Raw genomic sequence first — 55,168 nt, forward strand, 5'->3', positions numbered from 1 at the left:
TCCTGGTACGCGTCGATGGTGCGGATGTCACCGCAGCACACCTCCATCGACGATTCGTCGGAGAGCGGCCACTCCAGTTTCCGGCCGTCCGTGTGCTGCCACTGCGACTGCGAGGCGGCGCTCCCGTCGAAGAGGGCGACGGGCGCACCGTGTCTGCGGACGGTGATCAGGTCGAGGTTCACATTCCCGGTGTCGCCGGTGTCGAAGCGATAGGAGAGGGTGTTCTTCCCCGCACGCAGCGCCACCTGTTCGGTCTGCGTGGTCCAGGTGTCCCAGTCGCCCGTGGAGGCCAGCTTCACCTGCCGCAGTTTCTTCCCGTTGGCGTACAGGGAGAGGGACTTGGTGCCCTGGAACGGGTTCGGGCCGTTGGAGTACCGCAGGTTGACGTCGTACGTACCGGCCTTGCCGACCTTCACGTCGAAGGTGGTGCCCGCCTTGCCCTCGGTGCTGTACCGGTCGACGAAACCGCTGCCGGAGTGCCCGGCATGGTCGGTGTTGACCCCGGCCGTGCCCGTGAGACGTGCCTCCTCGGCCTCGTACTGGACGGCGGGCGGCGGCTGCTTGCCGGGCAGGGCGTTGAGCGTGTACCAGGCCTCGGTGCTCCACAGCGACTCGCCGGACTCCGAGGTGAAGGGGCGCGGGGACCTGAGGTGGACGACGCGTCCTTCCTTGAGGCCGTCCAGCCGCAGCTTCACGGTGCGCCCGTCCTTCGACAGCTCGGCGGAGCTGACGGGCAGCGTCTCTTCGCCGATCTTCGGGCCGCCGTAGTCGGCGGTCGGCGTGTATGTCCACTGCTCGGCCTGGTAGCGCTCGGCCAGTTCCTCGGCCGTCTTCTCGGACACCGGCTGGGTGTACGTCAGGTCGAAGCCGCCCGGTACGGCACGCATCGTCTTGATGTCGAAGGTGTTGCCGCCGCTGGGCGTGAGCTTCTGCAGGCCGAACTTGAGCTTGCCCTCCTGGCCCCAGTTGCCGTCGGCGCCCAGTCCGCCGGTGTAGAACGAGCCGTCGGGACCGATGGTGAGGCGGTTGACCCCGGCCTCAAGGCCCTGTGTGTAGCGGAAGACGGCGCCCTGGTACTCGCCCTTCACCTTCTCCAGGTACGCGCGCTGCAGGCCGCCGTAGGTCACGTCGCCGATCAGCATCTGCCCCGCGAACTGGCCCTTCTTCAGATACAGGGGAGTGGAGGGCGAGTTGGCGATCTCGTTCTGGGGCAGCCACAGCACCGGGTCGGTCGGCACGGCGGCGTCGAAGGCGCCGGACGGCTCGGTGTAGTGGTTGAAGAACCGGCCCTGCTTGACGTGGACGAGCTTCGACGAGGGAAGCCACCCGCCCTGGTTGTCCGTGGCGAACAATTCGCCGTCCGGGCCCCAGCCGATCCCGTTCGGCGTGCGGAGCCCGCCCGCGACCGGGCTGATCTTGCCGGTCTTCTTGCTGACCTTGTACGTGGTGCCGCGGCCCGGCGCCGGCTGCGGCACCGTGGTCGCGCCGCCGAGGTTGATGGAGACGGACAGGTTCACGTAGAAGTAGCCGTCGCGGTACAGGAGTCCGAAGGCGAACTCGTGGAAGTTCTTGCCGTACGGCCAGGTCGCGACGGTGCGGTACTCGTCGGCCACGTCGTCGTGGTCCCGGTCGACGAGCCGGGTCAGCTCGTGCTTCTGGGAGACGTACAGCGAACCGTCGACGTACTTGATGCCCATGGGCTCGCGCAGCCCGCTCGCCACCTTCTTGACGGTGACCTTGTCCTTGCTGGTCTCACCCGTGACGTGATCCAGCAGATACACCTCTCCGGAGAGGTTGTCGGTGCCACCCCAGGTGCTGATCGCCAGCCGCCCGTCGGGCAGCCAGTCCATTCCGCTGACCTGCGGTTCGAAGCCGTCGGGCCGCAGGTCGGTGAGGGTCAGGTCGGGTCGCACGTCCGTGAGCGGGAGGCCGTCGCCCGGGGTGTCGCCACCCGCCTCGCACTCCTTGCGTCCGGGCGCCGTCACACGGACGACACCGGCGTCCGTGCTCAGCGCCTCACGGGGCACGACGGTGAAGTCGTCCGCGCCCGGCGGCTTCCAGGCCAGTTGGAGCTGCTGGCCGCCGTCCCGTTCGAAGTAGTCGATGCGCAGCGGGTGCGATCCCGCGGTGAGCGCGACGGCACCGTCCTTCGGCTCCGCGCCGTGGAGCCCGTCGTGGTCGACGACCGTCTCGCCGTCGATGGCGAGACGGGAGCCGTCGTCGCTGACGAGCCGCAACCCGTACGTGCCGTCGCTCGGCACGACCAGATAGCCGGTCACCTCGGAGACGAAGCGGTCGGAGAACCCGCCGAAGTCGTCCGTCGTGGACCAGTCCACCGTCGATTTCAGCGCGTCGTGGTTGGGGGTCTGTCCGGGCTTGAGGGTGCACAGCTTGCTCAGCGGCGTCTGCACGTCGAACACGCGCAGCGTGACTCCGGGTTCCTGGGGCGGGATGTCCGCGGCGCGGCCCGCGGCGTCCGGGGCGGCTGAGGAAGCGGGGGCGGCCAGCAGGCCACCGGCCAGGACGGCTCCGGTCAGTAGGGAGGTGAGGAGTCTTCGGGCACGCAGGAACTGATGCTGGGACAACGGTCCTCCATGAAGCGGGACCGGACCGTGCCGGATTGCGTTCCGGTCTGCAGTGATGTGGCTGCGGTGCGCCGCCAACCTAAGGGACTTTCGCTTGGCATGTCCATACTTTGTCATGCCAGTGTTCAAAGTCCGTCGGGGGACCGACGGAGGTTTCGATCCCCCGACGCCGGAACCACTCAGGCGCTGAAGCCTCCGTCGACCGGCAGCACGACCCCGCTGAGGTGGCTCGCCCCGTCGCCCAGCAGGAACGCCACGGTCGTGCCGACCTCAGGACCCGTCCCCACCTTGCGCAACGGCGTGGCGGCGATCCGTGCCTCCACGCCGCCGGGGATCGCGCGGCGCAACTGGTCGAGCATCGGCGACTCGACCGGACCGGGAGCCAGCGCGTTCACCCTGATGCCGAGCGGTCCGAAGTCGTGGGCGGCGGTGCGGGTCAGACCGATGACCGCGTGCTTGGTGGCCTGGTAGGCGCCCATGCCGGAGCTGCCGCGGAGTCCACCGATACTGCTCACGTTGACGATCGAGCCGTGTCCCTGCTGCTCCATGACGCGTACCTCCTCACGGAGGCACAGCCAGGTGCCCTTCACGTTCACCGTCATGATCCGGTCGAAGTCCTCCTCCGGGACCGTGTCGAGGCGCCCGCCCTGGCCCATCGCGGCGTTGTTGAACGCCCCGTCGAGGCGGCCGAAGCGCGCGACGGTGGCGTCGACGAAGCCCGCGACGCTCGCCGCGTCCGCGACGTCCCCGATCGTGTGAGCCACGTCGTGTCCCGCCGCCACGAGTTCCTCGGAGAGCGCGGCGAGCGGTTCCTCGGTCCGCGCGACCAGCATGAGGGTGGCGCCGTCCGCGGCGAGCACGCGCGCCGTGGCGGCTCCGATCCCCGCGCTCGCTCCGACGACGAGGATGACCTTGCCGGCGAGCGGAGGTCGAGGACTGGGTGTCTGAGGCATGGTCATGTGCGCCCTTCTCTGATGTCGTCCGACGACCGTGTGCTCATGAGGCCTTGGTCCTGTCGGTGTTGTCGTTCCGGCTGTCCGGGCTGTCCGGGCTGTCCGGGCCGTCCCTGGTGTCCGGGGTGTTCTCGGCTTCCCGGAACGCCGTGACCAGCCCGCGCGCGGCCTCCGCCAGCATCGAGGTGTCGTTGCTGAGCACCACGAAGTCGCATCCTTCGCGCACCGCCCGCGCGGCCCGCTCGGGCACACCGCCGAAGGCGAGCCCGCAGCTCTTGCCCTGGGCGTGCGCGGCGTCGATCGCCGAGGCGACCAGTTCGAGGACCTGGGGCGAGGTCGGCGTGGACCCCATCGACATCGACAGGTCGGCGGCGCCGACGAACACGGCGTCGACGGAGTCGAGCGCGAGCATCTCCGGCGCGGCCTCGATCGCGTCGACACTCTCCAGCTGCGGGATGCACAGGACGTCGTCGTTGCCGGTGGCCAGGTACTCGGCGGTCGGGCGCAGTCCCCACGCGCCCGCCCGGCTGGTGCCGCCGGCACCGCGGGTGCCGTGGGGCGGGAACCGGCACGCCCACCCGACGGCGGCCGCCTGTTCGACGGTGTCGACATGCGGTACGAGGATGCCCATGGCGCCCGCGTCGAGGATCTTCTGGATCGTGGACGGCGTCTTGTCCGGTACGCGCACCAGGGGCACCATGCCCAGCCCAGCGGCCGAGTTGATCAGCCGGTAGGCGGTCTGCAGGTCGAGCGGCGCGTGCTCCATGTCGATCACGACGAAGTCGAACCCGGCGTACGCCATGATCTCGACCGGCTCACCCGCCGTGATCTTCAGCCAGGTGCCGAGCGGGGTGCTCTCGCGGTCCGGCGCGAACAGACCGGCGCCGGTGCGGCGTGGCGCGTTCACGGCATCGGGTAGTGGTCGGCGTTCAGTACCCATCCGGGTTTCCCGGAGAAGTCGGCGCGCGGCGGACTGAAGATGTCGATCAGCTGGTTCGCACCGGGATCGTCGGCCGCGGAGGTGTGCACGGTGGGCGGCGGGATGATCGCCAGGGACGGACTGCCCAGCCGTACGTGCTCGTCGTCGCGCCACGCGGTGCTGTCGGGCAGCCAGGGGGTGCGGATGTGGTGCACGTAGTGGCCCCGCACCGCCAGTGAGAGCTGTTCGAAGTCGTCGTGCGTGTGTGGTGAGAGCTTGCGCGGGTCACGCGGACCGCTGGTCTCCGGGAGGAAATTGACCATGAACGAGCGGGTGCGGAAGATACGGCCGAACCGGTCCGGGTCGGCGGGCACCTCGGAGAGCGGGTAGAACCGCACGGCCGGCTTCCCGACGGGCTCCGGCCAGCGGCGCAGCGGCGCGACGCGCGGGTGGGCCCGCGCGTACGCGGCCGCGTTGGCGGCCCGGTCCCGCCACGCGGCCTCGCCGGTCTCGACCAGGCGGAAGAGCGGGCCGTCGCCGTGCACGTCGATCCGTGAGGCACCGGGCGGGACCACGACGAGTCCGGGTGCGTCGATCACGGTGGCGCCGTCGTCGGTGCGGACCGTGAAGGCGGGGGAGTCGGCGGTGACCACCACGGCGAGCTCACCGTCGAGTGTCCCGTTGTCGAGCTCGTCGCCGGAGCGGGCGTCGGTGTGCACGAGCACCACGTTCTGGGCGCGGACGACCGCGGTGCGTCCGTCCGGCGTCGTGGCGCCGTCGGGCGGCGTGGCGCCCGGGGACACCTCGTCCCGGGCGGCGGGGTCCGGGGCCGCGAGGCGGTGGAGGTCGAAGTACTGCGCGGCCGCGATCGCGTCTCCGGTGTCCGGCCGCGGCGCGGTCGCCGTCGCGAGCGACGAGCGGGGGTCGTCCTTTTCATACACGATGAATGGTGTCCCTTCTTCCGAGCGTCTTTCCCGAGCGTGTGTCCCAGCCGTTCGCCTCAGGCGTCGAGGCCGAGCAGGCGGCCCGGGTTGTCGCGGACCATGCGTCGCAGGTCGGTCTCCGGGAGGCCGAGGTCGAGCAGCGCCTCGCCCACCCGCATCCAGGCGTCCACCGGTTTCGGGTTGGCCGCCTGCCCGAAGTCCGAGGCCAGCACGGTGTGCTCGGGGCCGAGCGTCTCGATCCAGGTCATGAGCTGCTTGGGGTCCCACTTCTGCAGCCCCTCCGGGTCGTACATGCCGACCTCGTGCTCGACGAACGCGCCGAGGCCGATGAGCTCGCGGCAGAGGGCCGGATCGGCTCCGACCACGAAGTCGGGGTGGCTGACGACCATCCGTGTGATGCCGCGCTCCCTCGCCGCCTCGAACAGCGTGCGGATGTACGCGGGATACATGTGGCCTCCGTTGACGACGGCCTCCTGCGCCTTGATCTCGTCGAGGATCTCCAGGGCCTCGGGCTTCAGCGCGCCGCTCTCGTCGACGATGTCGATGCGGTCCAGGGTCAGCGGCACGGTGGTCGTCGGGAACGCCCCGTCCTCGGGGTGGCAGTCGATGTGCCGGCCCGAGGAGATGGTGGGGAACCAGACGACCTTGCCGCCCATGCGCAGGCACATGCGCACGGCGTGCGCGTTGAGCCCGCCGACGGTGCTGTTGAGCGCGATGCCGCCGTAGGCGGTGGCGGCGACCTCGGCGAGGCGTCCCCTCATCGCCAGGATGTCCATCTGGGTGTTGTGGTGGTGGGACTTCGCGACCATCGCGCGCATGTTGATCCGGGCACCGTCGCGCGCGGCCTCGACGTGGTCGAAGCGGCGGGGGAACGGGCTGGGGCCGGAGTGCACGTGCATGTCGACCAGGCCGTCCAGGACGGAGGCGATGGCGGGACGTCGGCTCATGGGATCGCCCTTCGTTCGTATGGTGAAGGTAATGTTCACCATAGGACCCATGTCAACCCTGTCGAAACTCTTGTGCGCCATGGGGCGGGTAATTACGCTGACAGGCGTTCGCTTTGTGAACATGCAGTTCGGAATGCATTGGGTGTGGGCGACTCGCGAGCCGCCGACAGCCAGGAGCCGGTCTTGGAGGACGACGATGTCCGCACCGCCCCCCGCCGCAGAGCCACAGTCGGCGGCCCCGAACGACGCTCGCCCCGGCGGCTCGCGCGGTCCTGGCTCGCACGGTCCCGACATGACCAAGGTGCGCGCCGCGGTGCGCGGCGGGACCTTCGCCTATTTCGTGGACCAGTTCGACATCTACCTGCCGATCGTGGTGCTGGCGCCCGCGGCGGTGTACTTCCAGTCGGCGTCGCTGAGCGCGAGCACGACGGCCCTGCTGGCCTCACTGGTCTTCGCGTCGACACTCGTCGGCCGCCCGCTCGGTGCCATGATCTTCGGCCACTTCGCCGACACGGTCGGCCGCAAGCGCACCACGCTGGTCGCGGTCGGCGGCTTCGGCGTCATCACCCTGCTCACCGCCTGCCTGCCGGGCTACGAGACGATCGGCATGTGGTCGGTCGGCCTGCTCATCGCGCTGCGGTTCGTCGACGGCATCTTCCTCGGCGGCGAGTACACGACCGCGGTGCCCTTGGCGATGGAGTGGAGCCCGAAGGAGAAGCGCGGCCTCTACGCCTCGATCATCACCTCGACCTCACCCCTCGCGTACGCCGCGATCGCCGCGATCACGTTGCTGCTGCTGGAGGTGCTGCCGTCCGCCGGACTGCACAGCGCGTACGTGCAGTGGGGCTGGCGGATTCCCTTCCTGGTCGGCGCCCTGCTGTCGGCCCTGCTGTTCCGCTACTACCTCAAGCACGTCCACGAGCCGCCGGCGGCGGAGGCGGCCGGCGAGCGGCACCGACTGCCGTTGGTGCGGCTGGTGGTGCGCTACCCGAAGGCGCTGGCGCAGGTGTTCGTGCTGATGACCGGGACCTGGCTCGCGACCAACATGGAGGCCGCCGTGACGCCGGTGCAGCTCAAGGAGCACCTGCTGCTGTCGAGCAAACAGGTCACGCTGACCATGCTCGTGATCAACGTGGCCGCCGCGGTGTCCTTCCCCGTCTTCGGAGTGCTGTCCCAGCGCATCGGGCGACGGCGGTTCTACATCGGCTACGGCCTGGCGGTCATGGTGCTCGGCGCCGGGTCGTACGCGCTGCTGATAACCTCGAACGGCGGCCTGGGCGCGGCGCTCGGCTGGGGCGCCCTGATCGGTGTCTTCACCGTCGGCACGTTCGGCCCGATCGCCGCCTACCTGACCGAGCGGTTCCCGGCGAACATCCGGTCCACCGGCTACGGCGTCGGCTACAGCCTCGCGCTCATCGCGCCGGCCTTCTACCAGTTCTATCTGCGGCAGTTCGAGGGCGTCATGTCGGCGCATCTCGCACCGGCCGTCCTGATCGCGCTCGCCGGTGTGTTGATCAGCGTCGGAGGCTTCCTCGGCCCGGAGACGAAGGACGTCGACATGGCCGACGACAGCACGATCCCGGCACTGTCCTGAGCGGCCAGGAAGGCAGGTCGTCGAGACGCTCCCCGCGGCGTCCCCAGGTTGTTCCTCGGGGCGTCCGCGAGGTGCTTCCCAGGAAGGACGGCACGGTCCATTCGGGTAGCCTGGCAGGCGTGTTGAGCAGGTGAACACGCCCGAGCAGACTCCCTATCCTCGTCCGACGGAGGCACCCGTGGCCAGATCGACGCGGTCGGCGGACGCCGCTCGCGCGGACCGTGGCGACCAGGCGGACATCCAGGCGGTGAGCCGGGTCAGCCAGATCCTGTCGCTGTTCGAACCGGCCACCCCCGAAGTGACCGCCGGCCAGGTCGCGGAGCGCCTCGGCCTCAACCGCACCACCGCGTACCGCTACTGCACCTCGCTCGTCGCGGCCGGTCTGCTGGAGCGCAGCGCCGAAGGCGGCTACATACCCGGGGGACTGCTGCTGCAGCTCGGTGCCTTCGCCGTCAGCCACCGCCGTGTCGTGAACCTCGCCCCACGCCATATGCGGACGCTCTCCCGCGCCACACAGACCAGCGTGGTGCTCAGCCTCTGGGGCCTCACCGGGCCGGTGGTCTCCCGCGTCGAGGAGAACGTCTCCGCCGTCGTCGTCGTGTCCGTGCGCGTCGGCAGTCACCTGCCGCTGGACGCGGCGCAGAGCAAGGTCTTCCTCGCCTACCACGCCGACCAGCTGTCCATGGAACGGCTGACGGCGACGCTGGCCGGCCCGGCCAGGGACGAGCTGCGCGCCGAGGTCGAACGCGTGCGCACCGTCGGGCACTGCTCCGCGATGAGCACGCCCGGCGTCGTCGCGGTGGCGGCGCCCGTCTTCGACGAGTACGGCATCTGCGCCACTCTCGCCGTCATCGGCCCGGACAACACCTTGTCGATGTCCGACGACGCCCCCGAACTGCGCGTCATCGTCGACACCGCACGCGAGCTCACCCGCGAACTGGGCGGCCACTACCGGCCCGACGACCTGGGGCAGCGGGCGGTGTAGGGCGCGGCGCGGGCCGCCGGCGGCACACACCGGCCGCGGCGCGGTGCCGGCCACGAGCAGCGCGATCACGCGGTTCGGGCCGTGGGGGCCGGAGGAGTCCGAGAAGCCCCGGAACCGGCTTCGTCGACCCTCCGGGTGACGGCGGTGACGATGAGGTCGAGCGCGTACTCGAACTCCTCGTCGTGGCTGAACCTGGCCAGGTGCGGCGCCACTTCGACCAGGACGGGCAGTCCTGACGCCTGGAGGTCGCGCTGTCGCTTCGCTGTCGCTTCGGGGCCCACCAGTCCGAAGGTGGGACCCGCGGAGACCTCGCGCAGCAGGGTGCCGACGACCGAGGCCAGCATCGTCCTCAGCAGGTGCACCGCCTCGGCGGGCTCGCAGCCGGCGGCGCGCAGCACCGTCAGCAGCGTGGCGACGGGCCGCAGACCGGCCGTGGACGAGACCTGCCGGGTGAGTACGAGGGCACCGGCGCGCGGATGTGCGAGGGCGGCGGCCCGGAACGTTCTCCCGATGGCCCGCAGGTCCGCGTCGAGCGATCCCGTCGGCTGGGGGAGCGCCGCTCCGACGAGGATGTGCTCGGCGACGGCGTCGAGGAGGTTGTCCTTGCCGTCGACGTAGTTGTAGAGGCTCTTCGCGTCGACTCCCAGGAGCCGGGCCACGGAGCGCATGCTGAGGCCCTCCACGCCCTCGTCGTCGATGACGGAGATCGCGGCCTCGACGACGACATCCCTGGTCAGCGTGGAGGAGCCCTTGCGGGGGCGGCCGCGCCGGGGCGGCGTCGCGGACCGGTCGCCGGCGGGAGTCGTACGAGTCGTCACCGCTCCATCATGCCCCATCCTTGCGGAAACCCACGGCGTGGACTATAAACGTGTTGCGCAATACCCACGACGTGGATTTAAGCAGTGGAGACCGGCATGCAGCCCTTCCCGTGGAACACGACGAACGTGGTCGACCTGCCAGGTGCGGGCACCCCGGTCGACACACTCACCGACCCGAGCCGCCTGCCCGGAGGCCCGGGAGCGCGCCTGGCCGCGGTCCGCGTCGAGGGGGCCGACTTCAAGCGGGAGTTCGCGACGACGGGCACGCCCGACAGCGTCACGACCTGTGATCTGGTCACGCTGCCCTACCCGACGCGGTTCGGCCTCTTCCGGGCCTCCCGTGCCATCGCGCCGTTCCTGTCGATCACCAACCGCATGCTCGTCATCCGATGGCACGAGACCGACGGCCGGGCCAGGGTGCTGCTGTTCGAGCCCAGCGACGTCGAACTGGGCCAGTACACCCCGTACTTCGACAGGCTCGCCCAGCGCACCCCGGCCGCGGTCGCCCGTCTGATGCTGACCCGGCACGCCACGGTCCCGGAGCACCTCGCCGCGCTGGGCATCGCGCCGGAGGACGTCGACTACCTGCTCTTCGACCACCTGCACACCCAGGACCTCCGGCGCTGGGTGGGGACGACCGCGCACCAGGAGGACCTCGGCAACCGGCCCGAGGCGGCCTTCCCGAACGCCAAGGTCATCGTGCAGCGCGACGAACTCGCCGGCATGGCCGAACTGCACCCGCTGCAGAAGCCCTGGTACCAGCCCGCCTCCTACCGGGACGTGCCGCCCGAGGCGTTCCTCCCGATCGAGGGCTCGGTGGTCCTCGGCCCCGGTGTCGCCGTGGTGAAGACCCCCGGGCACGTGTTCGGCAACCAGAGCCTGGTCGTCAACACCTCGACCGGTATCTGGGTCAGCAGCGAGAACGTCATCGCGGCCGAGTGCCTGACACCGGAACACTCGAAGCTGCCGGGCCTGGCGAGGTGGAGCCGTGAGTGGGGACACGAGGCGGTCCTCAACGCCAACACCATCGAGACCACGGCCGACCAGTACAACTCGGTCGTCCTGGAGAAGACGCTCGCCGACCCGAGCCGGAGAGACCCGCGCTTCCTGCAGTTCTTCCCGTCCAGCGAACTGACGGCCGCCTGGACGAACCCGGGCACGAAGCCGACGTTCAGCCACCGTGCCCTCACCCACACCCGTTAGCGAGCCCCCACCATGAACCGCTTCGTGCTGCCCGACGAGTCCGTGCTCCGCGCCCGGGAGAAGCTCGTCCTCGACCACTTCCAGGACGAGGTGGCCCAGGACTGGGACGCCACTCTGTCCACCTTCCCGCACCCGCACTACGAACTCATCGCCATGATGAAGGTGCACGACGGCGACTCGGACGTGCGCGCGTACTACGACGACACACGCGTCGCCTTCCCCGACCAGAACCACGAGATCATCGCCCTGCGCCACAGCGTCGACGCCGTCGTCGTCGAGTTCTGGCTGCTGGGCACACACCTCGGCCCCCTCGGGAAGATCCCGCCGACGGGCGCCAGGCACCGCACGCGGATGAACGCGTACTTCGTCTTCGACGAGAACGAGAACCTCGTCACCGAGCGGGTCTACTTCGACCAGCTCACCATCCTCAAGCAACTGGTCGCAGGCGTCGACAAGCGCAAGCCGAGCGGTCTGCTCAAGCTCGTCCGCATCGTCAAGGGAGTCCTGTCCATGGCGGGCGGCGAGCCCGATCCGCGCCTCCTGGACACCGAGCCGCCGCACTTCGTCGAGGTCCGGACATGAAGGTCCACCACCTCAACTGCGGGACGATGCGGCTTCCGGGCGCACCGCTCGTCTGTCACGTCCTGGCGGTCGAGACCGGCAACGGGCTGGTACTCGTCGACTCCGGCTTCGGTACGCGGGACATCGCCGAACCGGCCCGCCGCCTCGGCGGCGTGCGCCACCTCAACCGCCCGGCCCTCGACCTCCGGGAGACCGCGCTGCACCAGATCCGGCAGCTCGGTTTCCAGGCGGAGGACGTCACGCACATCGTGGCCACCCACTTCGACCTGGACCACATCGGGGGCCTCGCGGACTTCCCGGACGCGCAGGTCCACGTCACCGCCGCGGAGGCACACGGGGCGCTGTCACCGGCCACGCGACTGGAGAAGAGCCGGTATCGGCGCGTACAACTGTCACATCACCCGAAGCTGATCCGTCACGAGCCGGCCGGAGAGCGGTGGCGCGGGTTCGCCGCCGCAGAGCAGCTCACCGGGATCGACGACGGCATCGTGCTGGTGCCGATGCCCGGTCACACCAGAGGCCACACCGCCGTCGCGGTCGACGCCGGTGACTACTGGGTCCTGCACTGCGGAGACGCGTTCTTCCACCCCGGCACACTCGACGGCACGACCCGCGTCCCGGCCTCGCTGAGGATCCAGGAGCGCCTCGTGGCCCACGACATCAAGGCGGTGAGAGCCAACCAGGCCCGCCTCGCCGAGCTCCGCGACAGCGGCCAGGAGGACCTGATGACGGTGTGCGCCCACGATCCCGCACAGTTCGAGGCCGCCCGCGTACGGAGTAAGTCGTCCCGCTGACAGTGGCGATGACTGTCCCGCGGTGCGCCGCAGCGGTGCGGAACCGGCCGCGACATGGCGCCCCGGTACGCCGGTTCAGGCCGGCTTCGGAGAGACTGGGCGCATGACCACACCGCGCGACCTGTTGATCAGCACCATGGACGTCGAGCCCGGTCGTCCCGTCGAGCAGGGCGACCTGTCGCTGGCCCTCGCGGGAGCCGAGCTGATCGACCTCCGTGCCGCCCAGGCCCTCGCCCTGGACGGCGACCGCATCGTCCCCGGCGCCCAGCAGGCCCTGGGAGACCGCCTGTTGGACGAGGCCGCGTCGGCACTCACCCGCGAGAAGCCGTACGAGTCCGTGGAGGACTGGCTGTGGCGCAGGGGCCGTGGCCTGTCCTCGGCCTACCTCGCCGCCCTGGACGTGGAAGGGGACCTCACCCGGCCCCGCCACCAGTGGATCCCGTTCCGGAACGGCGCGGCGGCACTGACCGACTCGCCGGCCCGTCGCCGCGCGGCCGACCGCCGGTCGTCGGACGAGCCCGTCCTCGCCTTCCTCGCGGCCGCCGTGGGCCTCCACGACGAACCGGCCGAGGACGTCGCGGACCACGTCGACGACGCGGTCGTGACCGTACTGGCCGCGGTCAACGACGCGGTGCGGGAGCTGGAGGCCGTACGGCAGCGCCGGAGCATCGAGGACGCGGCCTTCAACAACATCTGGCGCGGCCAGTAGGCGACGATCGTCAACTCCGGTCAGGGCCCGGTCAGATAGCGGCTCAGCATGGTCACGAGTTCGTCCTCGAGCCGTCGGGCCTCGACCTGTTGGGGATCCGCCATCAGTTTGTGCGTGACGAGTTCGACGGTGGACACGATCAGCACCGCGGCCATGGCGACATCGTTCACGTCGACCTCCGGATGCCCCTCCAGAAGGTGGCGGAACTGAGCCACCCGCTCCTTCTCGTGCCCTGCCACCTTCGCCAGGAGCCCGGGGGAGCGGGGCCCCTCCTCGATCATGATGCGCAGGAGGTGCGGGTCGTCCAGGTGGTTGTCGATGCTGGTCCGGACGAGGGAGCGCAGGGCGTCCGGCAGGCTCATCGTGAGCAGGTCCCGGCCGTCGGCGTCCGTGCCGGTGCCGAGGGAGGCGCGTCCGATGTGCTGGATCAGCAGCTCCGACAGGATCGCGTCCTTGTTGGGGAAGTACTGGTAGAGCGAGCCGATGGAGACACGGGCCTCCTCGGCGATGCGGTTGGTCGTACCGGCGGCGTATCCGTACTCCGCGAAAACGTGAGCAGCCGCCTCGAGGATGCGTCCACGAGTGAGTTCGGCACGCACCTGACGGGGCCTGCGACGTGGGTCGATGTGCCGGTTGTCCGGAGGCACGACGGGACTCCTTCAGGGTGCGGAAAGCGAGTAGCCAAGAACGTGAGCTTCAACTCACAATAGTGCCATGAGCTGCACCTTTCTTCCTCCGTGCGTACTGTCCGCACCGTGCGCGGGGCTGCGGGACACTCCTGTCGGGAGCCCGACGTGAGCCCTCGGACCAAGCGTCCGCGGTCGCGGACGATGATCACTCTGACGGTGCGCGCCCGCACCCGGCTCACTCCGCATTTCGCCCGGGTGACCCTCGGCGGCCCGCAGTTGCGCGACCTCGCCCTGACCGGTGGCGACCAGGCGGTCCGCCTGCTCTTCCCCCGCGAGGGGCAGGACCGCCTGCGGATGCCCACCCGGACCGGCGAGGCGTCGTGGATGGCCGAACTGCTGCTGATGCCCAAGTCGGAGCGCCCCTGGGTCCGTAACCTCACCATCCGCGGGGCCCGCCCCGCCGATGAGGAGATCGACATCGAGTTCGCCCTGCACGAGGGCTCCCCGATGACCTCCTGGGTGAACCGCGTCCGGCCGGGAGACCTCGCGGGCGTCTACGACCTCGGCATGGGCTACCTGCCGTCCGCAGACGCGCGGTGGCACCTGCTGGTGGGCGACGAGAGCGCCGTCCCCGCCGTCATGTCGATCCTCGACGGCGCACCACCGGACCTGACCGCCCGGGTCTTCCTGGAAGTTCCCACCGCCGACGACATCCGCGCGTCCGAACTCCCCGTGCCGGACGGCGTGCACGTCCACTGGGTCAGCCGGGACGATCCGCGTGCCCGCCCCGGAGTGCAGCTCCTCGACACCGTTCGCCGGGCCCAACTGCCACCGGGGCCCTTCTACACCTGGGCCGCGGGGGAGTCCCGCCTGCCGACCTCGCTGCGCCGGCACCTCGTGGCCGAACGCGGCGCCGTGAAGGCGGACATCTCCTTCGCGGGCTACTGGCGCCACGGCTGGTCCAGCCCCGGCTGACACCGCCGGGAGCCGACTTCCGACGGAACCCGTCCTCGTAAGGCTCGGTCACCGTGAGCCGCGACAAGGAGCCCCCATGCCCTCGACACACCCACCGGACCGCGATCCCGCCGCTGTCCTGTCCCCACCGGAGCCCTCACCGCGGTCCTCGCCCGGGTCGCTCTCCCGGATGACGACGGCCGAGCAGGTCGCGGCGACCCTGGGACGACCGGCCCCCATCGTGATGATGAAGCAGATCGACCGGCTCGACGACGGCTGTACGGCGGTGATCGAGCGCGCCCCTGTCGCGGGCTTCGGTTATCGGGGCGCCGACGGCGAGCGCGGAGCGACCTTCGTGGGCGGCGCCCCCGGCTTCGTACGCGTCGACTCCGCGACCCGTATCTCCGTCCCCTTCCCGGCCGACGAGCATCCGGGGCGGCCGGTCGTGGGCAGCGGCGTCTCCTTCGTGTTCCTGCTGCCGGGTGTCGGCGAGACGCTGCGGCTCAACGGCAGCCTGGCCGCACACGACGCGGGCGTCCTGGCCGTCGACGTCCAGGAGGCGTACGTGCACTGCGCGCGGGCCCTCCTGCGCTCCCGGCTGTGGCAGCGGCGGCCGGCCGTCACGACACCACCGGTGGCCGCGGCGGCGGACCCGATCCCGGCACCGCCGGACACGGATGTGGCCCCACTGCACCGGCCGGACGTCGCCCGGTTCCTGCAGAGCGCGCCGTTCCTGGTCCTGTCCACCGGTGACGCCTCCGGAGCGGGCGACATCAGCCCTCGTGGCGACCGGCCCGGCTTCGCCCGTGCCCTGGACGGACACACCCTCGTCATCCCGGACCGCAAGGGCAACCAACGCGCCGACAGCTTCTACAACGTGGTGCAGGACGGACGCGTGGCACTGGCCGCCCTGGTGCCGGGCCGTACGGAGGTGCTGCACCTGCACGGCACCGCCCACATCACGGATGACGCCGCACTCCTTGAGACCATGTCGCTGCGCGGTACGCCGCCGCAGGCAGCGCTGGTCGTCGAGGTGCGCGGAGCGGCACTGAGCACGGGCGCGGCCGTGGAGCGTGCCCGGTTGTGGGACCCGACCGCCCACCTGGGCCGCGGTGCCGTACCGGACCTGATCGTTCTCGCCTCCCGACATGCCGCCGCCAATCCGACGAAGGTGGCGGGCGGTCCGCCGGCGTTCCTGACGAAGCCGCTCGCCGCCTTCCCGCGCTTCACGCGATGGCTCATCGACCTGGGGTACCGCAAGGTGATCGAGGCGGAGGGCTTCGGCGAGGCACCGGTGCGTCCCGGACGTTTCCACCTCCTGCCGCATCGGTGGCGGCCCGGCAGGGCGACGGACGCCGCCGCACCTGGCACGGGTCCGGGCGGAGGGGCGCGGCGGATGCGGGTCACGGCGGTACGCCGGGAGACCCCGGACGCCCTCACGATCACGATGGAGGACGCGGCCGGGCCCGCCCGCCCGGTGCATTTCCGGCCAGGACAGTTCTTCACCCTCGTCGTCGAGGTCGGGGGCGACACCGGGGCCGCAGGCACCGCCGGACTCGGCAGGCGTACGGTCCGGCGCGCCTACTCGGCCTCGTCGGTGCCCGGCTCGTCCCGGCTGGAGGTGACCGTCAAGCGGGTCGCGGACGGCGTGCTCTCGAACCACGTCCATGAGCACCTGAAGGCGGGGGACTCCTTGGAGATCCGCGGACCGTCGGGAACCTTCTGTGTCGATCACCGGCGGCCGGCCGACGAGGAGCAGCTGGTGATGATCGCCGCAGGCAGTGGTGTCACCCCGGTGATGAGCATCATCCGGACCGTCCTGGCCGGCCGGACGAGCACTCGGCTGGCCCTGCTGTACGGCAACCGCACGGAGGAAGGGACCATCTTCGCGGGGGAGTTGGACCGGCTGCGGCGGCAACACGCCGACCGCCTGACGGTCACCCACCGCCTCACCCGGCCGTCGCCGGAGTGGACCGGCGCCCGTGGCCGCCTCGACGCCGCCGCGATCCGGCACTGGCTCGACGAACTGGCACCCTCCTCGCGCGCTCGGTACTTCGTGTGCGGCCCCGACGCCGTCGCGGACACCGCCCGCGGGGTCCTGGCCGACCTCGGGATCCCCGAGAGCCGGATCCATGCCGAGAGCTACACCAGCGCCCACATCGACGGCGCCCCGGCGACAGGCCCTCATCACCTGTCCGTCGAGGACAACGGGCGTCCGATCGGCACCGCGGTCGTCGAACCGGGGGAGACCTTGCTGAGCGCCGGTCTGGCCGCGGGACTGCCGATGCCGTACTCCTGCACCGTCGGCAACTGCGGCGAGTGCCTGGTCGCACTCCGCGGGGGACGGGTGGAGGTGAGCCGGCCCAACTGCCTCACCCCGCAGCAGCAGGCCGAGGGCTACACGCTCACCTGTGTAGGCCGCACGGCCTCCGCCGTCACGATCGACATCGCCGAGGAGTAGCGCCTACTCCGCGGGTGCTACGGGTGCTACGGGTGCTACGGGCCGTGCGGAGGGCCCGGGGCGGGTGCGCCCCTCCGTGACCCTGAGCGGGCCATGCCCGGCGGCGCAGGTGACCACCGTGTGGAGGGGCTCGCCGCAGTCCGCGTGGAAGACGTCGAGCGGTGGCCCCTGCGGGTCGGCGGTGTACCGGTCCCCCCAGTCCTTGAGGGCGATCATCACGGGCCACAGGTCCCAGCCCTTGCCCGTGAGCCGGTACTCGTAGCGGGTGCGCCGGCCGGACTCCTGATAGGGGACCGTGCTGAGGATCCCCGCTCCGACCAGCTTGCGCAGTCGGTCCGAAAGCACCGCGTCCGAGAGTCCGATGTGGCGCCGGAAGTCGTCGAAGCGCCGGACTCCGTTCATGGCGTCCCGGAGCACCAGCAGGGACCACTTCTCCCCGACCAGGTCCAGTGTCCGCTGGACGGTGCAGTTCTCGGTGCTGACCTCAACCCACTCCATGCGACGACCCTAGGACAGTCGCACCATTGACAGCCAGAACCGGGACTGACTAACTTCGGAAAACATAGTCAGCCGGTCGAGGAGAAGCCATGGACAGGTCGCGGACGTTCACCTGGGAGGACCCGGCCGTGTCGGCGGGCGCCGTGGGAAAGGGCACCGGCCTGGACTTCCTGCGTGACATCGTGGCCGGACGGCTCCCTGGCCCGCCCATCGCGGCCACCCTGGGCTTCGCCCTGGAGGAGGTCGAGCACGGCCGGGCGGTCTTCGCCCTGGCGCCGGGCGAGGAGCACTACAACCCGATCGGCAGCGTCCACGGCGGTGTCTACGCCACGCTGCTCGACTCGGCCGCGGGCTGCGCCGTCCAGTCGGTGCTGCCCCAGGGCATGGCCTACACCTCGCTCGACCTCACCCTGAAGTTCCTGCGCCCGATCACGGTGGACACGGGCAAGGTCCGCGCCGTCGGCACCGTCCTGAGCAGCGGTCGCCGCACCGCGCTCGCACAGGCCGAACTCCTCGACTCCACGGACCGGTTGCTCGCCCACGCCACCAGCAGCTGCCTGCTCTTCCCCCTGCCGAAGGCGGACTGAGCCAGAGGCGAGCGGAGCCAAACTCCTTGCCGGTGCCTCGGCCTTCTGCCGGTGCCCCGGCCTTTCACCGGTGCGCCGGCTCCCTACCGGTGCCCGGCGCCGTCGCGTGCCGCCTTGAGGTTGGCCTTCTTCACCTTGTTTCCGCAGGTCGCCATGGAGCACCACCGTCGTCGTCCGCCGCGGCTGGTGTCCACGAAGAGCCCTCCGCACGTGCGCTGCTCGCATCGCTTGACCGCGCCGTCGCGGTGGCCGCCGAGGGTCGCGACGGCGTCGAGGCCGACGACGGCGAGCGCCGCCCGCGCCGGGTCGGTGGCCGGGAGATGCCACCGCGCCTGCCCGCCGGCCAGTACGAGCCGCGCCCGGTGACGTGCGGTCCAGCGGTTGAGCAGTTCCTCGTCCGCCGGATCCGGCACACCGCCGGAGGCGACGGCGGTGCCGGCCCGGTGGATCGCCTCGCGCAGCTCTCGGGCGTCCCGCAGGAGCGCGTCGGAGACCGGCATGTCCGTCCCGCCGAGTTCGTTGGCCGTGAACCAGGCCCGTAGCTGGTCCGGGGTGGCGATCCGCTCCACCGGTTCGGCACGCCGCTCCCCGAGCGTGGCGACGAACCGGAACGCCAGGATCTCGTTGCCGAGCCGAAAACCCTCCGGGTTGCGCCGCGTGGAGCTCGCGGAAGGTGTGTTCCGGGCGGTGGACGAAGCCGTGGGTGAAGCAGTGGATGAACCGGTCATAGTGGTTCATGGTAGACGCTCGGCCGCCGCGTGGCCACTGTTTGACATCTGCAGAGTGAACCGCTTTAAGTGGTTCACATGTGGTCGGGTGGGAGCGGGAGCCGCCGGTAGGGCGCCGCCGCGACAGGCCACCCCGATCCCCGGGTACGAACGTGAGGAGCCAGGCACATGACCGCGACGACCATCCAGCCGCTCACCGGTTTCGGCACCGTGAGCGGAGTCCCGTGGCTGCCCGACGGCTTCACGGACGTCTTCGAGAGCACCCTCGTCCGGGTCGGCGAGGTGGGGCTGCACACGGTCCAGGGCGGGGCCGGGCGGCCGCTCCTCCTCGTCGGAGGCTGGCCGCAGAACTGGTACGTGTGGCGCTTCGTCATGCCGCGCCTCGCGGAACACTTCCGGGTCGTGGCGGTCGACCCGCGCGGTGTCGGACGGTCCGACAAACCCCACGGGGGCTACGACACCGGCACCGTGGCGGCCGAACTCGTCGCGCTCATGCGGACGTTCGGACACGAGCGCTTCGCCGTGGCAGGACACGACGTCGGCATGTGGATCGGCTACGCCCTCGCCGCGGACCACGGCGACACGGTCGAACGCCTCGCTCTGCTCGACGCCACCATTCCCGGACTCGCGCCCGACGTCCCGGTCTTCGGGCCCGAGGCACAGAACGACATGCTGTGGCACTTCGCCTTCAACCGCAAACGGTCGGTCAACGAACAACTCGTGCGCGGCCGCGAACACATCTACTACGGCGACCAGTTCCGTCACAAGGCCGTGCGGCCGCTGCCGGACTCCGCGATCGACTTCTACGTGGAGACCATCGCCCGGGACCCCGAGGCACTGCGCGCCAGCTTCGACTACTACCGCGCGACCGACGAGAACATCGCCCAGAACAACCGGCGCAAGCGCCGTCCCCTCGCCATGCCGGTCCTCGGCGTCGCCGGCTCCCGCGGACAGGGCGAACGTCTCGGCGCGCTCCTGGCCCCCGTGACCGAGCGGCTCGACAGCGTCGTACTGCCCGACACCGGGCACTACGTCCCCGAGGAATGCCCCGAGGCCCTGCTGGAGCACCTGGTCCCGTTCCTCCGGCGATGACCGGTGCGGGCCGGCCCCGGGAGGGGCCGGCCGGTGCGGCTCAGATGTCCGCCAGTTCTCCGAGCAGCTTCCAGGTGCGTCGCCGGTCCTCCTCGCTGCCCAGGTCCGTCGCCGTGAACACCACCTCGGTCGCCCCGGCCTCGCGATAGCGGCGCACCTCCGCGGCGACGGTCTCCTCGTCGCCGATGACCGCCAGATCGACGGCTCGGGTGCCGCCGGAGAGCCCGATGACGCGCTGGTAGGACGGGAACCGGTCGTAGAACGCGAGCGCCTCGGCCGCGCTCTCCCGCACCGCCTCCGCGTCGGCGGTGACCACGCCGGGCACGAAGGCCACGATCCGTGGCGACGGCCGTCCCGCGGCCTCGGCCGCCGCGGTGACGGCCGGCACGATGTGCTCGGCGAGAGCTCGCGGACCGGCCAGCAACGGCAGGATGCCGTCCGCGAGTTCGCCCGAGACCCGCAGCGCCTGGGGGCCCATGGCGGCCACCAGCAGCGGCACCGGCGGCTCGGCTCCCGGCACCCGCGCCGGCATGGGGGTGGTGGCGGTCAGTAGCTCGCCGTGGAAGTCGGCGCTGCCCGTCTCCACCAGCTGACGCAGGACGGTGAGGAATTCGCGGAGCCTGCCGACAGGACGCTCGTAGGGGATGCCGAAGCCCGTTTCGGTGAAGTGCTTCGTGCCGAGTGCCAGGCCCAGGTGGTAACGGCCACCGGTCGCGGCCTGGGCCGTCTGGGCCTGGCTGGAGACGAGCAGGGGGTGCCGGCCGAAGACGGGGATCGCGGCGGTGCCGACCTGCAGTCCCGGCACCTCGCGGCCGACGATCGCGGCGAGCGAGGGGGAGTCGTACCCGAAGGTCTGCCCGAACCACGCGGAGCGCAGTCCTGCCTCGTGAGCCTCCCGCGCGTGTCGCACCGTACTGTCGATCCGGTTCAGAACAGAAAGCGCTACTCCGATGGTCATACCTACAGCAACCGGCGGTCCCTCGACCGTCATTCCGGCTCGTGCATGACGAGCTCATGGCAGCTTCGTAACAGCACCCGGGCCGGAACCGGCACGGCGGACCGTCTGTCCGGTCGTTCCGCCGCGTCGGCCCCGTCCTCCTGGAGCGGTTCAGCCGGCCTGTCGCCGGTCGGCCGTGGAGCGGTGGGTGAGGGGTTCCCGCAGGCCCAGGTGGTCGCGCAGGGTCGTACCGGTGTATTCGGAGCGGTAGACGCCACGTTCCTGCAGGGCGGGGACGAGCAGGTCGACGATGTCGTCGAGCCCGTCGGGGATCAGGTACGGCGTGACATTGAAGCCGTCGAGGGCGCCGTGCCGCACGAAGTGGGCGAACTTGTCGGCGAGTCCGGCCGGCGTACCGACATGGCCGCGCTGCGGACCGAGCGCGATGACGGTCTCGCGCAGCGACCAGCCGTGTGCCTCGGCCTTCTGCCGCCACTGCGCGACCACTTCGCGTGGATCGGCGATACGCCGGGCGCCGAAGGAGCCGTCGTTCTCGGCGACGACCGGGTCTTCCGCGGGCAACGGTCCGTCGGCGTCCCGCCCGGAGAGATCCAGGCCCCAGATCAGGCCGGCGATGCCCAAAGCCGTTGCAGGAGTGACCTGTTGGAGCCGGATCCACCGCTTCTTCTCCAGCGCCTCCTCCTCGGTGGCCCCGATGATGATCTCGGTACCCGGCAGGATGCGCAGGTCGTCGTCGGGCCGGCCGACGGCGCGCAGGCGGCGCCTGAGGTCGTCGGCGAAGGCGAGCGCGTCGTCGAAGTCGGTGCCGTGCGCGGAGAAGACGACGTCCGCGTTGCGCGCCGCGAAGTCGCGCCCCTCGCCGGAGTCTCCGGCCTGGAAGATCACCGGGTGACCCTGGGCGCTCCTCGGGAGCGTGGGAGCGAGATCCACGTCGAACTGGGGCCCTCGGTGCCGCACGTGGTGTACGCCGCCGGGGGCCGCCCAGGTGCGAGCGCCCGGGGAGCCGGACAGCGCGCCGTCCTCCCAGCCGTCCCAGAGCGCTCGGGCGACGGTGAGGAACTCCTCGGCGCGCAGGTAGCGGTCGGCGTGGTCGAGGTAGCCGCCGCGACGGAAGTTGGCACCGGTCCACGCGTTGTCGGTGGTCACCACGTTCCAGCCGGCGCGCCCCTCGGAGAGCAGGTCGAGGCCGGAGAGCCGGCGGGCGAGGTCCGCTGGCTCGTTGAAGGTGGTGTTGGAGGTGCTGACCAGGCCGATCCGGTCGGTGACGGCGGCCAGGGCGGCGAGTTGGGTGATGGCGTCCGGCCGTCCGGCGATGTCGAGGTCGTGGATGAGCCCGTCGACCTCGCGCAGCCGCAGCCCCTCACCCAGGAAGAAGGCGTCGAACAGGCCCTGTTCGGCCCGCTGGGCGACGCGCCGGTAGCTGGCGGGGTCGATCTGGCTGCCGCTGGCCGGGTCGGACCAGATGGTCCAGTGGTTGACGCCCTGGAAGAAGACTCCGAGGTGGAGCTGTGCGTCGGGCCGGGGTACGTCGAGGGGGTCGGTGCGTGTCATCGGTTCTCCTCCGGGGCCGAAGTCGCCGCGGTGGCATAGCGGTTGACGGGCCGTTCCAGGCCCAGTTGGCTGCGCAGGGACGCGCCGGGCAGCGGGCGGACGGCGTGCCGCTGCTCGAAGAGACGGGGCAGGACCAGTCGGGACAGGACGTCCAGATCCTCGTCGACGACCAGCGGATGGAGCCGCACACCGTCCACCACACCCCTCAACTGCCCCAGCAGCGCGGCGAGTCCGGCGGCCGAACCGACATGGCGCAGCCGTCCGCGGTCGGCCCAGGGCGCGTGACGTCCGAGATCGGCGACACGTGCGTCGGCCGTGGCGTCCGGGGTGTCGAGGGCCACGTCGACCTCGGCGAAGGTCAACGGGGTGCCCGCGGCGGCCGCGGCCATCGAGAGCGCCGCGGGATCACGGCCCGCCACCAGGCCCACGTCGAGCTGCCCGGGTGGTACGAGGTCAGGACGGCCGAGCACGACGAGCTGCCCCTGAGGCGGACGCGGCACGATGGCAGGGCCCTTGACCGCGAAGGTGTCACCGGTGAAGTCGACGTAGTGGAGCCGGTCACGGTCCAGATAGCGGCTGGTCGCCACCGAGCGGATGACCGCGTCGTCCTCCCAGGAGTCCCACAGGGCACGGACCACCTCGACGCCGTCGTGGGACTCACGGGCCCGGGCGGCGGCACCGTCGACGAGCGGACGGCCCCAGACACGGGCTGCCTCGGGCCGGTCCTCCTCGCCCACCACCCAGCCGGCCCGGCCGGTCGAGATGTGGTCCAGGGACGCCAACTGACTGGAGACGTGGAAGGGTTCGGCGTACGTCACCGGGACGACCGGCGCGATGCCGACGACGGTCGTCGACGCCGCGAGGAACGCGGCTCGTTCCACCGCGCCGACCCGGCCGACCACGCCCGGTGCGGCACCGGGCGGGAGCACTCCGTCCTCCAGGGTGATCAGGGTGAACCCGGCGTTCTCCGCGGCGGTGGCGGTACGGGACACCCGGCGCGGTGTCAGCAGACGATCGGGGGAGTGGGCGGCGCGGCGCCAGGCCGCAGGGTGGGCACCTTCACCGTCCAGTTCGACGGCGAGCCGCAGGGCGGGGCCGGACATGGCGTTCCTTCCGGGGCACGAGAAGACCACCGGCCCGACGGGCCGGCAGGGGTCAGGGGCGTGCGGAAGGACAGACGGCGGAGGCGGTACGGCAGTAGTCCACATGCCGACGGGTGATCAGCCGCGTACCCGTGAAGGCACCGAGCGGTGCCGCACGACGTACGCGACGCACGTGCATGGGGGCCTCCACCCGTCCGGGACCGATCTCATCAACCTATGTCGTCGGCCCCAGAACATGTCAAGAACGCGAAAGGCGGGCACGAGACGGGCACGAAACGGATGCCGACGGCGGCGGTACGTGGGGCGTCGGTCAGGTCGGTCCCAGGAAGTGGGACAGCTCTTGGTGATGTGCCGTGGCTGCTGTACAAATGGGCCCCATGAATCACGAATCCGCGGTGCGACACCTGGTCATCGACCTGTGCCGATGCCCCGTGTCGTGTTGTTCGCGCTGTTCCTGTTGTTGATTCCGCGTTCCTGACGCGTTCCGCCGCCCGGTGATGTTCCCGGCGGCACCCCTTTCCCCGGTTTCCCCGGCACTTCGGTGCCTTCTCTGAGCTGCCCGGCCCCGCCGGCCTCGACCGCTCATCTTCCGGCGCCCATGGAGGCCCAGTCCCCGTGTCCACGACCCCTTCTCCGGCTGCTCCGGCGCAGACCGACCGCACGCCGTCGCCCGACGAACCGCCCGTGCGACGACGGGCCGGCGGCGCGTCGCGCGTACGCCACATCGCCCTGCCGTTCGGCTCACTCCTGCTGTTCCTCCTCCTGTGGCAACTGCTCGCGGCGAGCGGAACATGGAGCGAGACGCTGGTCCCGGCCCCGGCCAAGGTCTGGAGCGCGTTCATCGACGTGTCCACGACCCACGACGGAGTACGCGGCTACAACGGCACCACGCTCATCGAGCACCTGGGCATCAGCCTGCGGCGTATCGCGCTCGGGGCGGGCATCGGCATCGCCCTCGGGGTGATCTTCGGGCTCGTCATGGGCACCGTCGGCTGGGTCCGTTCACTGTTCGAGCCCTGGATCACCTTCCTGCGGACGCTGCCGCCGCTGGCGTACTTCTCGCTGCTCATCATCTGGCTGGGCATCAACGAGGAACCCAAGATCACACTGCTGGCCGTGGCCGCCTTCCCGCCGGTGGCGGTGTCCACCACGACCGCGGTGACCGCCGTGTCGCAGAGCCTGATCGAGGCGGCCCGCGCACTGGGCGGATCGCGGTGGGACATCGTCAAGGACGTCGTCGTGCCGTCCGCCCTGCCGGAGACGCTGACCGGCATCCGGCTGGCCGTGGGCGTGGCCTACTCCTCCCTCGTCGCCGCCGAGTTGGTCAACGGGCTGCCCGGTATCGGCGGCATGGTCAAGGACGCCGCCAACTACAACAACACCCCTGTGGTGCTCGTCGGCATCATCGCCATCGGGGTCTCCGGACTCGTCATCGACGGACTGCTGCTTCGGCTGGAGCGAGCGGTCGTGCCCTGGAGAGGGCACGTCTAGTTCTCGTCCCGTCCGTCGCCTCTCCCGTCGCCCTCTCCGCTTCTTTCCGCGTCCCCGTTCCTTCCGCGTCCCTGCTTCCTCGCTTCCTCAGAGAAACGGCCACACCATGTCTCGCTCCACTCCCCAAGGCCCGTCCCGACGCCTGCTGCTGGCCGGCGCCCTGGCAGCGGTGTCCGCGGCCGTCACCGGCTGCTCCTCGGACAGCGAGGCGTCCTCGTCCGGCGGTGCCAAGCGGCTGCGCATCGGGTACTTCGCCTTCCCCAGCGGAGACCTGCTCGTGAAGAACAAGAAGCTGCTGGAGAAGGAGCTGCCGGACTACAAGATCACCTGGATCAAGTTCGACTCAGGGGCCAGTGTCAACCAGGCCTTCCTGGGCAAGTCCCTGGACATCGCGGCGCTGGGGTCCAGCCCGTTCGCCCGTGGGATCTCAGGGAGCTCACCGATCCCGTACAAGGTCGCGTTTGTCCTCGACGTGGCGGGCGAGAACGAGGCACTGGTGGCGCGCAAGGACGCCGGCATATCCGACGTCGCGGGGCTCAAGGGGAAGACGATCGCCACTCCCTTCGCCTCGACGTCGCACTACAGCCTGCTCGCGGCGCTGGAGACGGCCGGTCTCAAGACGTCCGACGTCAAACTGGTCGACCTGCAGCCGCAGGCCATCATCGCCGCCTGGCAGCGGGGGGACATCGACGCGGCCTATGTCTGGCTGCCGACGCTGGACGAGCTGCGCAAGACCGGCACGCAGCTCACCAGCAGCAAGGAGATCGGCTCGGCGGGCAAGCCGACCCTTGACCTGGCCGTCGTGTCCGACGAGCTGATAGCCGCGGACCCGAAGGCGATCGACACCTGGCGGAAGGTGGAGGCCCAGGCACTGAGCCTGCTCAAGTCCGACCCCGAAGGCTCGGTCGAGGCTGTCGCCGCCGAGCTCGGCATCAGCGCGGCGGACGCCAAGGCCCAGCTCGCACAAGGGGTGTTCCTCACTCCGGAGGAGGTCGCCTCCGCGGACTGGCTGGGCAGCGACGGCAGTCCGGGCAAACTGCTGACCTACGTCACCGACACCGCTCAGTTCCTGGCCGACCAGAAGCAGATCGACGCCGCGCCGTCCGCGGACGCCGTCCGCAAGGCCTTCTATCTGAAGGGGCTGCCCGATGTCCTCAAGTGAGACGGTGGACAAGGGAGTCGAGGTACGGGACACCGGGCAGCACACCGGATCCGTACGTCTCGACCGTGTCACCCACCAGTACGGGCAGGGCAGCGGGACCGTCACCGCCGTGGGACCGGTCGACCTGACCGTCCCCGCGGGCGAGTTCCTGGTCCTCGTCGGCGCGTCGGGCTGCGGCAAGAGCACGCTGTTGAGGCTGATCGCAGGGTTCGAGCAGCCCACCCACGGCTCGGTCCGGGTCTTCGGCGACGCGCCGAAACCCGGCGACACGGCCGGAGTGGTGTTCCAGACGCCCCGGCTGTTCCCGTGGCGGACGGTGCAGGGCAACATCGACCTGGCGCTGCGGTACGCAGGGGTCGAACGTGCCCAATGGCCCGAGCGGCGGGCGGAGTTGCTGGCCCGGGTAGGTCTCGAAGGAACGGCGAAGCGGCGTATCTGGGAGATATCCGGCGGTCAGCAGCAACGCGTCGCCATCGCCCGTGCCCTCGCGGCGGAGAACCCGCTGTTCCTGCTCGACGAACCGTTCGCGGCGCTGGACGCACTGACCCGGGAGCGGCTCCAGGAGGACGTACGGCAGGTGACCGCCCAGACCAGCCGGACCACGGTGTTCGTCACCCACTCCGCGGACGAGGCGGTGTTCCTCGGCTCCCGCATCGTGGTGCTGACCAAGAGCCCGGGAACCGTCGCCCTGGATCTGCCGATCACCCTGCCACGGGGGGCGGTGGACGCGGACGAGCTGCGTGAGTCCGACGAGTTCACCGAGCTGCGGGCGCGCGTCGCCCACGCGGTCAAGTCGGCGGCGGCAGCCTGACGCCGGTGTCCGTGACCCGCCGGCCGTCCACAGAGGCCGGTCGGCGGGAACGGCTGAGACGTCGTCAAAAAGGTACGGGACCTTGGCGGTTGACGATGTCCGGCGGAGGGCTCGTACCGGTCGCGGAACCCGGGCCCACGCCTCACCCGTACGTCTACACTCTCGCCCCATGATCTCTCTGGACGACCCCCGTTGGCCCGCTCTCGACCACCGAAGCTGGTCCAAGGGCCAGGGCACTTCCGACGCTCCCTTCGTCCCGGACAAGTTGCGGCTGCTGGTGGCCGATCCCACGAACGGCGAGCGCTTCAGCGACCTGTGGCCGTACCTGTGCTCCGAGGGCACCGCCTGGCCGGCCGCCTACGCCGCCGTTCCCCACCTCGTGGCCATCGCGCGCGGTCTCCCCGCGGCCGGGCCGACGCGTGACGACTACCTCTACGTCGTCGGTCTCGTGGCCATCTGCTCCGGCGAACTCGGAGAGGTCCCCGCGGACCTGCCCGAGGACATCGCCGGAGCCTACCGGCAGGCTCTCCCCGAGGCATTGACGCTCCTGGCGGAGACGCTGGCGACGGGAGAGCACGACCAGATCGCGACCCGCTATCTGCTCGCCGCCGTGGCAGCCCTCAAGGGACACCCCGAATACGCCGAGATACTCAACGACCTCGACGTCTACGCGGAATGCCAATCCTGCGGCGAGCCCATGATCGAGCTGCCCGAGTAGCCGGGCAGGGCGGTCCGGACCGGCTGCCCCGGCCACCCGCCCGCGCGGGGTGCCGCCGGAAACCCGGGTGCGCGCGGCCCCGGCCCAGCCGTAGGCTCCGGCTCGACGGGCGGACGAAGCGCCCTGCCGTCGGCGGTCGGCCAGTGGATCGGAGATGAGTCGCGGTATGACCTGTCAGCTGTTCGCGCTCTGTTTCTACGCGAGTCGGCCCCGGAGCCTCGCGCGGTTCTGGTCCGGGCTCCTGGGCTGGGAGTCGGTCGACGACCCGCAGGGCGGCGTCGCGCTCCTGCCCACCGACGACACCGGGTTCCGGATCCGGTTCCTGCCGAGTCAGGACGAGAAGGTAGGCCAGAACCGAGCGCACTTCGATCTGACGAGTACGTCCCTGGAGGACCAGCGGCAGACGGTGTCCAGGGCGCTGGAGCTCGGCGCGCGCCACATCGACATCGGCCAACGTCCGGAAGAGGGCCACGTGGTGCTCGCCGACCCCGAGGGCAACGAACTCTGCGTCGTCGGGCCGGGCAACGAGTTCCTCGCCGACTGCGGATTCATCGGAGCGCTGGCCTGCGACGGTTCGCAGGAGGTCGGTTACTTCTGGAGCGAGACCCTCGGATGGCCGCTGGTCTGGGATCAGGACGAGGAGACCGCGATCCGCTCTCCGCACGGCGGCCCGAAGATCACGTGGGGCGGCCCGCCGTTGATGCCCAGGGTGGGCAGGGACCGGCTGCGTTTCGACATCGCCCCACCTCTCCACGGCGACCGGCAGGCGGAGATCGAGCGGCTGCTCTCGCTCGGGGCGACGCGGAGAACCGACTCGGGCCTGGACGACACCGGCCTGGACGACTCCGGGCAGGTGGCTATGGCGGACCCGGACGGCAACGAGTTCTTCGTCCTGACGCCCCGGTAGCGCGCCGTCCGGGGCAAGGAACTGCCCTCTCCTGTCACCGGGGCGGCAGCATCTCGACAGTGGTGGAGGCCACTGCGCGGTGCCAGTCCCCGCCGTGGCGCAGCATCGCGTGATCACCGCCCGCCACGCCGACGAACGCGGCTCGGGCGCCCGCGGCACGGGCCCGGCGTACGAGCGTCATGGACAAGCGCGGGTCGGTGACGCGGTCGCGGTCTCCGTGCAGCACGACGACGTCCCTGTCCCGCAGTTGGGTCACCGGCTCGTCGGTGGGGCACCAGGGAGCCAGCGCCAGGACCGCGCGGACCTGCGGCGCGCCCGCGGCACGCAGCGCGGCCCGGCCGCCCATCGAGTGGCCGACGAGGACGACCGGGACGTCGGGGGCGATGCGGTCGAGTTCGCCGAGTGCCCGCTGTGCGTCCCGCAGGGAGTCGGCGTCCCTGCCGTTCCATCCCCGCACGCGGTAGCGCACCTCGGCCACGAGGACGTCGTCGTCCCGGACCGCGTGGGCGACGGCCCGTACGAAGGGTTTCATACGTACGGCCGCGAGGTGCCAGGGCCGCGACCGGGCATGGCTGTCGGCCCTGCCGCCGTGCAGGAACAGTACGGCGGCACGGGGCACGCGAGGCATGCGACGCACCACCAGCGCCGGGGCGGGGACGCTGCCCGCCGGTCCGGTGGCAGGCGCCTGCTCGTGCACTGGCATTCATGCTCCTAGTGGGTCGGATGACCCGTCGAAAAACCGGTCAGTAGGTATTCGTCGCCGTCGGGCCGTCGGCTTGGTCGGCCGGACGGGAGGCGTCGGCCGTTCCCGTGGGCGCGCCGACCAATCCACGGGGTGCTCAGGATCGGATTACGTCCGGAGATGCTCCAAGCAGGGAGGACCCCGGTGAGCGAAGTCGTTCATATCGGAAGAGACCGCTCGACGACACCGGATCTGCGGGAGTTGATGGGGCGTGTGGGCCTGGGTGACGAGCAGGCGTTCGCTTCGGTGTACGAGATCATGGTGAGCCCGGTTCTCGGTGTCGTCCGTGCCGTTGTGCGCGACCGGGCCCAGTCGGAGCAAGTGGCCCAAGAGGTGCTGGTGGAAGTCTGGCGCACGGCCCCGCGCCATCGCTCCGACCGCGGCACGGCGATCAACTGGATCCTCGCACTGGCGCACCAGCGGGCGGTCGAGCGTGTGCGCGCGGCGGAGGCCGCAGCCACCGCCCGGGACCACCGGGCGGCTCGGCTGGAGCAGACGCCCGAGCACGACGAGGCGACGGAGCAGGTGGAGACACGGCTGGAGCGGGAGCAGGTGCGGCGGTGCCTGCGCACCCTGACCGACAGCCAGCGCCAGGCCGTCGACCTCGCGTACTACCGAGGACTGACCTGCCGGGAGGTGGCTGAAGCGCTGGCACTTCCACCGAGCACGGTCGAGACCCGGCTGCGGGACGGCCTCATCCGACTGCGCGACGGCCTGGGGGTGACGGCGTGAGCAGCGAGGACCCGCACACATGGACAGGCGCCGACGTCCTGCACGCCTTGTCCGAACGACGAACGACGAACGACGAACGACGAACGACGAACGACGAACACCGAACGACGAACACCGAACGACGAACACCGAACGACGAACACCGAATGCCGAACCAGTCGAGTCGGAACGTGCCTCAGCTGACGGGTTCGCCGGCTGGCCGAGAAGAAGAACCTGGCGATGAGGCTTTGCTGCCCTCGACGTTGGCGACCATCCTGCGCAGCACCTTGAGCGCGGCTACGTACTCTTCGTCGCTGATGCCCTCGTGGACCACACCGCGCAGCTCGGTGACCAGCTCGCGCAGCCGCACCCTGGCAGCCTCCCCGGCATCGGTGAGGTGCAGGCGCTGCCCGGTGTCGATCCTGAGCCAGCCGCGGTGGAACAGCTGGTCGATGACACGAGCGATCTCGTGCGGCCCGTCCGCGAGGGGCGTCAGCTGGATGACGACCTCCTCGCGGCTCGGCGCCGCGGATCCACCGCCGTTCACTCGGTTGAGCACCCAGTACTGCGGCTGCGTGACGTCGATCAGGGCCATGGCGTCACGCAGCTGCCGAGTGACGGCCGCCTGTGTGAGGCCACTCCAGTATCCGATGGGCTGATTGGCCAGCATGTCGTCGGTGGCAGCCGGATCAGCCGGCGCCTGATCGGTGGCGGCGTCAGTCAGGGGTCTCATGTCGGCGACGCTATATCCCCCGCCCGAGGGATGAACAGTCGTACCGGCTGGGGGAGAACAACTGTCCTCGGCCGGGGGAGAGCAACTGTCCGCACAGGGTCTGAGGCGTCCGCTCACCTGGACGGCTCGCTGTCCCTTGCCAGTCGCCACCGCGCTCGGCAGTACCGTGGTCCGCCGAGCCCGAAGGCGGCTCCGACCAGCCGACCTACGCCCTCCCCGCTTCCACCTGCCCGCTGCTGCCCCCCCCCGTCCCGTTCCGTTCAGACCTGACCGGTGACGGTCACCGTGACGTGCGCCGGTGAGGGCTCGGTGGGGAACGCCGTGATCAGGTACTCCTCCACGCTGCTACGGGTGGCGCGGGCGACGTCCAGAGCTCGCGCCTGTCGGAGCGCGACGAGATGTATCTCGACCTGCCAGCGCTCGGTGCCGCCCGGCCGGATCAGCCGGACCCCGGCTGCCCCCGCTGCCGACGCCCGGTCCTTGCCCTGCTGCGGACGGGCCAGGGTCGAGCGCAGCCGGTCGGCCAGGCCCGGCCTGAGAAAGGCCACACCCGGCACGCTCTCCACGGCTCGGGCGATCCCCTCCGTCAGCGAGGGGTGCGCGATGTCGGGGGTCATCGGTTACGACCTTCCTGGCTGTCGTCCGTCGTCTCGATGAGGTCGGCGACGCGGACGTCCACCGCAGCTATGTCCATGCCCAGCTGACGGTCCGCCGCGTCCCGAACCCGGCTGCGCACCTCTTCGGCGAGTTCCGGCAGCGTGCTGTCGAGCGGGGCGTGGATCGTCAGGCGGACCTCGACCGGTCCGACGGCGCTGTCGGAGCCGGAGAGCGGATGGAGGAGGCAGGAACCGGCCCGTACGCCGAAGACGGTCTCCGCCGCCGCACGCAGGGTGCGGGCAGCGACCGCTTCCATGATCCACAGATCCTCGGTGGGTTCGCCCAGGGGCAGCGGGCGGCCGGGACGCAGTTCGAGGCGCACCACGTCCATGACGCGCTGCGTCAGCGTCGTCGCGTCGTACGCGGAGGTGTCCGTGGTCTCGTCCCGCAGGTCACGGACCGCGGACTCCAGCTCGTCGAGACCGTGCAGGGACTGCCGGCAGTGCGGGCAGGTCCGCAGATGCGGGTCGTCGGTCTGCTGCTCCCAGTCGTCCCAGACCTGGGAGAGCAGCCTGCCGCACGGCAGCTGCTCGTCGTCGTCGACGCCGTCCGTGTGCGCGTTGGGCGGGTCGGTGTGAGCGGTCATCGCCAAGCCCCCATTGCTTGTGTCAGGCAGCGTCGTGCACGGAAGACACGGGCGCGAACAGCCTCCTGGCTGATGCCGACCGTGTCCGCGATGAATTCGTAGGACTGACCGTCCAATTCTCGCAGCACCCAGCAGGCGCGCTGCTCGACCGACAGCAGGTCGAGGGCTTCGCGCAGCTCACGCACCGCGTCGCGGGCCTCGGCGATCCGGGCGGGGGAGGCCGAGTACTCGGGCGCTGCCACGTCTCCCACGGCCTCCAGTGGAACCACTGGCTTGCGGGAGCGCAGCACATTCAGGCAGCGATTGGTGACGATCCGGTATATCCAGGTGCCGAAGGACGACCGGTTGTGGAATTCCGGGAGCCGTCGCCAGGCATTGATGAACGCGTCCTGTACGGCGTCCTCCGCCTCCGCCCGGCCACCGAGCAGGCGGGTGGCCAGTCGGATCAGTGCCGGGGCATGGCGCTGTACGAGGACGGCGAACGCGTCCTCGTCCCCTTCCGCGGCCCGTACCGTCAGCAGGGCGTCGTCGATCTCGTCCTGGATGTCCGGTGGTGCGGTCTGTCTGCGGGCGCCCGCCACTGGGCGGCTCCTCTCGTCCGGTTCTGAGGGTTGGACACGTGATGCCGACTTCTGTGACGCGTGATTTCAGGAAGCAGGCCCGGTACGCCGAACGAGCCCGGTGATCCCGGGATACGCGGTGTTCGCCCTCAGAACACTGATGCCATCCGGGCGGAGCTTGAGGGAAGTGAGGGAAGTGAGGAAATGAGGGAGGCGCGGGAGGCGAGAAGGGCAGAGGGGGCGACGAGGTGGTCCCGGAGCCGGCCCCGCCCGGGAGTCGTCCGGAGCCACCCACCCGGAGCGTCTGGCCCACGCGACCTACGTAACCTACGCGACCTCGCGGGACACGCCGTGACGGGCGGTTCACCATGACGAGAGATTCGCACGATGTGACGTTCACACGACGAGAGGACTGCTGCTTCGCCAGCCCTGCTGGATCAGAGTCGCGTGCTCGGCCTTCGGCCTCATCACCTGGCCCACGGCCGAAGCCGCCGTGCGGTGCCATACGGCGGCCCGGCGCAGCATCCACGGCCCGCCGTTCCGTACCACGAGCACGCCCGCCCTCGCACCGGCCGCGCGGGCGCCCGCCACGTAGCCCATCGTGACTTCCTCCGCGACTTTTTCCGTGGTTTCCTCGGCGGTCGGAACGCCGTCTCCGCGCATGATCAGGACGCTCCGGCCGGTCAATGGGGAGACGGGCTCTCCCGCCGGCAGCCAGGGTGCGAGAGCCACGACACCGAGCACCTGAGGATGCGCGGCGGCCCGCAGCGCGGCACGGCCTCCCATCGCGTGCCCCAGCAGCACCACGGGCACATCGCCGGCCAACCGGTTCAGCTCACTGAGCGCACGCAGGACATCGATCGCCGCAGCGCCGTCGTTCCAGCCCCGCTGCCGAAAACGGACCTGCCCCAGCAGCGTCTCGTCCAGCGGGACTGCCGACGCCGCGACTCGCAGGACGGGCCGGATCCGCAACGCCTCCGGCTGCCAGGGCCGCGAAGGGCCATGGCCGACGGCAGGTCCACTGTGCACGGTCAGCACCGCCGCCCGGATCCGCTCGGGTCTGTGCCGTACCCACAGGGCCGGCCCGTCCGGCTGCGGGTCCTGCCCTCGCGCCGGCCCGGTGGCCCTCTTCCCTGGCAGCATGCGGAACCTCCCCGGGGAATCCGTCGCCACCGTCCTGTCGGCTTGCCCGGCACGCCGACCCACCGTGCGAAATACCCGGAGCGCGGGAACATCCCGCATCTTCACACAATCAGACCCCACCTGCTTCCCGTCGCCCATCGCTCATTGCGCGCACGTGGGACGCGGCCCGGCTCGTGGGTCTCGGCAGCGCGTCTCGGCAACTGACCTGAGATTTTCCGGGTATCCGCGTCACAGGCCGAGCCCCGGCGGGTCTATCGGGGTGACAGCAGCTCACTGGTTCCAGGAAGAAGGACACGTCATGACGACTCAGACCGCACCGAGTGCCAAGGACGTATCGGTCGCGCAGGGCAGCAAGACGGCGCAGACGACGACGGCGCTGTCCGGCGGTTCCACCGGGATCGACCAGCCGGCCGCGGACCGTGGCAGGACGTCGATCGCCGATGTCGTGGTGGTGAAGGTGGCCGGTATCGCGGCCCGCGAGATCCCCGGTGTCTACGACATGGGCGGCGGCCTGTCGCGCACGCTGGGCGCCGTGCGCGACCGGGTGCCGGGCGGCCGTCCGAACGTCGGTCGTGGAGTGAAGGTCGAGGTGGGCGAGCGACAGACGGCCATCGATCTCGACCTGGTCGTGGAGTACGGCGTCGCGATCACGGACGTGGCCCGCGACGTACGGGAGAACGTGATCGCGGCGGTGGAGCGCATCACCGGTCTGGACGTCGTGGAGGTCAACGTCACGGTCAACGACGTGCACCTGCCCGAGGAGGACGACGAGTCCTCGGTGACGGACTCCCGCGTGGAGTGAGTGCCCCGTCGCGCACCAGAGGGCTCGCAGCCGGTGAAAGAGGACAGGAAGTAGACGTGACCAGAGCATTCGTCGGGATGATCGTAGGGATGGCGCTGGCCTTCGCCGGTTTCTTCGGAGGCTTCGGGGCGTTCCTGCTCGTGGCCGCACTGGGCGGCCTGGGCTGGGCCGCGGGCCGCTGGTTCGACGGCGGAGGCCGGATCGAGGATCTGCGCGACATGTACGAGCGGAGCCGTCGATGACCACCGCGGCCACCACAGGTGGGCGCGGCACGACAACGGTCTCGGACAAGGCGGTCCGCAAGATCGCCGAGCGGGCGGCCACCGAGGCCGTGCCCGGCGCGGGCACGGGAGCCACGAAAGGCTCGGCCGGCGTGCGCGGTCGCCGGGCGGACGTGAGTGTCGACGTCACCCTGCCCTATCCGACGCAGCTGCCGGAGACGGTCCGCCGACTCCAGGAGCATGTCACCACGCGTACGCACGAGTTGACCGGTCTCGACATCACCAGAGCGCGCATCGGCGTCACAGCCCTGGTCCCGGCACCGGCCGCGGCGCGGACCGTGTCACTGGAGAAGTCTCCCGTGGACACACCCGCGCAGCCGCACTCCCACGGGCGCACGCCGCTGCGGTGGTGGTCCCAACGGCGGCTGCCGGTGCTGCTGCTCACGCTGGCCGCCGCCGTCGCCTGCGGCGCACTTGCGGTCGACCTGATCCTGGTACATGCCGCACACCACCCGGCGGCGGCCTGGCGTACCGACACGCTGCACTGGCTCTCCCGGCACGGCCCCGGTGACACAGTCGTCATGGCCTGCGCAGGCGGGGTCGCCGTCCTCGGCCTGCTGATGATCGTCCTGGCACTCGTGCCAGGTCAGCGCGGACTGCTCACGGTCACCGCGCCCGCTCCACACCTGCGAGCAGCCCTGGACCGCTCGGCGGTCGCCGCCCTCGTAAGAGACTCCGTCGGCGAGACGCGGGGGATCGGCCCGGTGAAGGTCCGGGTGGGACGCCGTCGCGTCACCGTCCGGGCCGGCCTCGCCTTCGGTGACCGCGCCCTCGCGCTCGACGAGGCGCGGCAGGCGGCCCGGCGAGCGCTGGAGGGCTGCAATCTGCGTCGCGTCCCCCGGCTGCGCGTCAAGGTCCGGCCCGAGGCCGCCTGGGATCCGGGGACAGCGGCCGAGGCCGGCGGGGGAGCGGAGCGTCCGCCCACGACCGGTGCCGACGACCCGGCTCTCGAAGGAGCGACCCGCTGATGCAGCGTTCCCGTACGGTCCTCAACCGCACCGCTCTCGCCGTGGTCGGTCTGGTGCTGCTCCTCGGTGGTGCCTGGCTGGCCGTCACCCAGGCGTCCTGGTCCACGAACCTTCCGGCTTGGTGGCCGGATCCCGGCCCGCACAGCGTGCTCGTGGACCGGGACGGACTCGCCGAATTGCGTACGACGGACTGGTGGACGCCTTCCGTCGTGGCGGGCTCGATCGTCGCGACCGTGCTGTTCGCCCTCTGGTGCGTGAGCCAACTGCGCAGTGGGGTACGTTCCTCGGTGCCGCTGCCTGCACCTGGCAGCGGTCTGCACACCCACGCACTGGAGGACGTCGTGACCCAGCACGCGGTCGCGATCGGCGGCATCACCCGCTGCCGCACCCGCGTCCTCAGCCGCCGCAAGCAGCTGCATGTACGCCTGCGCGTCTGGCTCCACCCGGATGTCACCCCGGCGGCGGTCCTGCCGGCCCTCGCCGAACTGGCCACGCAGACGGAGACGTCCCTCACGCCCTACGACGTGCGCACGCGCGTCCACTTCTCCACCCGCTCGCACCGCAGGCCTCATGTCCGCTGAACCACGCCCCGCCGTCACCACCGCCGTCCCGCGCGCCCTGGACCCGCTGGGTCCGGCGTGGCGTGGTCACCGGACCCCCGCGGCCTGGGCAACAGCCCTGCGGCGTACGCCGCTGTCGATGTGGCGGGACGACGTCTCCGACTACGCCGCCGCTCTCACCTACTACGCCATCCTGGCGGTCCTGCCCTCCCTGCTCGTCACGGTCATCGCGTTCAGCCTGATCAGCCCGGACACGGCCGAGGACTTCATCGCCCACGTCACCGCCTACGCCCCGGACCAGTCGGGCACCCAGCTGCACGACGTGCTGACCCGGACCCTGCGTGACGGTTCGGCCGCCTGGACCCTGCTGTGCGCCGGCACCGTGAGCGCTCTGTGGTCCGCCTCCAGCTATCTCGCCGTGTTCCGCCGGGCCCTGCACCGCATGCACCACGTGGCCGACCGCCGCTCGCCCTGGCACAAGGCCCACCGCATCGTGCTCACCGCCCTCGCCCTGCTGGGGCTGCTCCTGGTCAGCGCGCTCGTCCTGCTGATGACCGGGCCGCTGGCCGAGACCACCGGTCGGTTCCTCGGTGTCGACGCGATGGCCGCCTGGGCCTGGAATCTGCTGCGCTGGCCGGTCCTGCTGTGCCTGGTGGCCCTGCTGGTCATCATCGTCTTCCACACCGGACCCGTCTCGGCCCGCCGCCGGAGACACAGCTTTCCCGGCGGGATCCTCGCGGCCGGAATGTGGCTGACCGTCTCCGGAGGCTTCGCGCTCTACACCTCCGTGCTCGGTGCCTACAGCAAGTTGTACGGATCCCTCGCGGGCGTGGTGGTCTTCCTCATCTGGCTGTGGCTGTCCAACCTCGCCCTGCTGGCCGGAGCGCAGTTCACGGCCGAGCTGAGCGAGCTGGGCGAGAAGGAGGCAGCGGCTGATTCCCTGGCAGGGAGCTCCGCCGAAGCGTTGTGAACGCCGTGAAGTGAGCGTTCTGTGAAGTGAGCCGCCCGTCGTGATCCGCCGCGAACCCTCCTCGTGGGAGCGGGCGGGCGGAATCGACCGCAGGGCGTGGTCGACGGTGGCGGACCGAGCCTCGCGGTGGCAGAGGACCAGGAATCTGGGGTACCCCTGCCAGGCGGTTACGGCGGCGCGATCATCGTGCCGACGCCGATCAATCGACCGCCGGATGCCGGATGCCGGATGCCGGACGCGGGACGCGCGTGCTGAGCGGGCGAGTCGGTGGCCGTCGCGGCGATACTTAGCCCTTGCGCTAACCATAGTCTCCGGAAATACTTAGCCCCATGGCACAGTATTCGGTGCAACTGGACGGCGTGTTCGTCGCTCTCGCCGACCCGACCCGGCGCGCCGTCGTCCGACGGCTCGGTCGCGGGCCCACGAGCGTCGGCGAGCTCGCTCGCGACTTCCCCATGACGCTGCCCTCGTTCATGAAGCACGTGCGCACGCTCGAAACGAGCGGTCTCATCCGCACGGTCAAGTCCGGCCGGGTGCGCACCTGCGTCCTCAACCGAGAGCGGCTCGCCGTCGTCGACGACTGGCTCGCGGAGCAGCGCCGGATATGGGAGGAGCGCACCGACCGCCTCGAACAGTTCGTCACCGATCCGGAGGAGAACAGACAGTGAATCCCGACCTCGACCTCGCCCTGGAGCGGATCATCCGCGCCCCGCGCGCGACCGTGTGGAGCGCCTGGACCGACCCGTCCCGGCTGGAGCAGTGGTGGGTCCCGGCCCCGTCCCGCTGCCGGGTGGACCGCCTGGAACTGCGACCCGGCGGGGCGTTCGTCACGCGGCTCAGCGACGACGGGGCCGAGTTCGTCCCCCACCTGGACGCATGCTTCCTCGCCGTCGACGAACTCCAGCGGATCGTGTTCACCAACGCCATCGACAGCACATGGCGCCCCATGCGCCCCGCCCCGGTCTCGATGACCGCCACGATCATGCTGCACGACCACCCGGACGGTACGGACTACCGGATGGTCGTCCGGCACGGCGACCCCGAGTCCCGCGCCCAGCACGAGAAGCTCGGCTTCGCCGACGGCTGGGGTACCGTCGCCGGTCAGCTGGCCGAGTTCGCCGAGAGGACGGCCCGGCGATGAAGATCACACTCACCGAGTTCGTCACGCTCGACGGGGTCTGTCAGGGACCCGGTTCGGCGGACGAGGACACCAGTGACGGGTTCAGCCGTGGCGGCTGGCTCGTGCCCCATATCGACGCGGTGTTCGTCCAGCGCACCTCCGACTGGCTCGACCTGGCGGACGGGCTGCTGCTGGGCCGGCGCACCTACGAGGCGTTCGCGCGCGACTGGCCGAAGATCACCGACCCGGCGGATCCGTTCACCGAGCGGATGAACGCGCTGCCGAAGTACGTCGTGTCGAACACCCTCACCGCAGGGACCTGGCACCCCACGACAGTCCTCGACGGCGACCCGGTGGAGACAGTCGCGGAGCTCAAGGCGCGGCCGGGACGGGAACTGCAGATCCATGGCAGTGCCCGCCTCGGAGAAGCGCTCCTCCTGGCGGGCCTGGTCGACACGGTCCGCCTCGTGGTCGCACCCACCGTGCTCCGTACCGGCCGCCGCCTCCTGGCCGGCCAGGGCATCCCTTCCGGTCTGCGACTGCTCCACCACGAGGCGACCCCGAACGGCCTGCTGATCCTCGAATACGAGACAACGGGAGAAGCAGCGGTGGGTGAGTACCAGGGCGTCACCGACTTCGTGTAGGAGCCCAGGCCCTGGAGCGCCGCTCCCGCAGACCGTGCCACCGCCGGGTGCACGGTCACCGTGCGGTCCTTGCTTGAGTGCGGCCTGTCTCGGTGCGGCCTACTTCAGCGGCGCCGCGAACAGCGGTACCACGTGCTTCAGTGCGTAGCCGACCGACAGGACGGAGTCCGTCGCGAAGGCCTGGCTGATGTCGAGGTCGTCGAAGACGACGGAGTGCCCCGCCTTCACGGACGGCACGGCCCGGAAGAGGGGATCGGAGCTGATCTTCTCGGCGGTCACACCGATGGGCGCCATGACGGTGAGATCCGCGTCGAGGAGCCGAAGGTTCTCCTCCGAGACGGGCACGGAGAACGCGGACCCGGCCTTGGCCTCGATGGCGGGGTTGTTGCGGAATCCGAGCCGCTCGACGAAGTCGACCCGGCCCGTGCCGTGGACGTACGCGCCCCAGGCGGAGGCGGTCCGCGAGCCGAGCGTGATGGTCTTGTCCTTGAACTCGGGGTGGGCCTCGGCCGCGTCGGTGAACTTCTGCCCGGTCTCGGCGATCAGCTTCTTGCCGTCGTCGGAGCGGCCCAGGGCCTGGGCGACCATGGTGGTCTGCTTCTCCCAGGAGATCTTGTACTGGTCGCCGCCCTTCGGTACCCCGACCGTCGGCGCGATCTTGCTCAGGGTGTCGTAACGCGTCTGGTCGCCGCTGGACTTGGTGTCCAGGATCAGGTCGGGCTGCAGAGCCGCGATCTTCTCGTATTCGGGTTCCAGCGTGCCGATCTTCTGCGGGCTCTTGTCGTAGAGGCCCTTGGCCCAGGGCCCGACGCCGTCACCGCCGAAGGCGAGCCAGTCGCTGGCCCCGACCGGCTGCACCCCGAGCGCGAGCGCGGTCTCCGCGTCCCCCCACCCGAGCGCCACCACCCGCCGGGGCGCCGCGTCCACGGTGACCGTCCCGAACTTGGTGGCGACCTTCGCGGGGAACGAGCCGTCGGACTGCTGGGCGACGCCCTCCTGCGTACCGGACTCGTCGGACGACGATCCGCAGGCGGCGAGCGCGCCCATCAGCGTGAGCGCGAGGGCACTCGTCAGCAGGCGCAGGCGGCCCGGACGGCGTCGGGAGCCGGAGCCGCTGGCGGAGGCGGCGGGGAGAGGGGGCATGGTGGGTGCTCTTTTCGGGAGGTTCACTGGAGTACTCGACAGGGGGGAGCGGAGGGGCGGGAACGCACGGGGCGGGACAGGGGGTTCAGGAGGACCTGGCGAGCGGCACGTCGCCGGACGGGCGGGCCGTGATGTGGTGCCGCCCCATCGGAACGATCAGGGGCGTGGCCGACGCGGGATCCGGTACGACCGTGCTGCGCAGACCGAACACCTTGTGCACCAGGGCCTCGGTGACGACCTCGGACGGGGTGCCCTCGGCGACGATGCCGCCGTCCTTCATCGCGATGAGGTGGTCGGCGTACCGGCACGCGAGGTTGAGGTCGTGCAGGACCACGGCGAGGGTGACCCCGCGCTCCCGGTTGAGGTCGGTCAGCAGGTCCAGGACGTCCAGCTGGTGGCTGATGTCGAGGTAGGTGGTGGGCTCGTCGAGCAGCAGGATGTCGGTCTCCTGGGCCAGCGCCATGGCGATCCAGACGCGCTGGCGCTGCCCGCCGGAGAGTTCGTCCAGGGGCCGGTCGGCGAGGTCGAGGACGTCGGTGGCGAGCATGGCCGCGGCGACGGCCTCGGTGTCGGACGCCGTCCAGCGCCGGAACCAGCCCTGGTGCGGGTAACGGCCGCGGCCGACCAGATCGGCGACGGTGATGGCCTCCGGCGCCACCGGCGACTGCGGCAGCACGCCCAGGGTCGCGGCCACCTGACGGGTGGGCAGCTCCTGGATGCTGCGCCCGTCGAGGAGAACGGCTCCCGCGGACGGCACGAGCAGCCGGGCCATCGAGCGCAGCAGCGTGGACTTGCCGCAGGCGTTGGGTCCGACGACACAGGTGATCCGGCCGGGAGGCAGATCGACGTCGAGCCCGGAGATGATCTCGCGCTCTCCGTATCCGAGGCCGAGGTTCCGGGCCTGGAGGGTGTGCTGGGAGGTCACCGCAGTCTCCTTGAGGGTGCCGAGCGGTTCACGGGCCTGGCCGGAACGTCCGTCCGGGGGTCGGGTCATGGTCAGCCGCCCCTGCCCACCCGGTTGGCGCGCGCGAGCAGCCACAGCAGGTACGGCGCGCCGACGAGGCTGGTCACGATCCCCACCGGCAACTGCGTACCGGGGATGAGGTGCTGGGCCGCGTAGTCGGCGAGCAGGACCAGGGCGGCTCCGGTCAGCGCGGAGGGCACCAGGGCCGCCCCCTGTCCGGGCAGCAGCCGCCGGGCGATGGGCGGCGACACGAAGGCGACGAACCCGACGGGCCCGGCGGCGGCCGTCGCCAGACCAGCGAGCGCCGTCGCGCAGGCCAGCATGGCCAGCCGGCTGTGCTCGACACGCGCTCCCAGACCGCCCGCCACCTCGTCGCCCAGTTGCAGCGCGGGCAGGGCCCGTGCCGCTGCCAGGGCCGGCGGCACGAACAGCACCGCGCCGCCGAGCAGGGGCCACAGGTGCGTCCAGGAACGGCCGTTGAGACTGCCCGTCAGCCAGAGGAAGAGCCCCTGGGCCTCGGTGACGTCCGAGCGCGTCATGACGTACGAGACGACGCTCGACAGGCCCGTGCCGATGCCGATGCCGACGAGGACCAGGCGGTAGCCGGAGATGCCCTTGCGCCACGCCAGCAGATACACGGCGGCCCCGGTCAGCAGCGCACCCAGCAGGGCGAAGGCCGACAGGGCGATCCCGCTCAGGCCGAGGACCAGGCTCGCGAGAACACCGGCCGCGCTGGCCCCCGCGCTGACGCCGATGACATCGGGACTGGCCAGCGGGTTGCGCAGCAGGGCTTGGAACACGGCCCCCGAGAGGCCGAAGCAGAGGCCGATCAGGAGCGCCAGCAGGGCTCGCGGGAGGCGCAGTTCGAGGACGACGAACCGGGTCCCGGCGTCACCGCCGCCGGTCAGGGTGGCGAGGACGTCGACGAGCGGGACGGTGAAGTCGCCGGTGGCGAGGGACAGGGCGAGCGCCGCCAGGACGACGGCCAGCAGGACACAGCTCACGACGGCCCGGCGCGCCGGCCCACGGCGTCTGACGCGGACGAGCCGGGCGACGGCCTCGCGCGACACGGCGGGAGAGGGTCGGCCGTGTGTGTCGTCCGAGCCGGTCCCGCTCGTCCTTCCCGGCGCGCCTGTGCCGGTGTCCGTGCCGGGGGTGCCGGCCGCGGACGTGTGCGTACGGTTCACAGTTCGACCACGTTCCGGCGGCGGACGAGGAGGACGAAGGGGATGGCGCCCAGTGCGGCGGTGATCACACCGACCTGCACCTCGCCGGGCCGTGCGACGAGCCGGCCCACCACATCGGCGAAGAGCAGGAGGGCCGGGGCCAGCAGCGCGCTGTAGGGGAGGATCCACTTGTAGTCGGGGCCGGTGATCAGGCGTGCCGCGTGCGGAACAGCCAGGCCCAGGAACCCGATCGGACCGGCGATCGCCGTCGCCGCACCGCACAGCAGCACGACGCTCGCGGCGCCGGCCAGCCGTACCGCGACGACGCGCTGTCCCAGGCCGCGTGCGATGTCGTCGCCGAGAGCGAGCGCGTTGAGGGAGGGGCCAAGGAGGAGTGCCAGTGTTCCGCCGACGGCGATGAAGGGGAGCGCCTGCCACAGGACGTCCATGTCCCGGCCGTTGAGCGCGCCCACCTGCCAGAACCGGAACTGGTCGAAGGTCCGGCTGTCGGTGAGCAGCATGGCACTGGTCAGCGAGCCCAGTACCGCGGTGGTGGCCGCTCCGGCGAGGGCCAGCTTCACCGGGGTGGCCCCCTCGCGGCCCAGGCTGCCGATGCCGTGGACGAGTACGGCGGCCACACAAGCCCCGAGGAAGCCGAACCAGATGTACTGCGCCGGCTCGGTGAGCGACAGCACGCTGATGGCGAAGACGACGGTGACGGACGCGCCCGCGTTGACGCCCAACAGCCCCGGATCGGCCAGGGGGTTGCGGGCGACGCCCTGCATCAGGGCTCCCGCGACGCCCAGTGCCGAGCCGGCGAGCAGCCCGGCGAGCGTGCGGGGGAGACGGACCTCCTGAACGATCATCTGGCCGTCGACGGACCGGTCGGGGCCGAACAGCCCGGCCACCACGTCGTGCAACGCCACGTCACCCGAGCCCATGACGAGGCTGAGCACACTCATGGCGGCCAGCAGCAGGGCCACCGCGAGCAGGCCCGCGCTCAGTGCGGGTCTGCCGTGACGGCGGCGGACGTGCGCGGCGTCGGCGGGTTTCGGCGGGGCGAGGGAGGCGGTCACGCGACGCGTGTCCGAGGGTGCGTGCCGCGGCTGGACGGCGACGGTTCGAAGCGCACGGGAGATTCGTCCTTGTCCGCCCGCTCGCGGGCAGCGCAGAGGTACGGAACAGCGAGTTCCGTTCAGTAAGGTAAGGCAAACCTAACATCAGGGAAGGCGGTGTCCGCAACCAGGCGGCGTCCGGGCGGCGTCCGGGCGGCGCCGTTCCGGCCGCCGCCCGGCGCGGGTCATCTCGCCCTGGGCTCCGGGCCCGCCAGGATCCTGGCCTCGATGCGCTCGTAGTCCTTCTGCCGCCGTCGCGCCTCACGCCGCCCCGAGAACAGCGTGCCGAGCCAGCCGAACGCGAAACCCAGCGGGATGGACACCAGGCCGGTCGTACTGAACGGGAACCAGTTGAAGTCGGCCTGCGGGAACGCCGCCGTGGGCGTCCCGGAGACCAGCCGGGTCCCCGGCATCAGGACGAGGACGGCGAGCGAGCCGCCGATGAGCGTGCTCAGCAGGCCGGTTCGGGTGCAACGGCGCCAGAAGAGGCTGTAGATCAGCGCGGGCGCGATGGCCGAGGCGGCCAGGCAGAAGGACAGGGTCGCCAGGGGCTGGAGGCTGCGGTGCTGGACGAGCACGGCGAGCGCGATCGTCGGGATGCCGACGGCGAGCGCGCAGACGCGGGCGACGGTCATCTCGCGTACCGGTGAACGAGGGGTCGCGCGGCTGGCGTAGACGTCATGGGCCAGGGAGTTGGCGCAGGCCAGGATCATACTGGCGACCGAGGCGAGCAGCGTGAGGAAGATCGCCGCGGTGACCGTGGTGAACAGGAAGGTCTCGGCGCGGGAGATGTGCATGCCGAAGACGGCGCGCGAGCCGAGGAGGTAGGCCGTGTTGCCGCGCGGGTCGGCCGCGGTGATGCCGGCCCGCCCGAGGAGCGCGGTCGCGCCGATCGCGACGACGGTGATGACCAGCATGAACAGGGCCACCGACGACACCGCCCAGGACATCGAGCGGCGTACTTGCCGTGCGCTGTCCGCCGTGAACATGCGCATGGTGACGTGCGGCAGGCAGGCGCCGCCGAGGACGATGGCGAACTGGGTGCTGATCATGTCGAGACCGGCGTGCGGGCCCCCGGTGAACTGGAGGCCGGAGCGCAGGAAGGCGGAGCCCGCGCCGCTGCGTTCCGCGGCCGTGCGGAACAGCTCGCCCGGGTCCCACGCGAAGGCGCGGAGCATCAGGACGGCGATCACGACCCCCGAACCGAGGAGCATGACCATCTTCAGGATCTGGATGAGAGCGGTGCCCTTCATCCCGCCGATGGCCGCGTAGGTGATCATCAGGCCGCCGACCCCGACGACGCATCCGGTCTTCATGGCGGTGCCGCTGAAGCCGAGGATGAAGGCGAGCAACTGGCCGGTGCTGGCGAGCTGCACGAGCATCATCGGCATCAGCGAGGCGATGGTCACGACGCACGTGGTGATGCGTACGGCACGTCCGGGCATGCGCCGGGCGAGGGCGTCGCCCGGGGTGAACCGGCCGGTGTTCCGCAGGGGTTCGGCCAGCAGGAACATCAGGAGCAGCAGCGACAGAAGGGTGCTGAGCGCGAGCACGATCCCGTCGTAGCCGCTCAGCGCGATGACACCGCCGATGGTGAGCACGGTGGCCGCGGAGATGTAGTCGCCCGCGATCGCGAGACCGTTGCGCATCGGGGACAGCGAGCGGTACCCGGTGTAGAACTCGTCGAGGTCGTCACGGTCCGGGCCCGCGATGACGCAGAGCAGCAGGGTCACGGTGACGACACTGCAGAAGGCGACCAGTTGCCATGTCTGCGCCGTGCCGCTGAAGTCCGTCATCGTGCGGACCGTCGTCCGGGCTCGCGCTCGGCGAGCAGGGTCGCGCGTTGCCGCATCCGGCGGGCGAGCGGATCGACGTACCGGCTCGCCGTGTACTCGAAGAGCACGATCGCCAGCCAGGTCACGGGGAGTTGGACCAGTCCGAGCAGCATTCCGGTGGACAGTCCGCCGGTGACGGGCTTCGTCATGAAGGGCGGGGAGAGGACGGAGAGGACCAGGAAGAGGGTGAAGTAGCCGAGGACCGTACAGGCGGCGACCCGGCGTTGTCTGCGGTAGGCGCGGCGCAGCACGCGCAGGTCCCTGTGATGTCCGGGCGGGGGCGAGGAAGGCGCGGTGGGGCAGGGTAAGTGCTCCTCGGCGGCGGCCCAGGCGGGGCGGACGACGGGGTGCCTGGCGCGGTGCGGTTGGGCGGCGTACGCATCCGAGGGGGCGTCGGACATCCCGGTTCTCCTAGCGCGGCAGGGGCCCGGCGCATGCCGGACCGCAGGGAGTTGGGAAGAGTTGTTCGAGTTCTCGCACGCTATTCGGCGAGATCCTCGATGCGAGGGCTTTTGGGTGATCTGGCTCGTTCGTGTGCATCCGTGGCGGCGACCTCGGACGTCAGGCCCGTGAACCGGTGAGGGATGGGGGTCGGGGGGCGGGTGAGGCCTCGCGGGAGCCGTTCGGTGTCTGCGGGGGCAAGGGCTTTCGGCCCCGAGGCGCGCGCCGTGCCACGGAGCAGGGCGCGCGACTTTCCCCAGTCTTCCCGACGGGGTTCGCCAGTACTCTTCCGCGGGCGCTGTGAACGGGCCGAACCCGCCGAACCGTCGCCCGCCCCAACTGCCTTACCGGCTACCGGCTACCGGCTACCGGCGAGCGGTGAGCGGCGGCGGCCACCGGCGTCACGGGCGGGGCCAGGGCCGGCCGCCGAGCTGTTCGATGCTGGTGTTGAAGCGCCGCAGATAGCTCGCGAACTCGGCGATGTCCTCGTCGGGCCAGTCGGCCATGACCCGGTCCAGGGAACCGACGGTCCGCTCCCTCTCCTCGTCGAGGATCCGCGCTCCCTTGTCCGTGATCCGGAACTTGCGGGCCAGCCCGCCTGCGGGGTCGGCGATGCGCTCGGCGAGTCCGGCGCGCATGGCCGAGGCCGTCTGGCGGTTGAGGGTGGAGGCGTCGAGCCCGAAGGCGTCGCTCAACTCGCCGATCGACATGGGTCCCTGGACCCGAATTCGGCTGAGCAGAATGTAGGAGCTGCGCTCCAGCACGCTCTCCTTGCTGCGCCCGCCGTGCGCCGCTAGCGCATGCCTGCCGAGCAACATCTGCTCGTACTCGACCTCGTACGTTGGCCTGGACATGCGCTGCTGCCTCTCGCTTTTCCCGACAGGGCCGACGCGGCTCGTTCTGTGGCGGCCCCGGCTCCATCCTCCCACAGGATATGTAATGGACACATGGCATGCATGATGCACAAGGTATGTACACTGCATTTTCACTAGCCCGAAAGAGATGCGAGGAGTCCCGTGATGGGAGCCCCCCCAACGTCAGCCCACCCCAATCGTGTCGTGGCCACGCTGGCCTTCGCCGGCACCACCGCGGCGGTCATGCAGACCCTGGTCACGCCGCTCATCGCGGACCTGCCGAAGATCCTGCACAGTTCGTCCTCGAACACCGCGTGGGTGATCACGGTCACCCTGCTGGTGGCGGCGGTCTGTGTGCCCGTCACCGGGCGGCTGGGCGACCTGCTGGGCAAGCGCCGGATGCTCCTCGCCTGTTCCGTACCCCTCATCGTCGGCTCGGTGGTGTGCGCGCTCTCGTCGTCCGTCGTCCCGATGATCTTCGGCCGCGGCCTGCAGGGCATGGGGATGGGCATGGTCCCGCTGGGCATCGCGCTCCTGCGTGACGTGGTTCCCACCGAGAAGCTCAGTTCGTCCATAGCGCTCGTCAGCGCGTCCATGGGCATCGGCGGCGGTCTCGGCCTGCCGATCGCCGCCGCGGTCGCCCAGTACGCGAGCTGGCGCGTGCTGTTCTGGGGCTCCGCCGTCCTGGCCGTGGCGATCGCCCTCCTGATCTGGTTCCTGATCCCGGACGTCCCCGCCGGAGCCAAGGGGCAGCGCTTCGACGCGCCCGGCGCGATCGGACTCGGCGTCGGCCTGGTCTGCCTGCTGCTCGCGGTCTCCAAGGGTGCCGAGTGGGGCTGGGGCTCGGCGACCACGCTCGGTCTGTTCACCGCCGCTGTCGTGGTGCTGCTGGCCTGGGGTGTGTGGGAGACCCGGACCCGGGACCCGCTCGTCGACCTGCGCACCACGGCCCGTCCCCGGGTCCTGCTCACCAACGTCGCCTCGCTCTTCGTCGGCTTCGGTATGTACTCCGGCATGCTGATCGTTCCCCAGCTGCTGCAGTTCCCCGAGGAGACCGGCTACGGCCTGGGACAGTCGATGCTCGCGGCCGGTCTGTGGATGGCGCCCGGCGGCATCATGATGATGCTCGTCTCCCCGCTCGGCGGGAAGCTCACCGATGCGCGCGGCCCGAAGTTCACGCTGATCTGCGGCACCCTCGTCATCGCCGCCGGTTACGGTGTCTCGCTCGCGCTGATGGGCTCCGCCTGGGGGCTGATGCTGGTCCTCATGGTGACCAGCAGCGGTGTCGGCCTCGCCTACGGTGCGATGCCCGCGCTGATCATGAGCTCCGTCCCGCTCTCCGAGACCGCGGCGGCCAACGGCTTCAACACCCTGATGCGTTCGCTCGGCACGTCCGTGGGCGCCGCCGTCGTCGGCGTGGTCCTCTCCCAGATGTCCGTCACCATGGGCGGCTTCAGCATCACCTCGGAGAGCGGTTTCCGCACGGCCCTGATCATCGGCGGCGCCGTCGCCCTGGTGTCCGCCGCCATCGCGGCGGTCATCCCGGGCGTCCGTGCCGCCGGGACCGACCGCCCCGCGGCCGACCGGGTCGAGGTGTCCGAGAAGGCCACGGTCCAGGCCTGACGTTCGCGGCACCAGCGGCGGCCCCGGGACTCCCACAGGAGTCCCGGGGCCGCCGTTCGTGCGCCCGCGGTGAACTGCGGGTTCCGGGCAGGCGTATACGGGACCAATCGGCACGATGGCATGCAGGAGGAATATGACTGCACAAGTCTCGATTTGGTTGCGTCGCGGGGCCCACCGTGACAAGCGGGGCGCGCATACCTAGCATGGGCCTCCCCCCTCACCCCCTGAGACTTCGGTGTGACCGAACGTCATACACCCTGATGCCGGACGGCCTCAGGGCCGGTTTCGGGGTGCGTCGGACGCGGATGCCGGTGAACCCGGCAGGTCTGTCCGTCCGTCCGGACTGTTCTGGGAGTACGCGCAGAACTGGTCCTTCCCGCGGTACCGCAGCAACTGGTCATGACTCACGGGGCGCCTCGCGTGGCCCTGCAGAAAGGTTCCTTCAGCGCGGTCCCCTGCACGGGCCCGCGGTCCGAAAGGCGTTCGGTGGACAGCACGGTAAGTCAGTTCAACTACGGAATGATCACTCCTGTCATCGCGTTCCTGATGGCCTGTGCCGGTTCGGCACTCGGTCTGCGCTGCACGACACGGTCGGTTCGCATGGGGGTACACGGCCGCAGGGCCGCGTGGCTCGCGCTGGGCGCGGTCTGCATCGGGTCAGGCATCTGGACGATGCACTTCGTCGCCATGATCGGATTCACCATCCGCGGCGCGGCGATCGAGTACGACCCGGCCCTCACGTTCCTGAGCCTGGGCGTCGCGGTGGCCGTGGTCTTCCTCGGGGTGTTCATCGTCGGCTACCGGGGCGCCTCACCGCTCACCCTCGGTGTCGCCGGTGTGGTCACCGGTGGGGGCGTCGCGGCGATGCACTACATCGGGATGTACGGCATGACGTTCGCCGGGCACATGTCGTTCGACCCGGTGACGGTCGGCCTGTCGGTCCTGATCGCCGTCACGGCGGCGACCGCCGCGCTGTGGGCGGCGGTGTCCCTGCACACCCTGGCGTCCGCCGCGGCCGCGAGCGTCATCATGGGCGTCGCGGTGACGGGTATGCACTACACCGGCATGGCCGCCATGAGCGTGCACGTCGACGCGGACTCCGCGGTCCAGGGACAGTCCTCGCTGGACCTGCTCGTCTCCCTGCTCCCCATGGTGGGAGGGCCGATCCTCGTCATGGTCGTCGCGTCCGTGATCGTCATGTTCGACCCCGACATGCTCATCGGCAACGAACCCGTCCGAACGCAGCCCCACCAGACCCTCCCGGCCCACCGGACCCACCGTGCCCAGGAGACGCACCCCGGGCACGGTGCCCATGAGCGACCGACGGCGTCCTGGCCCTCGTCCTGACCCCTGGCCCCTGGTACCTGGCCCCGTGACCGGCGGCGACCGGCGGGAGCGGTGCGTCAGGGCGAGATGGTCCAGCGGGGGGCGGTCCGGGCCCAGGCGGTGTCCCACCGGGCGAGGTTGCGCCGCTCCAGCCTGCGGCCGGCGTACCCGTACGCGGCGCCGCCGGTCAGCGCGACGGTCAGCGCGGCGACCACGGCCCAGCCCATGGAACGGTTGCGCACCTCCTCGGCGGTGAGCGGCGGCTCCGTGATCCGCCCGGCCGAGTCCGCCCAGATGTGGACGGCGCTGCCGGCGGGCAGCGAGGGGTGGACGTCGGCCTTGGTGGTGCGGGTGTGCCCCTGGCGGTCGGTGAAGCGGACGGTGACCGGATACAGGGCCTTCTTCGCCTCCTCCGATCCCGGCTCCGGGTGGCGAGGTGAGTCGTGGACGAGAACGGCGGGAACCTGGTGCCTGGTGGCCGCCTGCAGGCGGGCCTTCTCCGCGTAGTTGCGGTGGGCGGCGTCGTCGGCCAGCACCATGGCGGCCGGGGTGGTGGCCAGGACGGCCACGAACAGGCCGAGGGCGATCCACGCCTGTGCGAGGTCGACGGGACGGCGCAGCGGGTTGCGCCGCCATCGCCACAGCAGGACGCGCGGGAGATCCTCAGGGGGTGGTTGGGCGGGGGGTATCGCGCGGGCCACGGTGTCTTTCCTTCCGCATGAGCGTGGCAGCCTCGCTGGCGTCTGCCGGGGCCGGGGCTGGGGCTGGATGTGACGTTCAGGAGGGGGGCGGGGCACGGCCGGTGGTGAGGGCGTGGTGCCGGATCAGCGCGGCAGCACGGCGTCCGTGGCCGCGGTGGTGGCGGGGTGGGAGTGGGCCGCCTGGAGGAGCTTCGCGGCGCCTCGGACCGCCGCGGTGTGCGGCGCGGGCACGGGCCGTACGGCAGCGTGCAGCCGGCCGGTGAGGCGGTAGCCGATGTCCGGGCGCAGCGCGCCCCCGCCGGCGAGGAGCGCGCCCCGCTGCAGGGCCTCGAGCGTCTGGGACGTGCGGTCCTGTTCCAGCATCGTGGTCACCATCGCGACGACCGCGTCGGTGATCTGCGCCGACGAGGTGTGACTGTCCAGGTCGCTGGTGCCCAGAGCGGTGTGGTGGGCGTCGGACACCGCGCCGTCGGCGAGGAGCGTGACCTCGGTCAGGTGCGCGCCGACGTCCACGACGAGCACCGGATGGGTCAGATCGGCGTCCACGGCCATGGCCACGGCACGCGCGGTGGGGACGGTCAGCACCGTGCGCGGACGCAGGACCTCGACCGCGGTGCGGGCCTCGGCCCGGTAGGCGACCCCGCCCAGCGCGGGCGTGGTCAGGATGACCAGGGGCCGGCCGAAGCGGGGCAGCCGGTGGCCGAGCAGCCGGTCGAGCATCCGGGCCGTTCCGGGGGTGTCCACGATGCTGCCCCGCTGGATCGGGTACGCCGCCCCGTTGCCCGGGAAGGTCACCGTGGGCACGTCGAGGATCATCCGCCGCCCGGACGTCCAGGCACGGGTGCGGGCACTGCCCAGGTCGAGGGCGATGCCGTAGCACTGACGGCACCACGGCCAGGACAGGTGCCGGCCGCTCAGGGGGCGCAGGGCGCGTGCGACGGTCACCGGTCCGCCTCCCTGACCTGCTGGCAGCGTGTGCAGTAGCGGGCCTGGGGCACGATCATGAGCCGCTCACGGGCGACGGGCCCGCGGCACAGATGGCAGATCCCGTAACGGTCCTGGTCCATGCGCGTGAGGGCGGCATCGATGTCGGCGAGGACCATGCGGGCGGAGGCGGCGAGCTTGACTCTGACCTCGGTCTGGGAGGTGACCTGGCGGTCGAGCAGCGCGTCGGCGCGGGTCGTCGCGCCGTCCGAGAGCTGTTGCAGTTGTTCCTGGCGGAACTGGCGCTGCTCGTGCAGGTTCTCGCGCAGCGCGGCGAGGTCCTCGATCGTCAGGCTCATGGTGTGGTCGTCGGTGATCTGGTCGTTCACCACTTCACCCCTCGGGCAGGGCGGGTAACGCAGGGCGGACGGGCGGTCGTCAGGCGCTGTTGCGCTGGCAGGGTACGCAGAACTGCGTGTAGGGCAGGATCTCCAGGCGCTCGACCGGGATGGGCTTGGAGCAGTCGCGGCACGTGCCGTAGCTGCCGTCCTGGACGCGGGCGAAAGCGGCCTCGACCTGGGCGAGCACCCGCTTGATGGTGTCTTTCTGCGCGGTCATCACCTGCTCCTCGGCGTCCGGGCCCGCCTCGGTGATCGCCTGCAGCTGCGTGAGGCGGGAGTTGCGTTCGTGTTCGAGACGCTGGATGGCCTCGTGCGCCGTCAGTCGCTCGAGGCGGGATTCGGTCCGGGGCGTATCGAGTGACATGGTGGGTTCTTCTTTCGTCAACGGGCGACGTGCGCCGGGCAGGGGTCGGTCGGGGTGAGAGCCGCGAATCCAGGAGAATGGCTCATGCCTCCACCGTGGCCGATGCGCCGCGTAAAACACATCGGGCGCGATACCCATCTACGGCATGGCACAGGGCCCATCGGGGTGTGGGCAGACCAGTCCGGGGAAATGGGCATTGGAGCCCATCGACGGTGCAACCGGGAGCGGGCACGCTGGTCGGAAGACAGGTCGACACCCATGGCCGCGGCGCACGCTCGGGGTACGCGGTGACCGACAGCGAAAACGACGAGCCGTGCCGTACGAAGAGAGGCGTCATCCCGGTGTCCCTGTTCTGGCGGATCTTCGCGCTCAACGCGGTGGTGCTCGGGATCGCCACCGCGCTGCTGCTGTGGGCTCCGGTGACCGTGTCCGTGCCGGTGGTGCTGACCGAGGCGGTCATCCTCGTGGGCGGCCTGGTCGTCATGCTGGTCGCCAACGCGGCCCTGCTGCGCATCGGACTGGCCCCGCTGGACCGGCTCACCCGCCTGATGACCACTGTCGACCTGCTGCGCCCCGGACAACGGCTGCCGGAGCAGGGCCACGGCGAGACCGCGGAACTGATCCGCACCTTCAACGCGATGGTCGAGCGCCTGGAGCACGAGCGGGCCACCAGCAGCGCCCGCGTCCTGGTCGGGCAGGAGGCCGAGCGGCGCCGGATCGCGCAGGAGCTGCACGACGAGGTGGGCCAGAGCATGACCGCGATCCTGCTGGTCCTCAAGCGCGCGGCGGACGAGGCCGACGAGCCCATGCGCGGTGAACTGCAGCAGGTGCAGGAGATCACCAGGGGGAGCCTGGACGAGGTGCGCCGTCTGGTGCGCCGGCTGCGGCCGGGTGTGCTGGAGGACCTCGGCCTGGTCAGTGCCCTGACCTCGCTGACCACGGAGTTCGCCACCCATGCCGGACTGCGTGTGGTCCGGCGGTTCGACTCCGGGCTCCCCACACTGGACCAGCAGACGGAACTGGTCCTGTACCGCGTCGCGCAGGAGGCGCTGACCAACGTGGCCCGGCACGCCGAGGCCGGCCGGGCCGAGGTGAGCCTGCGCCACACCGGCGGGGCGGTGGTGCTGGCCGTCGCCGACGACGGGCGCGGAACCGGAGCGGCCCGCGAAGGCGCGGGAATCCGCGGAATGCGCGAACGGGCCCTGCTTATCGGGGCCACGCTGGACGTCACCTCCCAGCCGGACGCCGGAACGCAGGTCCGGCTGACCGTGCCCGTCCTCAGGAAGCAGCCATGACCACGCCCGACACACCCGGTACACCCGGTACACGCGACACACCCGGTACGTCCGACGCGCCCGTGATCCGTATCCTCCTCGCCGACGACCACGCGCTGGTACGACGCGGGGTGCGGCTCATCCTCGACCGGGAACCGGACCTCGAGGTTGTCGCGGAGGCGGGGGACGGCGCGGAGGCCATCGGGCTGGCCCGCACCCATGACGTCGACCTGGCGGTCCTGGACATCGCCATGCCCCGGATGACCGGCCTGCAGGCCGCCCGCGAACTGGCCGCGCTGAAGCCCGGCGTGCGGGTGCTGATGCTGACCATGCACGACAACGAGCAGTACTTCTTCCAGGCGCTGAAGGCGGGCGCCAGCGGCTACGTGCTGAAGTCCGTGGCCGACCGGGACCTGGTGGCCGCCTGCCGGGCCGCGATGCGCGACGAGCCCTTCCTGTACCCGGGCGCGGTCACCGCGCTGATCCGCAACTACCTCGACCGGGTCCGCCACGGCGAGGAGCCGCCCGACCAGGTGCTCAGCGCACGCGAGGAGGAGGTCCTCAAACTCGTGGCCGAGGGCCACTCCTCCAAGGAGATCGCCGAGATGCTGTTCATCAGCATCAAGACCGTCCACCGGCACCGGGCGAACATGCTGCACAAGCTCGGCCTGCGCGACCGGCTGGAACTCACCCGTTACGCGATCCGCGTCGGCCTCATCGAAGCCTGACCCAGGTGATGTCTGCCTAGGCCCAGGCCGGTGTCCACGTCGTGGCGTCGGTCCGGACGGGCCGCCCGGCGCGGAGGTGGTCGCGGAGCGCGGCGAGCGCCGGGTGCGCGTTGTCGCGGTGCCACAGCAGCGAGTGCGGGTAGACCGGGGTCGGCTCCCGCACGGTGACCCGCCGCAGGCCGTCGCCGACGGGCCGGACGAAGTCCGTCTGCTCACCGACGAGGGTCGCCACCGACGGGGAGCCGGCGAGGGTGTCCAGCAGCGGCTCGATGCCGAAGTCGGGCCCTGTGACCTCGATGGTGAGAGCGAACGCGGCGGCGAAGGCGTCGTAGTAGGCGGCCCACTCGGTGCCAGGAACGTTGCCGGGCATCCAGATCCGGTGCCCGGCGAGTTCGGCCGGTGTGATCGCCGGGCCGGCGGTCAGCTCGTGTTCCGGCCCGGCGAGGAGCTGGATGGGCTCGTCGAGGATCCTGGCTGCCCCGATGTCGTCGGGGAGCTGCCGGCCGGGCATCGTGACGGCGCGGAACGACGCGTCGATCGTGCCGGACCGAAGGGCGTCGATCGCCGCGTCGGCGTCGAAGAGGGTCACGACATCGAGCGCGAACCCGGGGCACGCGCGATGGAAGCCGCGCAGCAGGGCGGCGGGGGCGAGTCTGCGCCCGATCACGTCGACTCGCAGCGCCCGGCGGCCGGGACGGACCGAGTTGACGGCCCGCTCCTCGGCCCGTAGCAGATCGCGGGCGTGGGGCAGGAACGCCCGTCCGTCGAGGGTGAGCTTCGCGCCACGCGGGCCACGGGTGAACAGCCGCACGCCGAGGGCCTTCTCCAGCGCGGCGACCCGTTTGGAGACGGCCTGCTGGGTGACCGCCAGTTCGTCGGCGGCGTCCTGGAAACGACCTGCGTCCGCGGCGGCCACGAACGTGCGCACGGCGTCGAGATCCACACCGACGATGATATCGACACAACGATCGGTTGTGCGGTGGCGGCCGGCCGGTTGTTTGCTCTCACCCTCCGCTCCCCGCTTTGATGCCGACGGCAGCCGTGCGGTGGCCGGGGACGGCGAGGGGTGTGTGGGGCATGGCGGGCAGACAGGCGCTGGGGCGGCAGTTCGGGTGGCTGTGGGCGTCGTTCGCGGTCAGCTCCTACGGC

General features: G+C 70.9%; 59 protein-coding genes (2 of these 59 only partly in view). 29 read left to right on the forward strand and 30 right to left on the reverse strand.

Translation table 11 applies throughout. From position 1 onward, the window contains the following. From ACLVWQ_RS06135 to ACLVWQ_RS06155, 5 genes are all read right to left on the reverse strand, one after another. A protein-coding gene (locus tag ACLVWQ_RS06135; RefSeq protein WP_414107125.1) for a family 16 glycoside hydrolase crosses the window boundary here: on the reverse strand, positions 1-2,585 show its 5' portion. The gene continues 442 nt to the left of window position 1, outside the view; only the first 2,585 of its 3,027 coding nucleotides appear in the window; the start codon lies at positions 2,583-2,585; its stop codon lies off the left edge, out of view. A 179-nt stretch (positions 2,586-2,764) separates the two neighbouring features. Continuing rightward, positions 2,765-3,544, reverse strand: a complete 780-nt coding sequence (locus ACLVWQ_RS06140) for an SDR family NAD(P)-dependent oxidoreductase (RefSeq protein ID WP_414107126.1) — start codon at positions 3,542-3,544, stop codon at positions 2,765-2,767. Between the two features lie 37 nt (positions 3,545-3,581). Continuing rightward, positions 3,582-4,445 (reverse strand): HpcH/HpaI aldolase family protein, encoded by an 864-nt coding sequence (locus ACLVWQ_RS06145; protein ID WP_414107127.1) that lies wholly within the window; start codon positions 4,443-4,445, stop codon positions 3,582-3,584. After that, a complete protein-coding gene (locus tag ACLVWQ_RS06150) occupies positions 4,442-5,398 on the reverse strand; it encodes a hypothetical protein (RefSeq protein ID WP_414107128.1) in 957 nt (318 codons plus the stop codon). The genes ACLVWQ_RS06145 and ACLVWQ_RS06150 overlap by 4 nt, the downstream gene beginning before the upstream one ends. 59 nt (positions 5,399-5,457) lie before the next feature. Then, positions 5,458-6,348 carry a DUF6282 family protein gene (locus ACLVWQ_RS06155; RefSeq protein WP_414107129.1) on the reverse strand — a complete coding sequence of 297 codons (891 nt, stop codon included), beginning with the start codon at positions 6,346-6,348 and terminating at the stop codon, positions 5,458-5,460. Positions 6,349-6,640: 292 nt separating this feature from the next. Here ACLVWQ_RS06155 and ACLVWQ_RS06160 point away from each other — a divergent pair, with 292 nt between their 5' ends. Together ACLVWQ_RS06160 and ACLVWQ_RS06165 are read left to right on the forward strand one after the other, a co-directional pair. Then, positions 6,641-7,942: an MFS transporter gene (locus ACLVWQ_RS06160; RefSeq protein ID WP_414107130.1), complete on the forward strand. Its 1,302-nt coding sequence runs from the start codon at positions 6,641-6,643 to the stop codon at positions 7,940-7,942. 178 nt (positions 7,943-8,120) lie between these two features. After that, positions 8,121-8,927, forward strand: coding sequence for an IclR family transcriptional regulator (locus tag ACLVWQ_RS06165; RefSeq protein ID WP_414107131.1), 807 nt, complete (start codon positions 8,121-8,123; stop codon positions 8,925-8,927). A 65-nt stretch (positions 8,928-8,992) separates the two neighbouring features. Here ACLVWQ_RS06165 and ACLVWQ_RS06170 read toward each other — a convergent pair whose 3' ends face one another. Then, positions 8,993-9,745: a TetR/AcrR family transcriptional regulator gene (locus ACLVWQ_RS06170; RefSeq protein ID WP_414107132.1), complete on the reverse strand. Its 753-nt coding sequence runs from the start codon at positions 9,743-9,745 to the stop codon at positions 8,993-8,995. Positions 9,746-9,841: 96 nt separating this feature from the next. On the opposite strand from ACLVWQ_RS06170, the gene ACLVWQ_RS06175 reads away from it, so the two are divergent. The 4 genes from ACLVWQ_RS06175 (at position 9,842) to ACLVWQ_RS06190 (ending at position 13,033) form a co-directional block, all read left to right on the forward strand. Then, positions 9,842-10,948, forward strand: a complete 1,107-nt coding sequence (locus tag ACLVWQ_RS06175; RefSeq protein WP_414107133.1) for a hypothetical protein — start codon at positions 9,842-9,844, stop codon at positions 10,946-10,948. Positions 10,949-10,960: 12 nt separating this feature from the next. Further along, positions 10,961-11,530 (forward strand): ester cyclase, encoded by a 570-nt coding sequence (locus ACLVWQ_RS06180; RefSeq protein ID WP_414107134.1) that lies wholly within the window; start codon positions 10,961-10,963, stop codon positions 11,528-11,530. Next, positions 11,527-12,324 (forward strand): MBL fold metallo-hydrolase, encoded by a 798-nt coding sequence (locus tag ACLVWQ_RS06185; RefSeq protein WP_414107135.1) that lies wholly within the window; start codon positions 11,527-11,529, stop codon positions 12,322-12,324. Before ACLVWQ_RS06180 ends, ACLVWQ_RS06185 begins: the two co-directional genes overlap by 4 nt. A 103-nt stretch (positions 12,325-12,427) precedes the next feature. Continuing rightward, positions 12,428-13,033: a GOLPH3/VPS74 family protein gene (locus ACLVWQ_RS06190; RefSeq protein ID WP_414107136.1), complete on the forward strand. Its 606-nt coding sequence runs from the start codon at positions 12,428-12,430 to the stop codon at positions 13,031-13,033. A 20-nt stretch (positions 13,034-13,053) separates the two neighbouring features. Here the strand turns inward: ACLVWQ_RS06190 and ACLVWQ_RS06195 are convergent, their stop codons facing one another. Then, complete coding sequence (locus ACLVWQ_RS06195) at positions 13,054-13,680, reverse strand: TetR/AcrR family transcriptional regulator (protein ID WP_414107137.1); 627 nt, start codon at positions 13,678-13,680, stop codon at positions 13,054-13,056. Between the two features lie 183 nt (positions 13,681-13,863). On the opposite strand from ACLVWQ_RS06195, the gene ACLVWQ_RS06200 reads away from it, so the two are divergent. Further along, positions 13,864-14,637: a siderophore-interacting protein gene (locus ACLVWQ_RS06200; protein ID WP_414107412.1), complete on the forward strand. Its 774-nt coding sequence runs from the start codon at positions 13,864-13,866 to the stop codon at positions 14,635-14,637. Positions 14,638-14,713: 76 nt separating this feature from the next. Next, entirely contained in the window at positions 14,714-17,077 is a 2,364-nt protein-coding gene (locus tag ACLVWQ_RS06205; protein WP_414107138.1) for a 2Fe-2S iron-sulfur cluster-binding protein, read from the forward strand. A 3-nt stretch (positions 17,078-17,080) separates the two neighbouring features. Here the strand turns inward: ACLVWQ_RS06205 and ACLVWQ_RS06210 are convergent, their stop codons facing one another. Further along, the gene (locus ACLVWQ_RS06210; RefSeq protein ID WP_414107139.1) at positions 17,081-17,575 is read right to left on the reverse strand and encodes a winged helix-turn-helix transcriptional regulator; all 495 of its coding nucleotides are present in this window, start codon (positions 17,573-17,575) and stop codon (positions 17,081-17,083) included. A gap of 89 nt (positions 17,576-17,664) precedes the next feature. On the opposite strand from ACLVWQ_RS06210, the gene ACLVWQ_RS06215 reads away from it, so the two are divergent. Then, positions 17,665-18,162: a PaaI family thioesterase gene (locus tag ACLVWQ_RS06215; RefSeq protein WP_414107140.1), complete on the forward strand. Its 498-nt coding sequence runs from the start codon at positions 17,665-17,667 to the stop codon at positions 18,160-18,162. 83 nt (positions 18,163-18,245) lie between these two features. On the opposite strand, the gene ACLVWQ_RS06220 is transcribed toward ACLVWQ_RS06215, so the two are convergent. After that, positions 18,246-18,890, reverse strand: coding sequence for a CGNR zinc finger domain-containing protein (locus ACLVWQ_RS06220; protein ID WP_414107141.1), 645 nt, complete (start codon positions 18,888-18,890; stop codon positions 18,246-18,248). Positions 18,891-19,058: 168 nt separating this feature from the next. Here ACLVWQ_RS06220 and ACLVWQ_RS06225 point away from each other — a divergent pair, with 168 nt between their 5' ends. Next, complete coding sequence (locus ACLVWQ_RS06225; protein ID WP_414107142.1) at positions 19,059-19,982, forward strand: alpha/beta fold hydrolase; 924 nt, start codon at positions 19,059-19,061, stop codon at positions 19,980-19,982. A 40-nt stretch (positions 19,983-20,022) separates the two neighbouring features. Here the strand turns inward: ACLVWQ_RS06225 and ACLVWQ_RS06230 are convergent, their stop codons facing one another. From ACLVWQ_RS06230 to ACLVWQ_RS06240, 3 genes are all read right to left on the reverse strand, one after another. Then, the gene (locus tag ACLVWQ_RS06230) at positions 20,023-20,940 is read right to left on the reverse strand and encodes an LLM class F420-dependent oxidoreductase (protein ID WP_414107143.1); all 918 of its coding nucleotides are present in this window, start codon (positions 20,938-20,940) and stop codon (positions 20,023-20,025) included. Positions 20,941-21,090: 150 nt separating this feature from the next. Beyond that, positions 21,091-22,491 carry an NtaA/DmoA family FMN-dependent monooxygenase gene (locus ACLVWQ_RS06235; protein WP_414107144.1) on the reverse strand — a complete coding sequence of 467 codons (1,401 nt, stop codon included), beginning with the start codon at positions 22,489-22,491 and terminating at the stop codon, positions 21,091-21,093. After that, positions 22,488-23,594, reverse strand: coding sequence for an LLM class flavin-dependent oxidoreductase (locus ACLVWQ_RS06240; RefSeq protein WP_414107145.1), 1,107 nt, complete (start codon positions 23,592-23,594; stop codon positions 22,488-22,490). Before ACLVWQ_RS06240 ends, ACLVWQ_RS06235 begins: the two co-directional genes overlap by 4 nt. Before the next feature lie 684 nt (positions 23,595-24,278). Here ACLVWQ_RS06240 and ACLVWQ_RS06245 point away from each other — a divergent pair. From ACLVWQ_RS06245 to ACLVWQ_RS06265, 5 genes are all read left to right on the forward strand, one after another. Next, positions 24,279-25,085: an ABC transporter permease gene (locus ACLVWQ_RS06245; protein ID WP_414107413.1), complete on the forward strand. Its 807-nt coding sequence runs from the start codon at positions 24,279-24,281 to the stop codon at positions 25,083-25,085. 106 nt (positions 25,086-25,191) lie between these two features. Next, positions 25,192-26,247: an ABC transporter substrate-binding protein gene (locus ACLVWQ_RS06250; RefSeq protein ID WP_414107146.1), complete on the forward strand. Its 1,056-nt coding sequence runs from the start codon at positions 25,192-25,194 to the stop codon at positions 26,245-26,247. After that, a complete protein-coding gene (locus tag ACLVWQ_RS06255) occupies positions 26,234-27,058 on the forward strand; it encodes an ABC transporter ATP-binding protein (RefSeq protein WP_414107147.1) in 825 nt (274 codons plus the stop codon). The genes ACLVWQ_RS06250 and ACLVWQ_RS06255 overlap by 14 nt, the downstream gene beginning before the upstream one ends. A gap of 169 nt (positions 27,059-27,227) precedes the next feature. After that, positions 27,228-27,776 carry a hypothetical protein gene (locus ACLVWQ_RS06260; RefSeq protein WP_414107148.1) on the forward strand — a complete coding sequence of 183 codons (549 nt, stop codon included), beginning with the start codon at positions 27,228-27,230 and terminating at the stop codon, positions 27,774-27,776. A gap of 166 nt (positions 27,777-27,942) precedes the next feature. After that, positions 27,943-28,683, forward strand: coding sequence for a VOC family protein (locus tag ACLVWQ_RS06265; RefSeq protein ID WP_414107149.1), 741 nt, complete (start codon positions 27,943-27,945; stop codon positions 28,681-28,683). 34 nt (positions 28,684-28,717) lie between these two features. Here ACLVWQ_RS06265 and ACLVWQ_RS06270 read toward each other — a convergent pair whose 3' ends face one another. After that, complete coding sequence (locus ACLVWQ_RS06270) at positions 28,718-29,386, reverse strand: alpha/beta fold hydrolase (RefSeq protein ID WP_414107150.1); 669 nt, start codon at positions 29,384-29,386, stop codon at positions 28,718-28,720. Between the two features lie 183 nt (positions 29,387-29,569). Here ACLVWQ_RS06270 and sigK point away from each other — a divergent pair, with 183 nt between their 5' ends. Further along, positions 29,570-30,157: an ECF RNA polymerase sigma factor SigK gene (gene sigK, locus ACLVWQ_RS06275; RefSeq protein WP_414107151.1), complete on the forward strand. Its 588-nt coding sequence runs from the start codon at positions 29,570-29,572 to the stop codon at positions 30,155-30,157. A 175-nt stretch (positions 30,158-30,332) separates the two neighbouring features. Here the strand turns inward: sigK and ACLVWQ_RS06280 are convergent, their stop codons facing one another. The 5 genes from ACLVWQ_RS06280 to ACLVWQ_RS06300 all read right to left on the reverse strand — a co-directional run bounded on the left by ACLVWQ_RS06280 (position 30,333) and on the right by ACLVWQ_RS06300 (position 33,815). Then, positions 30,333-30,869: a MarR family winged helix-turn-helix transcriptional regulator gene (locus tag ACLVWQ_RS06280; RefSeq protein ID WP_414107152.1), complete on the reverse strand. Its 537-nt coding sequence runs from the start codon at positions 30,867-30,869 to the stop codon at positions 30,333-30,335. A 260-nt stretch (positions 30,870-31,129) separates the two neighbouring features. Next, a complete protein-coding gene (locus tag ACLVWQ_RS06285; protein ID WP_414107153.1) occupies positions 31,130-31,486 on the reverse strand; it encodes a hypothetical protein in 357 nt (118 codons plus the stop codon). Next, on the reverse strand, positions 31,483-32,112 hold the full coding sequence (locus tag ACLVWQ_RS06290; RefSeq protein WP_414107154.1) for an Asp23/Gls24 family envelope stress response protein: 630 nt from the start codon (positions 32,110-32,112) through the stop codon (positions 31,483-31,485). The genes ACLVWQ_RS06285 and ACLVWQ_RS06290 overlap by 4 nt, the downstream gene beginning before the upstream one ends. Then, positions 32,109-32,693 (reverse strand): RNA polymerase sigma factor, encoded by a 585-nt coding sequence (locus tag ACLVWQ_RS06295; RefSeq protein WP_414107155.1) that lies wholly within the window; start codon positions 32,691-32,693, stop codon positions 32,109-32,111. Before ACLVWQ_RS06295 ends, ACLVWQ_RS06290 begins: the two co-directional genes overlap by 4 nt. 375 nt (positions 32,694-33,068) lie before the next feature. Next, positions 33,069-33,815, reverse strand: coding sequence for an alpha/beta hydrolase (locus ACLVWQ_RS06300; RefSeq protein WP_414107156.1), 747 nt, complete (start codon positions 33,813-33,815; stop codon positions 33,069-33,071). Between the two features lie 298 nt (positions 33,816-34,113). Between ACLVWQ_RS06300 and ACLVWQ_RS06305 the strand changes: the two genes are divergently transcribed. From ACLVWQ_RS06305 to ACLVWQ_RS06340, 8 genes are all read left to right on the forward strand, one after another. Then, positions 34,114-34,617, forward strand: coding sequence for an Asp23/Gls24 family envelope stress response protein (locus tag ACLVWQ_RS06305; RefSeq protein WP_414107157.1), 504 nt, complete (start codon positions 34,114-34,116; stop codon positions 34,615-34,617). A gap of 56 nt (positions 34,618-34,673) precedes the next feature. Continuing rightward, entirely contained in the window at positions 34,674-34,859 is a 186-nt protein-coding gene (locus ACLVWQ_RS06310; RefSeq protein WP_414107421.1) for a hypothetical protein, read from the forward strand. Then, entirely contained in the window at positions 34,856-35,866 is a 1,011-nt protein-coding gene (locus tag ACLVWQ_RS06315; RefSeq protein ID WP_414107158.1) for a DUF6286 domain-containing Asp23/Gls24 family envelope stress response protein, read from the forward strand. The genes ACLVWQ_RS06310 and ACLVWQ_RS06315 overlap by 4 nt, the downstream gene beginning before the upstream one ends. Continuing rightward, positions 35,866-36,447: a hypothetical protein gene (locus ACLVWQ_RS06320; RefSeq protein ID WP_414107159.1), complete on the forward strand. Its 582-nt coding sequence runs from the start codon at positions 35,866-35,868 to the stop codon at positions 36,445-36,447. The genes ACLVWQ_RS06315 and ACLVWQ_RS06320 overlap by 1 nt, the downstream gene beginning before the upstream one ends. A 118-nt stretch (positions 36,448-36,565) precedes the next feature. After that, positions 36,566-37,396 carry a YihY/virulence factor BrkB family protein gene (locus tag ACLVWQ_RS06325; protein WP_414107414.1) on the forward strand — a complete coding sequence of 277 codons (831 nt, stop codon included), beginning with the start codon at positions 36,566-36,568 and terminating at the stop codon, positions 37,394-37,396. A gap of 329 nt (positions 37,397-37,725) precedes the next feature. Continuing rightward, entirely contained in the window at positions 37,726-38,064 is a 339-nt protein-coding gene (locus tag ACLVWQ_RS06330) for an ArsR/SmtB family transcription factor (protein WP_414107160.1), read from the forward strand. After that, on the forward strand, positions 38,061-38,537 hold the full coding sequence (locus tag ACLVWQ_RS06335; RefSeq protein WP_414107161.1) for an SRPBCC domain-containing protein: 477 nt from the start codon (positions 38,061-38,063) through the stop codon (positions 38,535-38,537). Before ACLVWQ_RS06330 ends, ACLVWQ_RS06335 begins: the two co-directional genes overlap by 4 nt. Then, positions 38,534-39,160 (forward strand): dihydrofolate reductase family protein, encoded by a 627-nt coding sequence (locus tag ACLVWQ_RS06340; protein WP_414107162.1) that lies wholly within the window; start codon positions 38,534-38,536, stop codon positions 39,158-39,160. Before ACLVWQ_RS06335 ends, ACLVWQ_RS06340 begins: the two co-directional genes overlap by 4 nt. 99 nt (positions 39,161-39,259) lie before the next feature. Here the strand turns inward: ACLVWQ_RS06340 and ACLVWQ_RS06345 are convergent, their stop codons facing one another. The 7 genes from ACLVWQ_RS06345 to ACLVWQ_RS06375 form a co-directional block, all read right to left on the reverse strand. Next, a complete protein-coding gene (locus ACLVWQ_RS06345) occupies positions 39,260-40,303 on the reverse strand; it encodes an iron-siderophore ABC transporter substrate-binding protein (RefSeq protein ID WP_414107163.1) in 1,044 nt (347 codons plus the stop codon). A gap of 85 nt (positions 40,304-40,388) precedes the next feature. After that, positions 40,389-41,228 (reverse strand): ABC transporter ATP-binding protein, encoded by an 840-nt coding sequence (locus ACLVWQ_RS06350; protein WP_414107415.1) that lies wholly within the window; start codon positions 41,226-41,228, stop codon positions 40,389-40,391. 71 nt (positions 41,229-41,299) lie between these two features. Beyond that, positions 41,300-42,337, reverse strand: coding sequence for a FecCD family ABC transporter permease (locus ACLVWQ_RS06355; RefSeq protein ID WP_414107164.1), 1,038 nt, complete (start codon positions 42,335-42,337; stop codon positions 41,300-41,302). A gap of 113 nt (positions 42,338-42,450) precedes the next feature. Then, entirely contained in the window at positions 42,451-43,509 is a 1,059-nt protein-coding gene (locus ACLVWQ_RS06360) for a FecCD family ABC transporter permease (protein WP_414107165.1), read from the reverse strand. A gap of 224 nt (positions 43,510-43,733) precedes the next feature. After that, positions 43,734-45,344, reverse strand: coding sequence for a cation acetate symporter (locus tag ACLVWQ_RS06365; RefSeq protein WP_414107166.1), 1,611 nt, complete (start codon positions 45,342-45,344; stop codon positions 43,734-43,736). Then, positions 45,341-45,784 (reverse strand): DUF485 domain-containing protein, encoded by a 444-nt coding sequence (locus ACLVWQ_RS06370; RefSeq protein ID WP_414107167.1) that lies wholly within the window; start codon positions 45,782-45,784, stop codon positions 45,341-45,343. The genes ACLVWQ_RS06365 and ACLVWQ_RS06370 overlap by 4 nt, the downstream gene beginning before the upstream one ends. 441 nt (positions 45,785-46,225) lie before the next feature. After that, positions 46,226-46,678, reverse strand: a complete 453-nt coding sequence (locus ACLVWQ_RS06375; RefSeq protein ID WP_414107168.1) for a MarR family winged helix-turn-helix transcriptional regulator — start codon at positions 46,676-46,678, stop codon at positions 46,226-46,228. A 165-nt stretch (positions 46,679-46,843) separates the two neighbouring features. Between ACLVWQ_RS06375 and ACLVWQ_RS06380 the strand changes: the two genes are divergently transcribed. Both ACLVWQ_RS06380 and ACLVWQ_RS06385 read left to right on the forward strand, forming a co-directional pair. After that, complete coding sequence (locus ACLVWQ_RS06380) at positions 46,844-48,301, forward strand: MFS transporter (RefSeq protein ID WP_414107169.1); 1,458 nt, start codon at positions 46,844-46,846, stop codon at positions 48,299-48,301. A 486-nt stretch (positions 48,302-48,787) separates the two neighbouring features. Next, positions 48,788-49,648, forward strand: coding sequence for an MHYT domain-containing protein (locus ACLVWQ_RS06385; RefSeq protein WP_414107170.1), 861 nt, complete (start codon positions 48,788-48,790; stop codon positions 49,646-49,648). A gap of 56 nt (positions 49,649-49,704) precedes the next feature. On the opposite strand, the gene ACLVWQ_RS06390 is transcribed toward ACLVWQ_RS06385, so the two are convergent. The 4 genes from ACLVWQ_RS06390 to ACLVWQ_RS06405 form a co-directional block, all read right to left on the reverse strand. Further along, complete coding sequence (locus ACLVWQ_RS06390) at positions 49,705-50,328, reverse strand: hypothetical protein (RefSeq protein WP_414107171.1); 624 nt, start codon at positions 50,326-50,328, stop codon at positions 49,705-49,707. A 123-nt stretch (positions 50,329-50,451) separates the two neighbouring features. Next, positions 50,452-51,273, reverse strand: a complete 822-nt coding sequence (locus ACLVWQ_RS06395; protein ID WP_414107172.1) for a hypothetical protein — start codon at positions 51,271-51,273, stop codon at positions 50,452-50,454. Next, on the reverse strand, positions 51,270-51,644 hold the full coding sequence (locus tag ACLVWQ_RS06400) for a TraR/DksA family transcriptional regulator (protein ID WP_414107173.1): 375 nt from the start codon (positions 51,642-51,644) through the stop codon (positions 51,270-51,272). The genes ACLVWQ_RS06395 and ACLVWQ_RS06400 overlap by 4 nt, the downstream gene beginning before the upstream one ends. Positions 51,645-51,690: 46 nt before the next feature. Further along, entirely contained in the window at positions 51,691-52,017 is a 327-nt protein-coding gene (locus tag ACLVWQ_RS06405) for a TraR/DksA family transcriptional regulator (protein ID WP_414107174.1), read from the reverse strand. Between the two features lie 341 nt (positions 52,018-52,358). On the opposite strand from ACLVWQ_RS06405, the gene ACLVWQ_RS06410 reads away from it, so the two are divergent. Both ACLVWQ_RS06410 and ACLVWQ_RS06415 read left to right on the forward strand, forming a co-directional pair. Next, complete coding sequence (locus ACLVWQ_RS06410) at positions 52,359-53,312, forward strand: HAMP domain-containing sensor histidine kinase (protein ID WP_414107416.1); 954 nt, start codon at positions 52,359-52,361, stop codon at positions 53,310-53,312. Beyond that, complete coding sequence (locus ACLVWQ_RS06415) at positions 53,309-54,019, forward strand: response regulator (protein WP_414107175.1); 711 nt, start codon at positions 53,309-53,311, stop codon at positions 54,017-54,019. Before ACLVWQ_RS06410 ends, ACLVWQ_RS06415 begins: the two co-directional genes overlap by 4 nt. A 16-nt stretch (positions 54,020-54,035) precedes the next feature. Here the strand turns inward: ACLVWQ_RS06415 and ACLVWQ_RS06420 are convergent, their stop codons facing one another. Further along, a complete protein-coding gene (locus ACLVWQ_RS06420; protein WP_414107176.1) occupies positions 54,036-54,962 on the reverse strand; it encodes a LysR family transcriptional regulator in 927 nt (308 codons plus the stop codon). Positions 54,963-55,096: 134 nt separating this feature from the next. Between ACLVWQ_RS06420 and ACLVWQ_RS06425 the strand changes: the two genes are divergently transcribed. Next, a protein-coding gene (locus ACLVWQ_RS06425; protein ID WP_414107177.1) for an MFS transporter crosses the window boundary here: on the forward strand, positions 55,097-55,168 show its start. The gene runs 1,149 nt beyond the window's last position; the window shows 72 of its 1,221 coding nt (coding positions 1-72); the start codon lies at positions 55,097-55,099; its stop codon lies beyond the right edge, outside the window.

This window comes from Streptomyces sp. CWNU-52B, from assembly GCF_047444975.1.
Classification (GTDB): Bacteria; Actinomycetota; Actinomycetes; order Streptomycetales; family Streptomycetaceae; genus Streptomyces.

Coding starts and splice junctions, on each gene's coding strand:
- ACLVWQ_RS06140 (WP_414107126.1), bottom strand. CDS start 3,544: ATGACCATGCCTCAGACACCCAGTCCTCGACCTCCGCTCGCCGGCAAG.
- ACLVWQ_RS06155 (WP_414107129.1), bottom strand. CDS start 6,348: ATGAGCCGACGTCCCGCCATCGCCTCCGTCCTGGACGGCCTGGTCGAC.
- ACLVWQ_RS06160 (WP_414107130.1), top strand. CDS start 6,641: ATGACCAAGGTGCGCGCCGCGGTGCGCGGCGGGACCTTCGCCTATTTC.
- ACLVWQ_RS06175 (WP_414107133.1), top strand. CDS start 9,842: ATGCAGCCCTTCCCGTGGAACACGACGAACGTGGTCGACCTGCCAGGT.
- ACLVWQ_RS06180 (WP_414107134.1), top strand. CDS start 10,961: ATGAACCGCTTCGTGCTGCCCGACGAGTCCGTGCTCCGCGCCCGGGAG.
- ACLVWQ_RS06185 (WP_414107135.1), top strand. CDS start 11,527: ATGAAGGTCCACCACCTCAACTGCGGGACGATGCGGCTTCCGGGCGCA.
- ACLVWQ_RS06190 (WP_414107136.1), top strand. CDS start 12,428: ATGACCACACCGCGCGACCTGTTGATCAGCACCATGGACGTCGAGCCC.
- ACLVWQ_RS06200 (WP_414107412.1), top strand. CDS start 13,864: ATGATCACTCTGACGGTGCGCGCCCGCACCCGGCTCACTCCGCATTTC.
- ACLVWQ_RS06205 (WP_414107138.1), top strand. CDS start 14,714: ATGCCCTCGACACACCCACCGGACCGCGATCCCGCCGCTGTCCTGTCC.
- ACLVWQ_RS06210 (WP_414107139.1), bottom strand. CDS start 17,575: ATGGAGTGGGTTGAGGTCAGCACCGAGAACTGCACCGTCCAGCGGACA.
- ACLVWQ_RS06215 (WP_414107140.1), top strand. CDS start 17,665: ATGGACAGGTCGCGGACGTTCACCTGGGAGGACCCGGCCGTGTCGGCG.
- ACLVWQ_RS06220 (WP_414107141.1), bottom strand. CDS start 18,890: ATGACCGGTTCATCCACTGCTTCACCCACGGCTTCGTCCACCGCCCGG.
- ACLVWQ_RS06225 (WP_414107142.1), top strand. CDS start 19,059: ATGACCGCGACGACCATCCAGCCGCTCACCGGTTTCGGCACCGTGAGC.
- ACLVWQ_RS06230 (WP_414107143.1), bottom strand. CDS start 20,940: ATGACCATCGGAGTAGCGCTTTCTGTTCTGAACCGGATCGACAGTACG.
- ACLVWQ_RS06235 (WP_414107144.1), bottom strand. CDS start 22,491: ATGACACGCACCGACCCCCTCGACGTACCCCGGCCCGACGCACAGCTC.
- ACLVWQ_RS06240 (WP_414107145.1), bottom strand. CDS start 23,594: ATGTCCGGCCCCGCCCTGCGGCTCGCCGTCGAACTGGACGGTGAAGGT.
- ACLVWQ_RS06250 (WP_414107146.1), top strand. CDS start 25,192: ATGTCTCGCTCCACTCCCCAAGGCCCGTCCCGACGCCTGCTGCTGGCC.
- ACLVWQ_RS06255 (WP_414107147.1), top strand. CDS start 26,234: ATGTCCTCAAGTGAGACGGTGGACAAGGGAGTCGAGGTACGGGACACC.
- ACLVWQ_RS06260 (WP_414107148.1), top strand. CDS start 27,228: ATGATCTCTCTGGACGACCCCCGTTGGCCCGCTCTCGACCACCGAAGC.
- ACLVWQ_RS06265 (WP_414107149.1), top strand. CDS start 27,943: ATGACCTGTCAGCTGTTCGCGCTCTGTTTCTACGCGAGTCGGCCCCGG.
- ACLVWQ_RS06270 (WP_414107150.1), bottom strand. CDS start 29,386: ATGCCAGTGCACGAGCAGGCGCCTGCCACCGGACCGGCGGGCAGCGTC.
- ACLVWQ_RS06280 (WP_414107152.1), bottom strand. CDS start 30,869: ATGAGACCCCTGACTGACGCCGCCACCGATCAGGCGCCGGCTGATCCG.
- ACLVWQ_RS06285 (WP_414107153.1), bottom strand. CDS start 31,486: ATGACCCCCGACATCGCGCACCCCTCGCTGACGGAGGGGATCGCCCGA.
- ACLVWQ_RS06290 (WP_414107154.1), bottom strand. CDS start 32,112: ATGACCGCTCACACCGACCCGCCCAACGCGCACACGGACGGCGTCGAC.
- ACLVWQ_RS06300 (WP_414107156.1), bottom strand. CDS start 33,815: ATGCTGCCAGGGAAGAGGGCCACCGGGCCGGCGCGAGGGCAGGACCCG.
- ACLVWQ_RS06305 (WP_414107157.1), top strand. CDS start 34,114: ATGACGACTCAGACCGCACCGAGTGCCAAGGACGTATCGGTCGCGCAG.
- ACLVWQ_RS06315 (WP_414107158.1), top strand. CDS start 34,856: ATGACCACCGCGGCCACCACAGGTGGGCGCGGCACGACAACGGTCTCG.
- ACLVWQ_RS06320 (WP_414107159.1), top strand. CDS start 35,866: ATGCAGCGTTCCCGTACGGTCCTCAACCGCACCGCTCTCGCCGTGGTC.
- ACLVWQ_RS06325 (WP_414107414.1), top strand. CDS start 36,566: ATGTGGCGGGACGACGTCTCCGACTACGCCGCCGCTCTCACCTACTAC.
- ACLVWQ_RS06330 (WP_414107160.1), top strand. CDS start 37,726: ATGGCACAGTATTCGGTGCAACTGGACGGCGTGTTCGTCGCTCTCGCC.
- ACLVWQ_RS06340 (WP_414107162.1), top strand. CDS start 38,534: ATGAAGATCACACTCACCGAGTTCGTCACGCTCGACGGGGTCTGTCAG.
- ACLVWQ_RS06345 (WP_414107163.1), bottom strand. CDS start 40,303: ATGCCCCCTCTCCCCGCCGCCTCCGCCAGCGGCTCCGGCTCCCGACGC.
- ACLVWQ_RS06365 (WP_414107166.1), bottom strand. CDS start 45,344: ATGACGGACTTCAGCGGCACGGCGCAGACATGGCAACTGGTCGCCTTC.
- ACLVWQ_RS06370 (WP_414107167.1), bottom strand. CDS start 45,784: ATGTCCGACGCCCCCTCGGATGCGTACGCCGCCCAACCGCACCGCGCC.
- ACLVWQ_RS06375 (WP_414107168.1), bottom strand. CDS start 46,678: ATGTCCAGGCCAACGTACGAGGTCGAGTACGAGCAGATGTTGCTCGGC.
- ACLVWQ_RS06380 (WP_414107169.1), top strand. CDS start 46,844: ATGGGAGCCCCCCCAACGTCAGCCCACCCCAATCGTGTCGTGGCCACG.
- ACLVWQ_RS06405 (WP_414107174.1), bottom strand. CDS start 52,017: ATGTCACTCGATACGCCCCGGACCGAATCCCGCCTCGAGCGACTGACG.
- ACLVWQ_RS06415 (WP_414107175.1), top strand. CDS start 53,309: ATGACCACGCCCGACACACCCGGTACACCCGGTACACGCGACACACCC.